At 31.2% G+C, this 57,671-nt stretch carries 54 protein-coding genes, 3 tRNA genes, 2 pseudogenes, 1 riboswitch and 1 other annotated feature (1 of these 61 running past the window's edge); of the genes and pseudogenes, 37 read left to right on the forward strand and 22 right to left on the reverse strand.

Translation table 11 applies throughout. The features are described 5' to 3' along the window. From Q3V94_RS03730 to Q3V94_RS03740, 3 genes and pseudogenes are all read left to right on the forward strand, one after another. A pseudogene (locus tag Q3V94_RS03730) lies at window positions 1-155 on the forward strand (UPF0236 family protein); the annotation flags it as partial. A gap of 45 nt (window positions 156-200) precedes the next feature. Next, window positions 201-1,016, forward strand: coding sequence for a hypothetical protein (locus Q3V94_RS03735; protein ID WP_303525245.1), 816 nt, complete (start codon window positions 201-203; stop codon window positions 1,014-1,016). Beyond that, complete coding sequence (locus Q3V94_RS03740; RefSeq protein WP_008909295.1) at window positions 1,000-2,619, forward strand: nuclease domain-containing protein; 1,620 nt, start codon at window positions 1,000-1,002, stop codon at window positions 2,617-2,619. The genes Q3V94_RS03735 and Q3V94_RS03740 overlap by 17 nt, the downstream gene beginning before the upstream one ends. Window positions 2,620-2,628: 9 nt before the next feature. Here Q3V94_RS03740 and argS read toward each other — a convergent pair whose 3' ends face one another. Next, window positions 2,629-4,320, reverse strand: coding sequence for an arginine--tRNA ligase (argS, locus tag Q3V94_RS03745; RefSeq protein ID WP_008909296.1), 1,692 nt, complete (start codon window positions 4,318-4,320; stop codon window positions 2,629-2,631). A 38-nt stretch (window positions 4,321-4,358) separates the two neighbouring features. Next, window positions 4,359-4,564: a binding site (T-box leader), on the reverse strand. Window positions 4,565-4,619: 55 nt separating this feature from the next. Then, on the reverse strand, window positions 4,620-5,771 hold the full coding sequence (locus tag Q3V94_RS03750) for an aminotransferase class V-fold PLP-dependent enzyme (protein ID WP_008909297.1): 1,152 nt from the start codon (window positions 5,769-5,771) through the stop codon (window positions 4,620-4,622). A gap of 104 nt (window positions 5,772-5,875) precedes the next feature. Between Q3V94_RS03750 and Q3V94_RS03755 the strand changes: the two genes are divergently transcribed. Then, window positions 5,876-6,598 carry a gamma-glutamyl-gamma-aminobutyrate hydrolase family protein gene (locus tag Q3V94_RS03755; protein WP_303525249.1) on the forward strand — a complete coding sequence of 241 codons (723 nt, stop codon included), beginning with the start codon at window positions 5,876-5,878 and terminating at the stop codon, window positions 6,596-6,598. A gap of 77 nt (window positions 6,599-6,675) precedes the next feature. Here Q3V94_RS03755 and Q3V94_RS03760 read toward each other — a convergent pair whose 3' ends face one another. Genes Q3V94_RS03760 through Q3V94_RS03770 form a run of 3 tightly spaced genes read right to left on the reverse strand, consistent with a single transcriptional unit; the run spans window position 6,676 to window position 13,775 of the window. Next, entirely contained in the window at window positions 6,676-7,722 is a 1,047-nt protein-coding gene (locus Q3V94_RS03760; protein ID WP_303525251.1) for a flavodoxin family protein, read from the reverse strand. After that, on the reverse strand, window positions 7,719-8,948 hold the full coding sequence (locus tag Q3V94_RS03765) for a lactate dehydrogenase (protein ID WP_303525253.1): 1,230 nt from the start codon (window positions 8,946-8,948) through the stop codon (window positions 7,719-7,721). Before Q3V94_RS03765 ends, Q3V94_RS03760 begins: the two co-directional genes overlap by 4 nt. Before the next feature lie 9 nt (window positions 8,949-8,957). Then, window positions 8,958-13,775 (reverse strand): nicotinate-nicotinamide nucleotide adenylyltransferase, encoded by a 4,818-nt coding sequence (locus Q3V94_RS03770; protein WP_303525255.1) that lies wholly within the window; start codon window positions 13,773-13,775, stop codon window positions 8,958-8,960. 162 nt (window positions 13,776-13,937) lie between these two features. Here Q3V94_RS03770 and Q3V94_RS03775 point away from each other — a divergent pair, with 162 nt between their 5' ends. From Q3V94_RS03775 to Q3V94_RS03825, 12 genes and pseudogenes are all read left to right on the forward strand, one after another. After that, a complete protein-coding gene (locus Q3V94_RS03775) occupies window positions 13,938-15,620 on the forward strand; it encodes a GspE/PulE family protein (protein ID WP_303525256.1) in 1,683 nt (560 codons plus the stop codon). Window positions 15,621-15,635: 15 nt separating this feature from the next. Beyond that, window positions 15,636-16,850 (forward strand): type II secretion system F family protein, encoded by a 1,215-nt coding sequence (locus Q3V94_RS03780; protein ID WP_303525257.1) that lies wholly within the window; start codon window positions 15,636-15,638, stop codon window positions 16,848-16,850. Between the two features lie 12 nt (window positions 16,851-16,862). After that, window positions 16,863-17,255 carry a type II secretion system protein gene (locus tag Q3V94_RS03785; protein WP_303525258.1) on the forward strand — a complete coding sequence of 131 codons (393 nt, stop codon included), beginning with the start codon at window positions 16,863-16,865 and terminating at the stop codon, window positions 17,253-17,255. Window positions 17,256-17,319: 64 nt separating this feature from the next. Further along, window positions 17,320-17,814: a prepilin-type N-terminal cleavage/methylation domain-containing protein gene (locus Q3V94_RS03790; protein WP_303525259.1), complete on the forward strand. Its 495-nt coding sequence runs from the start codon at window positions 17,320-17,322 to the stop codon at window positions 17,812-17,814. 10 nt (window positions 17,815-17,824) lie between these two features. Beyond that, window positions 17,825-18,325: a type II secretion system protein gene (locus Q3V94_RS03795; protein WP_303525260.1), complete on the forward strand. Its 501-nt coding sequence runs from the start codon at window positions 17,825-17,827 to the stop codon at window positions 18,323-18,325. Between the two features lie 11 nt (window positions 18,326-18,336). Beyond that, window positions 18,337-19,281 (forward strand): pilus assembly protein PilM, encoded by a 945-nt coding sequence (gene pilM / locus Q3V94_RS03800; protein WP_303525261.1) that lies wholly within the window; start codon window positions 18,337-18,339, stop codon window positions 19,279-19,281. Window positions 19,282-19,297: 16 nt separating this feature from the next. Next, entirely contained in the window at window positions 19,298-19,852 is a 555-nt protein-coding gene (locus Q3V94_RS03805; protein ID WP_303525262.1) for a PilN domain-containing protein, read from the forward strand. Window positions 19,853-19,857: 5 nt separating this feature from the next. Next, the gene (locus Q3V94_RS03810; protein WP_303525264.1) at window positions 19,858-20,481 is read left to right on the forward strand and encodes a hypothetical protein; all 624 of its coding nucleotides are present in this window, start codon (window positions 19,858-19,860) and stop codon (window positions 20,479-20,481) included. 20 nt (window positions 20,482-20,501) lie between these two features. After that, a pseudogene (locus tag Q3V94_RS13660) lies at window positions 20,502-20,570 on the forward strand (prepilin-type N-terminal cleavage/methylation domain-containing protein); the annotation flags it as partial. A 15-nt stretch (window positions 20,571-20,585) separates the two neighbouring features. Next, on the forward strand, window positions 20,586-20,903 hold the full coding sequence (locus Q3V94_RS03815) for a hypothetical protein (protein ID WP_303525266.1): 318 nt from the start codon (window positions 20,586-20,588) through the stop codon (window positions 20,901-20,903). An 11-nt stretch (window positions 20,904-20,914) separates the two neighbouring features. Beyond that, window positions 20,915-22,282 (forward strand): hypothetical protein, encoded by a 1,368-nt coding sequence (locus Q3V94_RS03820; RefSeq protein WP_303525268.1) that lies wholly within the window; start codon window positions 20,915-20,917, stop codon window positions 22,280-22,282. Between the two features lie 33 nt (window positions 22,283-22,315). After that, the gene (locus tag Q3V94_RS03825) at window positions 22,316-22,903 is read left to right on the forward strand and encodes a metallophosphoesterase (RefSeq protein ID WP_008908376.1); all 588 of its coding nucleotides are present in this window, start codon (window positions 22,316-22,318) and stop codon (window positions 22,901-22,903) included. A gap of 16 nt (window positions 22,904-22,919) precedes the next feature. On the opposite strand, the gene Q3V94_RS03830 is transcribed toward Q3V94_RS03825, so the two are convergent. Beyond that, the gene (locus tag Q3V94_RS03830) at window positions 22,920-24,818 is read right to left on the reverse strand and encodes a BMP family ABC transporter substrate-binding protein (protein WP_303525273.1); all 1,899 of its coding nucleotides are present in this window, start codon (window positions 24,816-24,818) and stop codon (window positions 22,920-22,922) included. Window positions 24,819-24,914: 96 nt separating this feature from the next. Here Q3V94_RS03830 and Q3V94_RS03835 point away from each other — a divergent pair, with 96 nt between their 5' ends. After that, window positions 24,915-25,217: a Dabb family protein gene (locus Q3V94_RS03835; RefSeq protein WP_303525275.1), complete on the forward strand. Its 303-nt coding sequence runs from the start codon at window positions 24,915-24,917 to the stop codon at window positions 25,215-25,217. Between the two features lie 21 nt (window positions 25,218-25,238). Here Q3V94_RS03835 and Q3V94_RS03840 read toward each other — a convergent pair whose 3' ends face one another. Then, window positions 25,239-26,483, reverse strand: a complete 1,245-nt coding sequence (locus Q3V94_RS03840; protein WP_303525277.1) for an NAD(P)-dependent oxidoreductase — start codon at window positions 26,481-26,483, stop codon at window positions 25,239-25,241. An 88-nt stretch (window positions 26,484-26,571) separates the two neighbouring features. On the opposite strand from Q3V94_RS03840, the gene Q3V94_RS03845 reads away from it, so the two are divergent. The 9 genes from Q3V94_RS03845 to Q3V94_RS03885 all read left to right on the forward strand — a co-directional run bounded on the left by Q3V94_RS03845 (window position 26,572) and on the right by Q3V94_RS03885 (window position 35,818). After that, window positions 26,572-26,982 carry a DRTGG domain-containing protein gene (locus Q3V94_RS03845; RefSeq protein ID WP_368506506.1) on the forward strand — a complete coding sequence of 137 codons (411 nt, stop codon included), beginning with the start codon at window positions 26,572-26,574 and terminating at the stop codon, window positions 26,980-26,982. After that, window positions 26,982-27,404, forward strand: a complete 423-nt coding sequence (locus Q3V94_RS03850; RefSeq protein ID WP_303525278.1) for an anti-sigma regulatory factor — start codon at window positions 26,982-26,984, stop codon at window positions 27,402-27,404. The genes Q3V94_RS03845 and Q3V94_RS03850 overlap by 1 nt, the downstream gene beginning before the upstream one ends. An 18-nt stretch (window positions 27,405-27,422) precedes the next feature. Beyond that, entirely contained in the window at window positions 27,423-28,646 is a 1,224-nt protein-coding gene (locus Q3V94_RS03855; protein ID WP_303525279.1) for a [Fe-Fe] hydrogenase large subunit C-terminal domain-containing protein, read from the forward strand. Window position 28,647: 1 nt separating this feature from the next. Then, window positions 28,648-28,986, forward strand: a complete 339-nt coding sequence (locus Q3V94_RS03860) for a DRTGG domain-containing protein (RefSeq protein ID WP_303525281.1) — start codon at window positions 28,648-28,650, stop codon at window positions 28,984-28,986. After that, on the forward strand, window positions 28,983-29,690 hold the full coding sequence (locus tag Q3V94_RS03865) for a PHP domain-containing protein (protein WP_303525283.1): 708 nt from the start codon (window positions 28,983-28,985) through the stop codon (window positions 29,688-29,690). The genes Q3V94_RS03860 and Q3V94_RS03865 overlap by 4 nt, the downstream gene beginning before the upstream one ends. Window positions 29,691-29,799: 109 nt before the next feature. Further along, window positions 29,800-31,416, forward strand: coding sequence for an alpha-glucan family phosphorylase (glgP, locus tag Q3V94_RS03870; protein WP_303525285.1), 1,617 nt, complete (start codon window positions 29,800-29,802; stop codon window positions 31,414-31,416). 62 nt (window positions 31,417-31,478) lie between these two features. After that, window positions 31,479-33,452: a molybdopterin-dependent oxidoreductase gene (locus Q3V94_RS03875; protein ID WP_303525287.1), complete on the forward strand. Its 1,974-nt coding sequence runs from the start codon at window positions 31,479-31,481 to the stop codon at window positions 33,450-33,452. 152 nt (window positions 33,453-33,604) lie between these two features. Beyond that, a complete protein-coding gene (locus tag Q3V94_RS03880; RefSeq protein ID WP_303525289.1) occupies window positions 33,605-34,906 on the forward strand; it encodes a hypothetical protein in 1,302 nt (433 codons plus the stop codon). Between the two features lie 12 nt (window positions 34,907-34,918). Further along, window positions 34,919-35,818, forward strand: a complete 900-nt coding sequence (locus Q3V94_RS03885; RefSeq protein ID WP_303525292.1) for a DUF362 domain-containing protein — start codon at window positions 34,919-34,921, stop codon at window positions 35,816-35,818. A gap of 21 nt (window positions 35,819-35,839) precedes the next feature. On the opposite strand, the gene Q3V94_RS03890 is transcribed toward Q3V94_RS03885, so the two are convergent. Beyond that, the gene (locus Q3V94_RS03890; protein WP_303525293.1) at window positions 35,840-37,291 is read right to left on the reverse strand and encodes a nicotinate phosphoribosyltransferase; all 1,452 of its coding nucleotides are present in this window, start codon (window positions 37,289-37,291) and stop codon (window positions 35,840-35,842) included. Window positions 37,292-37,384: 93 nt separating this feature from the next. Here Q3V94_RS03890 and Q3V94_RS03895 point away from each other — a divergent pair, with 93 nt between their 5' ends. After that, window positions 37,385-38,329 carry an RsmB/NOP family class I SAM-dependent RNA methyltransferase gene (locus Q3V94_RS03895; protein WP_303525296.1) on the forward strand — a complete coding sequence of 315 codons (945 nt, stop codon included), beginning with the start codon at window positions 37,385-37,387 and terminating at the stop codon, window positions 38,327-38,329. A gap of 26 nt (window positions 38,330-38,355) precedes the next feature. Here Q3V94_RS03895 and Q3V94_RS03900 read toward each other — a convergent pair whose 3' ends face one another. Further along, window positions 38,356-40,089: an ATP-dependent metallopeptidase FtsH/Yme1/Tma family protein gene (locus Q3V94_RS03900; RefSeq protein ID WP_303525298.1), complete on the reverse strand. Its 1,734-nt coding sequence runs from the start codon at window positions 40,087-40,089 to the stop codon at window positions 38,356-38,358. Window positions 40,090-40,206: 117 nt separating this feature from the next. On the opposite strand from Q3V94_RS03900, the gene rnhA reads away from it, so the two are divergent. The 7 genes from rnhA (at window position 40,207) to Q3V94_RS03935 (ending at window position 46,050) form a co-directional block, all read left to right on the forward strand. Beyond that, complete coding sequence (gene rnhA / locus Q3V94_RS03905) at window positions 40,207-40,665, forward strand: ribonuclease HI (RefSeq protein ID WP_303525299.1); 459 nt, start codon at window positions 40,207-40,209, stop codon at window positions 40,663-40,665. Between the two features lie 106 nt (window positions 40,666-40,771). Beyond that, the gene (pckA, locus tag Q3V94_RS03910) at window positions 40,772-42,352 is read left to right on the forward strand and encodes a phosphoenolpyruvate carboxykinase (ATP) (RefSeq protein ID WP_303525302.1); all 1,581 of its coding nucleotides are present in this window, start codon (window positions 40,772-40,774) and stop codon (window positions 42,350-42,352) included. A 152-nt stretch (window positions 42,353-42,504) separates the two neighbouring features. Next, window positions 42,505-42,930, forward strand: coding sequence for a YaaR family protein (locus Q3V94_RS03915; protein WP_008909355.1), 426 nt, complete (start codon window positions 42,505-42,507; stop codon window positions 42,928-42,930). Window positions 42,931-42,991: 61 nt separating this feature from the next. Beyond that, window positions 42,992-43,066, forward strand: a tRNA-Glu gene (locus Q3V94_RS03920). Between the two features lie 72 nt (window positions 43,067-43,138). Next, window positions 43,139-43,510 carry a phage holin family protein gene (locus Q3V94_RS03925; RefSeq protein ID WP_008909356.1) on the forward strand — a complete coding sequence of 124 codons (372 nt, stop codon included), beginning with the start codon at window positions 43,139-43,141 and terminating at the stop codon, window positions 43,508-43,510. Window positions 43,511-43,643: 133 nt separating this feature from the next. Next, window positions 43,644-44,648 carry a class II fructose-bisphosphatase gene (gene glpX / locus Q3V94_RS03930; RefSeq protein WP_303525306.1) on the forward strand — a complete coding sequence of 335 codons (1,005 nt, stop codon included), beginning with the start codon at window positions 43,644-43,646 and terminating at the stop codon, window positions 44,646-44,648. A gap of 151 nt (window positions 44,649-44,799) precedes the next feature. Then, the gene (locus tag Q3V94_RS03935) at window positions 44,800-46,050 is read left to right on the forward strand and encodes a transposase (RefSeq protein ID WP_303525307.1); all 1,251 of its coding nucleotides are present in this window, start codon (window positions 44,800-44,802) and stop codon (window positions 46,048-46,050) included. Window positions 46,051-46,200: 150 nt separating this feature from the next. On the opposite strand, the gene Q3V94_RS03940 is transcribed toward Q3V94_RS03935, so the two are convergent. From Q3V94_RS03940 to aroC, 11 genes are all read right to left on the reverse strand, one after another. Further along, window positions 46,201-46,530, reverse strand: a complete 330-nt coding sequence (locus Q3V94_RS03940) for an SPOR domain-containing protein (RefSeq protein ID WP_303525308.1) — start codon at window positions 46,528-46,530, stop codon at window positions 46,201-46,203. A 148-nt stretch (window positions 46,531-46,678) separates the two neighbouring features. Then, a complete protein-coding gene (locus tag Q3V94_RS03945) occupies window positions 46,679-47,161 on the reverse strand; it encodes a C40 family peptidase (protein ID WP_303525310.1) in 483 nt (160 codons plus the stop codon). A 2-nt stretch (window positions 47,162-47,163) separates the two neighbouring features. Next, a riboswitch (cyclic di-AMP (ydaO/yuaA leader) is annotated at window positions 47,164-47,296 on the reverse strand. Between the two features lie 56 nt (window positions 47,297-47,352). Then, entirely contained in the window at window positions 47,353-47,994 is a 642-nt protein-coding gene (locus Q3V94_RS03950; protein ID WP_008907573.1) for a lactate utilization protein, read from the reverse strand. Then, a complete protein-coding gene (locus Q3V94_RS03955) occupies window positions 47,995-48,507 on the reverse strand; it encodes a GNAT family N-acetyltransferase (RefSeq protein ID WP_303525312.1) in 513 nt (170 codons plus the stop codon). Between the two features lie 193 nt (window positions 48,508-48,700). After that, window positions 48,701-48,784, reverse strand: a tRNA-Leu gene (locus Q3V94_RS03960). Window positions 48,785-48,831: 47 nt separating this feature from the next. Beyond that, window positions 48,832-49,365, reverse strand: a complete 534-nt coding sequence (locus Q3V94_RS03965) for a lytic transglycosylase domain-containing protein (protein ID WP_303525314.1) — start codon at window positions 49,363-49,365, stop codon at window positions 48,832-48,834. Beyond that, complete coding sequence (gene coaE, locus Q3V94_RS03970; protein ID WP_303525316.1) at window positions 49,358-49,969, reverse strand: dephospho-CoA kinase; 612 nt, start codon at window positions 49,967-49,969, stop codon at window positions 49,358-49,360. The genes Q3V94_RS03965 and coaE overlap by 8 nt, the downstream gene beginning before the upstream one ends. Before the next feature lie 8 nt (window positions 49,970-49,977). Next, complete coding sequence (polA, locus tag Q3V94_RS03975; protein WP_303525318.1) at window positions 49,978-52,530, reverse strand: DNA polymerase I; 2,553 nt, start codon at window positions 52,528-52,530, stop codon at window positions 49,978-49,980. Window positions 52,531-52,645: 115 nt separating this feature from the next. Beyond that, complete coding sequence (locus tag Q3V94_RS03980; protein ID WP_303525321.1) at window positions 52,646-53,425, reverse strand: hypothetical protein; 780 nt, start codon at window positions 53,423-53,425, stop codon at window positions 52,646-52,648. After that, on the reverse strand, window positions 53,422-53,976 hold the full coding sequence (locus Q3V94_RS03985; RefSeq protein ID WP_303525324.1) for an RNA polymerase sigma factor: 555 nt from the start codon (window positions 53,974-53,976) through the stop codon (window positions 53,422-53,424). The genes Q3V94_RS03980 and Q3V94_RS03985 overlap by 4 nt, the downstream gene beginning before the upstream one ends. Next, complete coding sequence (gene aroC, locus Q3V94_RS03990) at window positions 53,936-55,129, reverse strand: chorismate synthase (protein WP_303525325.1); 1,194 nt, start codon at window positions 55,127-55,129, stop codon at window positions 53,936-53,938. The genes Q3V94_RS03985 and aroC overlap by 41 nt, the downstream gene beginning before the upstream one ends. A gap of 159 nt (window positions 55,130-55,288) precedes the next feature. Between aroC and Q3V94_RS03995 the strand changes: the two genes are divergently transcribed. Continuing rightward, window positions 55,289-55,606: a hypothetical protein gene (locus Q3V94_RS03995; protein ID WP_303525328.1), complete on the forward strand. Its 318-nt coding sequence runs from the start codon at window positions 55,289-55,291 to the stop codon at window positions 55,604-55,606. 45 nt (window positions 55,607-55,651) lie between these two features. Then, window positions 55,652-55,738 (forward strand) — tRNA-Leu (locus tag Q3V94_RS04000). A gap of 8 nt (window positions 55,739-55,746) precedes the next feature. Here Q3V94_RS04000 and Q3V94_RS04005 read toward each other — a convergent pair. After that, window positions 55,747-55,926, reverse strand: coding sequence for a hypothetical protein (locus tag Q3V94_RS04005; RefSeq protein WP_303525330.1), 180 nt, complete (start codon window positions 55,924-55,926; stop codon window positions 55,747-55,749). 152 nt (window positions 55,927-56,078) lie between these two features. Between Q3V94_RS04005 and Q3V94_RS04010 the strand changes: the two genes are divergently transcribed. After that, the gene (locus Q3V94_RS04010) at window positions 56,079-56,792 is read left to right on the forward strand and encodes a hypothetical protein (RefSeq protein ID WP_303525331.1); all 714 of its coding nucleotides are present in this window, start codon (window positions 56,079-56,081) and stop codon (window positions 56,790-56,792) included. Between the two features lie 21 nt (window positions 56,793-56,813). Here Q3V94_RS04010 and Q3V94_RS04015 read toward each other — a convergent pair whose 3' ends face one another. Beyond that, window positions 56,814-57,671: the 3' portion of an aminopeptidase gene (locus Q3V94_RS04015; RefSeq protein WP_303525334.1), read on the reverse strand. The gene runs 555 nt beyond the window's last position; the window shows 858 of its 1,413 coding nt (coding positions 556-1,413); its start codon lies beyond the right edge, outside the window; the stop codon is at window positions 56,814-56,816.

A 57,671-nucleotide genomic window follows, 5' to 3' on the forward strand; every position in this document is an offset into this window, starting at 1 on the left:
CATTTAGATTAAATAAAAAGAAGATAAAAGAAACAATTAAAAGAATAAATAATTCTTCACGAGAAGGAATAAATAATATAACAATATTAAATATTGGAAAAGTAACGCCAATGTATAAGATATTAAAATCAATTAAATATGAAAATATAATTTAAAGTTTAAAAGTTTACGAAAGTCTTGATTTTAAACATTTTAGGGGGTTGTCTATAAAAATTAACCTACAATATCTTGACACTATCCTTTTTATGATTATTTTTGACGAAATGAATTTAAGTCAAGTAGAGTATTGGTTTAGCCCTTTTATTTCGCTCTTAGAGATGAAGGAAGATGAAAGAAAATTGATATTATACAATAAAAATTCAAACTGTAAAAATAGCGATAAATATCCTGCTCAGATAACTGTTGGCGATAATGTTTTATTTGTTGGAACTGTTAATATAGATGAAACAACTAAAGATTTTTCGGATAGATTATTAGATAGGGCTAATGTAATAACATTAGAAAGCGTTCCATTTGTGGAAATGAAGGATTTGTTTAAAAACAAAAAAAATACTAATTACACAGAAAGCTTTGTAGAAAGCAAATTTATAAGGAGTTGGAGAAGGACAGTTGATTTCCCTATTGATGTATTTAAAGACATTGAATTGAAGTTTTTTGATAAACTACATAACCTGATTAACAGCTTTGACAAACAAAAAGGAGTTTCCTATAGAACACTACAGCATATAGCATTATATATTTTAAATATTCCCGAAGACGATAAAGGACAAAAACTTATTGATAGAAGTAGGGCAATAGATATTGCTATCAAACAAAGAATTTTAACTAAAATCAAAGGGCATCAGGAACAGTTCGGAAGGCTTATAGGAATTAGCGATGGAGAAGGAATTAAAGATAGTTTATTATATCAGCTATTTACTGACGATTTAGCAAAGAATGTTTCAGATTTTAAACTTTGTTTAGCAGAAATAAAGAGAAAGGCTGAGGAGATGTATTATAATGGGTATGCATCATAATTTTGGTGCAGCAGTAGTATTTACTGTTGATAACTTCGATAAAGAAACTATTTTTAGGTTAGACAAATTTTATGACAATATATATGAGATAAAGGAAAAAATAGTTGAACTAAAAGAATCATCAAAAGTAAACGTTAAATTCGAAAGTTCTGATGAAAACAGCTACTTAGAAATAAAAAATATTTTTAACGGCCAAGGTGAGTTTATAAAGATAAATCCAAATGAGAGCCAAAAATTATTTGAAGGTTTAAATAAATATTCTATTCTTCTTCCAGGGGACCATTTGGTAAGAATTTTTTATAAGGGCAATTATTATTACAATATTTATTCTGTTAATCCAAGGCATGTTAATGAATTGCAGCTACAATTCATAAGGGATTATATAAATAGTAGAATAGACGGAATATCATATAATTTAAACACCTTTGCTCAAATAAATAGAATAAAGAAAAATATAATAAAATCAAATTATTTAAATGTTATAAAGACATATAAGGAAAACTTCATAATATTAGTTAAACTATTAGACGAAATAATTAAATCACCTTTAACTGAACTTGAAAAAGCTTATATGAAAGGACAAAATGTTAAAAAACAAGATATCAAAACTATTAGGTTTTCAGGCAGGAGAAATGGGGGAGAAAGATTAGAAATAAAAAAGATCCCAACCCTAAATTCAAGAGAAAACAAAATTTTAAAGGCGATGCTTTTAAATCTTTATATGGAACTTAGGGATTTAGAGGTATTTTTGAATGAATTAAAGGAAACAAAAGGAGATTTTAATGATTATGATTTTCTCATTAAGGACCTTCGCTGGATGAAAAACTTATTGTCAAAGTATATAAACTTTTTTATAGATGTAGATTCTACAAGTAAAGTTATCCCATTAAAGAGCATATTAATGAATTCAAAGTATGGGAAAGTTTATAGATTATATAGAAAACTTATAGACTATAAAAATTATTATCAACCAAATTTTAAAACAACGGATCTACTTTATGAGTATTTTGTTTTATTAGTTGTCCTAGATATAATTCAAAAATTAGGATTTAACCTTGAGGAAAGCGACTATAAAAAATTGCTTTCAAACAAGTTAAATGATGAGATCCCAAGCGGGATGGGAGCAATTTTTACTAAAGGAAACTTAAGATTAGAAGTGTGGTATGAAAAGGAACTATACTCATTATATCAAGAGGCTTTAAAAAACGGTTCGGGTTTTTATACTCATGCTTCAAATAAATTACCGGACATAAGGATTGATTTTTATAAAGATAACAAATATATAAAATCTTATATAATAGAAGTTAAATATCGAAGATTCGGTTACTTGTGGAGTGATATAGAAAATAATGAGACGATGATTCAAATTAAAAATTACAAAACAACAGTTCAATATATTTCAAAAGATTTAGAAAGGCCTATTTTCCCTATTGAAAAGGTTATAATTATTTATCCTGGACAGTTAGATATGGACGTTCTTGTTGAAAAGGAATTTGGAAACTACTTATTTTTGCAGTTAAAACCAAAAGATGCATCTACAATAATAGGTTATGATGAATTAACTAAAATATTAAAACAATTAATTAATGAGCCCCTAACCTAGGGGCTCATTTTACATTCTTTCAACCACATCGATACCAATCAATGATAATCCATTTTTAATAACTATAGTTGTAGCTTCAACAAGGGCAAGGCGTGCATTTCTTAATGCTTCATCTTCAATTGATAGGATTGGGTGCATGTTGTAGAATTTATTGAAGGCTTTAGCTACATCAATAATATATCTTGTTAAAATGGAAGGTTCATACTTATCTATTGCGGAAAGGATTGCATCATTAAAGGAGGCTAAAAGCTTTACAAGTTCTACTTCTTCAGGAGAATTTAACTTTTCAAAATCAAAATTAGCACCATAACCTTCTGCCTTTCTTAGAATGCTTTTACCTCTTGCATATGAATATTGAACATATGGTCCTGTTTCACCATCAAAATTGAGAATATCATTCCATGAGAAAACAATATCTCTTTCTCTGTTGTTTTTTAAGTAGGTGAATACAACTGCACCAATTCCAACAATTTTTGCAACTTCGTCTTTATTTTCTAATGATGCATTTTTTTCTTCAATAAGTTCTCTAGCTCTTTGAATAGCTTCATTTAATAAATCCTCAAGGAATATTACATCACCTTTTCTTGTTGAAAGTTTTTTATCAGCAAACTTTACCATACCAAAACCTACATGAACGCAGTCATCTGCCCAATCAAACCCCATAAGTTTTAGGGTTGTAAATACCTGTTTAAAGTGTAAAGTTTGTTCAAGACCAACAACATATATATTTTTATAAAAATCATAGGTTCTTTTTCTATAAATTGCTGCAGCAAGGTCCCTTGTTGCATAAATCGTGGCACCATCGGACTTTTTAATTATGCAGGGTGGCATATTAAATTCATCTAAATTAACAACCTGTGCACCATGGCTTTCTGTAAGAAGTCCCTTTTCTTCCAGCATTTTTACAACTTCATCCATTTTGTCGTTGTAAAAGCTTTCCCCAGCATAGGAGTCGAATTTAATTTTTAACATATCGTATACTTTATTAAATTCCATCAAGCTAACGTCTTTAATTTTTTGCCAAAGCTTAACTTCTTCTTCTTTGCCATCTTCAAGGTTTTTAAAATGCATTCTTGCAATGTCTTCTAAGCTTGGATCCTTTTCTGCCTCTTCATGGAATTTAACATAAATTCTTAATAGTTCTTTAATAGGTTCCTTTTCAAGAGCCTCCTCATCAACCCATCTTTTGTATGCTTCTATTAGTTTGCCAAATTGAGTTCCCCAATCGCCAAGATGATTTATGCCAACACACTTATAGCCTTGGGATGAAAATATCCTATAAAGAGCGTTACCAACTGCAGTTGAGTATAAATGTCCTACGTGGAATGGCTTTGCTATATTTGGTGAAGAAAAGTCTATTGTAACTGTTTTACCTGCCCCTATCTTTGAATGTCCATATGAATCCTTTTCAGATAATATTTTTTCAAGGGTTGATTTTGCAAGGTTTGCTTTATCTACAAAAAAGTTTAAATACCCACCAACAGTTTCAATTCTTTCAAAACCAGATTTATCTATGCTATTTTTTAATTCTTCGGCGATTAAATTAGGAGCTTTTCTTAAGGTTCTTGCAAGCTGGAAGCAGGGGAAGGCAAAGTCACCCATTTCCGGTTTTGGTGGAATTTCAATAAGTTTTTCAATTGCATCATTTGAAAGACCTGTTAATGCACTTAGTCTTTCAGAGATTATCTTTTTATATTCCATAAACATCCCTCCCGTATAAAAAAATTAAAGCCGTCTCTGCAAGAGACGGCTATCCCGCGGTACCACTCTTATTGGCATGTGCCCACTCGAAATTTTAACCCTATGAAGGGGCTTACCATACTTGCATAAAGCTTTCCGGCAGCGTCTTAGGGGCTCTTTTCTCATAAGTAACCCTACAGGGCTCCCACCGTCCCCTGCTCGCTTAAGGGATCCTCATGATACTCCTCCCCATCATTGACTTTAAATATTCGGTTTGTTATTAATTATATAATAAAAAATTATGAGCATCAATATTTAACCTAAAGTTTAGCTATTTTTTCTATGCTCTCCAATGCATAGAATATATCTTCTTCTAACGTAAAGTAGCCAAAGCTAAATCTTACTGTTCCCTTTGGGAAGGTTCCCAAAGTTTTATGGGCTAAAGGAGCACAATGAAGTCCAACTCTTGTCATAATCCCATATTCGTTATCGAGGATAAAGGCTGCTTCAGAGTTATCTATGTTTTGAAAATCAATTGAAACTACTGCAGTTCTTTTACTTATATCATAACTTCCAACAACTTTAATATTTTCTATGTTATGAAGTCCATCAAGGAATAGCTTTGCAAGATCTTTTTCTTTTTTTCTTATATTTTCAAGGCCTAAACTTAATATATATTTTAAAGATGCATTAAGCCCAAAAATACCAGGGATATTTAAGGTGCCCGATTCAAATTTATCAGGTAAAATTTCAGGTTGCGAATAGGATTCTGAAAGGCTTCCAGTTCCACCTTCTATAAGAGGGGATATTTTATTTGAAAATTCATTGGTAATCAAAAATCCTCCAATTCCTTGGGGGCCTAAAAGACCTTTATGCCCTGTAAAGGTAAGGGCACTTAAGTATGTATCGTAAAAATCTATATCTAATATTCCTGCAGTTTGAGCAGAATCAAGAACAAAATCAATATCATGTTCTTTACAAATTTTACCTATTTCTTTAATTTCCTGTATAGAGCCACATACATTAGAAGCATGAGTTATAACAAGTAATTTGGTATTAGATTTTATATATTGTTTAATTGAATTAGGATCTAGAAAGCCTTCGTTGTCGCAGGGAATTATATCCAGCTCGATTCCTTTTTGCTTTAGACTAGTTAAGGGCCTTAGGACAGCATTATGCTCCATTGAAGAAATTAAAACGTGGTCACCTTCTTTAAGAAAACCTTTAAGTATCATATTTAAACTTTGAGTTATATTCATCGTAAATACTACCTTTAAGGGGTCATCAAAGTGGAATAATTTACATAAAAGTTCCCTTGTTTCATAGACTATTGATCCTGCAGCATAGGAGTTGTAATAGGAACCCCTTCCAACATTTCCGCCTATATTTTCTATGTAATTTGTCATAGCCTCAGCAACTCCCTTAGCCTTTGGGAAGGATGTTGCTGCATTGTCCATATATATTCTTTTCATTTATTATCCCTCCTTCATTAATTTTATTATACAATAATTTTTTTTAAATTACTTTTAAATTCCCCAAAAAAGATATATCATATAAATAACAGGAGGTGAATGTTATGAAAAAACCTTTAATTGGAATAACAGCCGATTATATGATTTCTCAGGAGGGCCTTTACACAGGCCAGGAAAGGTTTTATATTGCAAAGGACTATATCGATGCAGTTTTAGAATCAGGCGGTATTCCTGTTATTGTTCCTATAATTAACAAGGAATCGGATCTTTTGCAGATAATCGATCAGCTTGATGGCATTATTTTATCTGGCGGACATGATGTGAACCCAATTTATTACGGAGAGGAACCATCAAAACATGTAGGATTTACATACACTCCAAGGGATTTATATGAGCTTTTCATAGTTAAAGCAGCTATAGAGAAGGATATGCCTATTTTAGGAATAAGCAGAGGGCAGCAAATAATGGTGGTTGCTTTTGGTGGAAAACTTTATCAGGATATTAGCCAAAATATAGGAGCATACATTAATCATATGCAGAGGGCTAATATAAATGACATAGGACATTATATAAATATAATCCCGGGAACAAGGCTTTATAAGATTTTTGATACGGATAGAGTTCTTGTAAATAGTTTCCATCATCAAGCAGCAAAGGAAGTGCCAAGTAATTTCATAGTTTCTGCCACATCTTCAGATGGAGTAGTGGAGGCAATAGAGCATAAAACAAAGCCTATAATGGCGGTTCAGTGGCATCCCGAGATGATGACTAAGAAACACCCAATAATGTTGAGGCTCTTTGAAGAGTTTATCAATTGGTGCAAATAAAAAAATAACCCCTACAATCGTAGGAGTAAAATTGAGGTGAGCGTCCAAGCATATTATACTTTAATTTTACTTTTCTTTCAATCGGCAAATATTTCTCTTTTTATTTTTAATGCAAAATCAAGGGCTTTATTTTCAATATTTTGGACCTTAAGGATTGTTCCAGGATCATTTGCAATTTCAGAAAGAAGAAAATAGGGGGGTAATATAAACCCCTTATTTATATTTAAAGCACCCAAGAGCTGTTTTGCAACATTGTCGCTTCCTGAATTGCCGGATACGACAATTGAATATATTCTCTTATCATAAAATTTCATCTTTCTATAAAGCGCAGTTAATCTATTTATGACAGCCGTTAAATTAGCAGAAATTGCGTCATTATAGTTAGGGCAAATCCACATTATTATATCGGATTTTTCAACCTCTGGGTAAACTTCCTCCACCATAATTCCACCATAAAAGCAGCTTCTTTGTTTACTAAAATGAATGCAGGTTTTAAAGGAACAGCCAATGCAATCAAGAACAGTTCCATTCTCAACATGCAGTTCTTTTATTTCAAATTCACATAAATTTTTCATTACCATATGCCATAGCATAAGGGTGTTAGAGGTGCTTTTGTTGCTGGCATGAAGGGCCAGTAGTTTAGGCTTAGAAGGCTTTTTATTATCAAAATCCCAAAGTCTATCGCCCAATATTCTGCATTGGTCATAACAGATTTCTTCAAGGGAAAGATTAATTGTTTTTTGCCATGTTTGAAAGTTTTTAAAGTCCTTTATTGCCTCCACAAGGGGATGACCTATAAAACGGCAACCTAAACTATTTGCAAGAAATATTATAGACTGTGCCTGAGATTTAGTAAAAAGATAATTAGGGCTATGGATCAAGATCGCAGCAGTTGAGTTTAAAAGGGAATCTTTTCCTAATTCAAATAATTTAGACATAATAGTATTAACTTCATGACAAAAACCTGCTTCATCTAAATCTAAGGCAAATAATATTTTTTTGTTTTGTAGTTTTTCGATCTTTTCAGGTGAGTCAATAATTTTATAAGGTTTATCAGAGAGAAAACTTTTTAGCATATTGTTTAATGTTTTTCCCCTTTTAGGAGTAGTAATTACAAATATCATATAATTTCACCTAGTTTCCTATAACTTTCTTTTATTCTATTTAATAACCTTTCGTTTAAAGGATTCCTTTCAATTTCAATGAAACTTTTATTAATACGCATTTTGCAACCAAAATAAGTTCCTCCAATAAACGTGGAGCCGTAAAACCAGTCTCCTTTTATTAGGGAAATAATCGATAGAGCCCCTGAAGATAAGGCGGGGGCGATAAAGGGTTTAAAACCCGTCATTCTAACATCTATATTTGCATTTTTTACCCTTTCTGTAAGTTCAATTGAAACCTCATCATCATAATTAACAATGCTGTTTGCAACGACAATGTCCCTACCATGGGGTCCAAAAACTCTTCCTTCTGTGTCGTAATTTTCGGCACCATTTATTAATTTTGAATAAAAGCTGGCCCTTGCATTCATAACACCAAGGCCAAAACCAATTATTTGTTCGGGTTTTAGCCCCTTATAGTCGAAAGTGCCATTTTCATTTTTATTGCTTTCAACAAAGGCTACTTTGCATAAAAGGTCAACAGGATCAGAAACTACGGCAAAGATACCCTTAAAACCATTTTTACGAGCATTTTTAGCAACCTGCGTTATTATTTTTGAATTTCCTTCAAACTGAAGCATTCTAACATCGCCCTTTTCATTAAGTCCGGGGACATTGGAACTTACGCAAAATATCAATATATCGCAATCAAATATATCTTCTTCATTGAGGATTGAAACTTTTGGATATTTATCCTTACTAAAGGACTCAAGAATTTGATTAGCTTCATAGAACCATCTTTTCATTTTTTCGATGTTCTTATCGTAAATGCCTATGGATTCAATAATATTTTTTCCCATCAATCTAAGACCTGTTAACAAAATTCCTCCAACATCTCCAAGACCAATTATGTTTATTTTATTAAAGTTTGCCTTGAAGGAATAAAAATCTTGCCAATCACTATAATTCGTGTTTATATAAATTAATTTTCTTTGGGTTATTTTGTCTATAAGCCTTATTGGCAATTCATAAAAATCCATATTTTGATTTAATATTTCAATATCCTCCTCTTTAAGAAAAAGTTCACTAGGAGAAGTTACGACGAAACTTCTCCTTGATTTTGCTAAAGGCATTCTGCCAAAGAAGTATATTATATCTTGCTTAAAGCATTGTTCTTCTGAAATAGAAGGTAGATTATATTTATCAAATGAAAAAATAAACTTATCTTGTAATTTATAATAATACATATCAACACCTCATTCGCGAATAAGAATGTTTTCCATTCTTTCAAGAAGCTCAATGTCATTTTTGAGATAATGTGAAGGAGGTAGGCTCAGATCAAAGTTTATATCCTTACCGTGGTCTGGGTATCTTGGAGAAATAAACACATCTCCAAGATTTGATAAAGTTAAGTTTCTTTCTCTGATATTTTGATATTCTTCTTCTATTGCCTTTAATATATCAAAGGCATTTTCAAGGCATATTTTTGATAAATTATATATAGCCTTTTTTGATGCTTTTTTAATAAATGTAGGAGATGCATAGGGTAAAATTAAGTTTACAGATGGAATTAAATTTCTCTTTGGATATTCACCCCTCCAGAGAATGTCACCACCTATATATGGATAAAGTAAATTTTCATTAAACCAATGACGAAGTTTAGGTATAAAGTAAACGCAGTCAACATCTCTTTTTTGAACGTCCATTATTTCTTTTCCTCTTCCTGAAAGTATACCAACGATAATTTTATGAACCTTTACATCTTCTTTTTTTAGTAGAGGATCTAATGCCTTAATTCTATAGCCCTTATGCAGAACATCATCAATTAAGATAACCGGCCTATTAAAGGATTTAATCATTTTAACCTGATTTTCTATTTCAAGGTAATACGGATAGGCTTTTATAGTAAAGCTTTTCATATCTGGTTCAAAAAATTTTTCGGTGTGTAATGATTTTGTCACTGTATTTGGAACGATGTATCTATTTAAAAAATTACCAAAGGGAACACACATAAAGGGGCCATATTTTTTATCCCTTTGAGGAATAGTTGATACACCATTTTCTTTACATATCTTCCTTACTAAACTTTCGTGAACAATATCCATATCGATAGGCAAGAGTAAATTGCCAGGATATAGGCTTACAAGGGCCTCTAAAAGTTTTTTGCGTGATTTTTCAATTGTTAAAGCGATGTTTGAATTACTTCTAAATGGCTCCTTTAAAACGTTTTCAATATCAAGATTAATCGTGCAGGGGGAGTTCATATTAACTGCATATACATCATCAGAATGTGGAATCTTTATAAAACCGTATAGAGTTAAATTATTTATGATTTCTTCGTCATTTAGTTCTAAACAATCTTTATAAATAGCGTAATCATAATCTTTAGCAATGCAAAAGGCTAAAGTTTCGGTTAAAAGTATTTTATCAATATTTTTATAACTATTATCTTTATTAATATAAAGTGCATCAATCATTATTATTCTGCCAACTGCGTTTTCTCTTATATATTCAGTTGCAATAGCGTCAAAAAGTTCTAAATATAAAGATGAACTTCTTAGCCAATGGAAGGCAGAGAAGGCTAATATTTTATCCTCTTTTATGTCCTTTATTACTAAAAATCTTGCATTATATTTTTTGGACATGGATATTAATTTTTGTTTATAAAGTTCATTTTTATTCTTAAATAATGTAGAGAGTAAAGAAATCAATTCACTGCTTGGTTCATCGTAAACTGTAATATCAATTGATACTGTTTTAATTATCGATTTATATTGTGGCTCCCTTCTATAAAAACCATTCTCAAAAATATATCTTTCAGCTAAGGGGTCAACAAGGGCTGATATATTTTTATTTTTATCTATATAATTTCTAATTTGTGAAGAACTGATATCCTCATATTGTGGTGGAAGGGAAAGTTTAATTATATCCTTTTTAAATTTTGAATAATCCTGTAGATTTAAGCTATCATTTGTAGGAGTGTGTAAAAGGCTCCTTCTTTCAAATATTATATGTGGGAAATTATAAATGTTAAAATCGCCCTCAGCTAATTTATAGGCAGAGGCATTGCTAATAACGTCGCTGCCAACGGTAAGATATACTTCAGAGTGAGGGAAAATATCTTTAAGTTTTTTAAGGTCATTAACATTTGCTATGTTTATCGGGACATCCTTTGGGAATATGTAAATTTTTAGCTCATCTGCAACTGAAAGATTTATAATGTTCCTTCTTAAAAGGTTTGGAAGAGTCTGCTTTGACCATGAAAATTCATCTACTTGTAGATAAACAGTAAATCCTAAATCCCTGATCGCCTTTGCAATCTCTTTATGGCTTAAGGAGAAGGGGTCAAAACTTCCAGGGAAAAAGGCAATTTTATTTTCTGGCTCTAATTCAATATTGCCTATTATATTTATATATTCAGAAATAAATCTATAAATATGATTTAATGACGCTGAATTTGAGAAAAATTGAAGGTCGTCGTTTTTATCCTCTGGAATTAAAGTTAGAAGCTTTTTAGCGATTAAGTTAAATATTTTTGCTTTTTCTTCAAATTTTAGAGTATTATTTTCAAATATAATTTTTCCTATTACACTAATTGCCGTCCTTCTTATAGAATTTTTATAATGGACAAGACCATTCATCAAAACACCTAATAGCCTGTTTAATCTATGATAGTATTGGTTATTGTCTTCGTAAAAATTTATTTTATATTTAAAATAGTTAGCTATAGATATACCTATGGTCTTTAAAAGAAGTGTGTTTATTTGCACACCTGCAGTTTTAATTTTTTCTACAAAGTCATCAACAACTTCATTTAATTCAATTGGTTTTAAATATAGGACTATTTGTCCTAAATATTCAGGGATATACTTAGTAAATTGATAACCTTCAATTTCAAGTGCCCTTAATAATTCTACAACTATGTCGTTTCGCTGTTCCATTGTAAGATATGGAATAAGTTTAACAAGCATTTCTCCTGCTTTATTTCTAACGCTTTCGTAGGCACTAACCTTTAATATATTGCAGAAGTGAATTGCAATATAAAGTCCTGAGGTTTTAATATTGTTTATGGCATAATCGTAGAGCATTTCTATTTGAATCCTTTTTACAATCCAGCTGGTAGCCGTTTTTAAGTTGCTAAGGGAAATATCTGATATCTTGTTTTCGTATTTATTTATATCGAGCTCAATTGGATGACCTAATTTTGAAAGTATTTTAGTCTTAATATATTCATCAGCTTCAAAATGATTGCTGTTCATATTTTTAATTAAATGTTCCTTTATTGTGCTCATTTTAGGGATAGTCGGGTATTTTTCTAAAAGTTTATCTATTGTATCAAGGGCGGATAAAACATAAACTAAATTGTCTGATGTAAAATTGTTAAGGAGAAATTCAATAAAAATATCATCATCGTCAGTTATAGGAATATATTTAATTGCCTCTATCATAAAGATTAAATTGTATTTAGGAGGTGAAGTTTTGTAAATTTCTTTTAAAACCTCTTTGTAAGAATTAACTTGATTTCTTCTACAGTTTTTAAATAGCGACAATAGCATTGTGCTAAAATTGTAGCCAATCCATCCCTTATGTAAGTCTAATAACCTTTCATCGGGGTTTAAAAAAAGTTTAATATATTGTTTTAAAAGGTCCAAGCTAGTAATTGAAGGATTTTCTATGTTAATATCCTCAGGAACTTCCTTTCTGTATTCTTCATCAAAGGTAGCAATTAATGTTCCTATAAGTTGGGCACACTGCTTTCTAATATCATCTTCTGGGTTTAACATTTCATCGTATAAGAATTTTAGCATTAATATCTTTTGATGTTGAGTTAAATACTGGGAATATTCCTCAAATACACTTAGGTATTCCCTAAGATTATTTTTATCCGAAAGGCTTCTTGCAGCCTCCAGCATAAGATTTAGTGAAGCTTCGTCGCGAAGGCGATGCATTAAATTGATGTTGTGATAAATTGCAGCAAACTTAAGGTGATTTATAACATCTTTGCCTTGTAGTAGTGAATAGTTTATTTTACTTTTCTCTTCTTTAGGTTGACTCTTTTCTAAGTCGACATTTATACCAAGGCTAATTAAATAGTCTTCAAAATCCTTTAATTTTGCGTAAACCTTTCTATATCTTTTTTCTTTTTTTTCATCGACGTTATCGAGTTTTTGCAATATTACATCGAAGGACTCCTCCAGAGAGAAAATATGCATCTTTTGCCCTTCACCTATTTTTTTATTTTTCACCCTAAAATCAGAATATATAAGGATTAATGATTCAATTGGAAGATTCTCAAGTTCTAAATCCCAAGTGGAATGATTAACAGCAATATGGCCTATATACATGATATTATTCTTTTTAAACCACATATCCGTATAGTAATAATGAAGGTAGGGTATTTTTTTTAACTCTTGAGGCCTACATCCGAATTTACCTACATCGTGACCGGCGGCTGCTCCTGAAATTTTAGCAAGGCTAATAGGAAGGCCAGAAGCCTTTACCTGTCTTGCAATATATAGTGCAAGATAATGAACGCCGCAAATATGATCTAAGGTATTATGCTGGGTTAGCTCTTTATGTAATTTCATAAGCTCGTAAATGTATTCACTGTTGAATGCCTTTAAGAACCTGCTATATTCTGTTCTCATTTCGCTATCTATTTCGTCTTCATTTAAAAATATCAGTGGGAACCTTCCCTGCCAAGAATTGTCATCGTAATATTTTTGAATTCTATTTAAAATAGAAAATAATATTAAAAATATTTCGCATACCAATGAATAATCATCATATAATTTAATTGTTACAGCATTTGGAAAGGATTTAGATAGAGTATATTCATATAAATATTGCAAGAAGTTTTCAGGAATTGGACCTAAGATTTTAATATTATTATAAACTTCATTATAAAGTTCTTTTGCTGTAAATTTTTTATTCCTTACTAGCGATTCTAATTTTTCTATAAGGTCATCGTTAATAAAATTTTTAATTAGATTAATATTTTGATTCAAAATATGATTATACAACAAGTTATCCATTTCATACTTCAGAATATTAAAAATATTTATATTTTCCATCGAAATCACCTCAAGGTTTGAATTTACTAATATTATCTCAAAAAATGAAGATTTATTCAATAAATATGTTTTTTTAAAAACGAAGGGTTTATTTACAAGAAATCAAAATTACCTTATAATTACAATAAGAGATTGAAATAAAATGCCGAAAGGAAATGGTCTATGCAAACTAAAAAGAGGCTAGGTGAAGTTTTAATAGAGGCAGGTTTAATAACCCAAGAACAGCTTCAAAAGGCTTTAACATTACAAAAAAGTAGCGGGAAAAAGCTTGGGGAAATATTAGTTGAGCAGGGGTTTATTTCAGAGGATCAAATTATTGAGGTTTTGGAATTTCAACTTGGAATACCCCATGTTAAGCTTGATAGGTTTCCAATAGAACAAGATGCAGTAAAGCTTATTTCTGAAGGCATTGCCAAAAGACATACATTGATTCCTATTAAGCTTGAAAAGGACAAGCTATATGTAGCAATGGCTGATCCTTTAAATATATTTGCAATAGAAGATGTTCAAATTTATAGCGGCAAAAACGTTCAACCGGTTATAGCAAAATCAGATGAAATAAAAAGACAAATAGATAAGTATTATGGTAAACAAGAGGCCCTTAAAGCTGCTGAGGAATTTAAGAAGGAAAGCAAGGTATTTAAAACTGAAAGAAATAAAAATGCTGCTGAAGATGAATCAGCCTCTGCGCCGATTATAAAATTAGTAAATTCAATATTTGAACAGGCAATAAATCAAAGGGCCAGCGATATTCATATAGAGCCCTTTGAAGAGGAGCTAAAGATAAAATTTAGAATCGACGGAATACTTTATGAAATTATGAAGATGGAAATTGAGCTTCATTCAGCCCTTGTTGCCAGGATAAAGGTTTTAGGAAATATGGATATAGCAGAAAGAAGAATTCCGCAGGATGGAAGAACTTCGTATACGTATTTTGAACAGGAATATGACATGAGAATTTCAACTTTACCAACGGTTTATGGAGAGAAGGTAGTAATTAGAATAGCAGATAAAAGGGCGTTTTTAAAGGATAAAACCAATTTAGGATTTTTAAAACACGATTTGGAGCTGTTTGGTAAAATAATTTCATCCCCGCATGGTATCATTTTAGTTAGTGGTCCTACAGGAAGTGGGAAATCAACAACTTTGTATACGATTTTAAGAGAACTAAATACTGGAAGCAAAAATATTATAACAGTAGAAGATCCTGTCGAAAGCACGATATATGGTATAAATCAAGTTGAAGTAAACCCAAAGTCGGGGCTTACCTTTGCGACAGCTTTAAGATCGATTCTAAGACAAGATCCAGATATTATAATGATAGGTGAGATTAGAGATAAAGAAACCGCTGAAATAGCAGTTCGTGCAGCGATAACTGGACACCTTGTTCTATCAACTATACATACAAACGATGCAGCAAGTGCAGTAACAAGGCTTGTTGATATGGGAATTGAAAATTATTTGATTAGCTCTTCATTGGTTGGTGTAATTGCCCAAAGGCTTGTAAGAAGAATATGCCCCCATTGTAAAGAGGAGTATATTCCGGATGAAACAGAAATTAATGCTTTAGGTATTAATGATAATCAAAATATAAAGCTGTATAAAGGAAAAGGATGTTCATACTGTGGCAATAAAGGATATATGGGAAGAACAGGCATTTATGAAATATTGGTTATAGATAAAGAATTAAGAAATTCCATTTTAAAAACATCCAGCAGCGATGAACTAAAGGATTTAGCAGTGAAAAAGGGGCTTGTTACACTTAAAGAGAGTTGCAAACAGAAGGTGTTGATGGGAGAAACAACCTTTGAGGAATACTTAAGGGTAACCTATTCTATGGATTAAAAGAGGGAGATGACTATGGCGGAGTTTTTTTATGAGGCAATTAACAGCAGAGGGAAAAGAATAAAGGGTAATGTTATAGCTAATGACCTTGAATCTGCTTTATCACAATTAAAATCAAAGGGATATTATATTATTGACATTGGTGAGAAAAATTTATTTAACAAGGAGATAAGTATTAAGTTTTTAAACAAAGTATCTTCAAAGGATTTATATTTGTTTTGTAGACAGCTTGCAACTTTATTGGAAGCTGGGCTTACACTTTTGACTTCTTTAGAGGTAATAAGAAATCAGCTTTCAAATAAAAGGCTTGTAAAGGCTGTAAATAATCTATATGAGGATGTTAAAAAGGGAAAAACATTATCTGAGTCGATGATAGAAAATAAAGACGTATTTCCAGATTTGCTTATTAATATGGTAGAAGCAGGAGAGGTGAGTGGATCTTTAGATAATTCCTTTGAGAAAATGGCTCACCACTTTGAAAAGGACATGAAGCTCAAGCAAAAGGTTACAAATGCACTTATGTATCCTGCTATAGTTTTGTTAGTTGCAGTAATTGTGCTAAATCTTCTTTTGATTTTTGTAATTCCGACATTTGTAGGGCTATTTAATGATTTAGGTGTTGAATTGCCTCCAACAACTAAATTTATTCTATCTACAAGTTCATTTATTAAGAATTATTGGTTGATGCTTCTTATAATGATTATATTGATATCTATTTTAACAAATATATACCAAAAAACATCATCAGGAAGTATATTTTTTTCAACATTAAAGCTTAAAATTCCTATAATAGGGAATATATCATTAAACGCATCAATCGCAAGATTTTCAAGGACTCTTTCTACTTTAATCGATGCTGGAGTTCCTTTAGTTGCTGCGATTGATACAACAAAAAAACTATTAGGCAATGCCTATATAGAAAAGCAATTTGAAGATGTTGCTGAAAGGGTGAAGGGGGGTGAGGGATTAAGTAGACCAATTGAAGATCTAGAGATTTTCCCAACTCTTGTTCCTGTTATGATAAAAACTGGGGAAGAGAGTGGAACTTTAGAAGAGATGCTTACAAAATTAGCAGATTTTTATGAAAATGAAGTTGAAAACTCAGTAGCAAGGCTAACTGCAGTCTTTGAACCGGTCATGATAGTTTTTTTAGCACTAATAGTAGGTTTTATGCTAGCTTCAATAATTTTACCGATGTTTAAACTTTATGGTAACATGAATTTAGGTTAGGAGGGTTTTGTTATGGAAAAGAGAAAAAAGAAAGGTTTTACATTGATTGAAATGATTGTGGTTTTAGCTATTATAGCTATTTTAGCAGGTATTGCTGTTCCACAAGCATTAAATTCAATAAATAAGTCAAAATCAACTGCTGATATTGCAAATGCAAAAGCTTTGGCAGGTGCAATAACTCAAGGATTAGCAAATGGGGACGTAACACTTACAAGTAATAGCTGGACAGACCTTACTCAAAATACACCTCAAAATTTGATAAAATATATTAATAGTATACCAACCCCTAAAAAAGTGTCAGGACATTTTTATTATTACTATGATGGAAATCAACTGAAAATTGGTGTTTCTAATGGAACTAATAATTATATAGAGTTATATCCAAATCCGGATTCAAATTATTAATCTTAAATTAAACACCAGAGGATATCCTCTGGTTAATTAATTTCTTAATAGGATGTGAAATAATATGAAAAAAGGCTTTACCTTAACTGAAATGATCATTGTTTTTGCTATAATTAGTATCATCGCTGCAGTAACAACACTTAATTTTGTTAGGCTAGGTAAAAGCTCAAGGGTTGATAGTTATGCTGATGAAATTGCAGCAATGTTAAAGGAAACTTATGAAAATTCAAGTAAAGAGATGGATTATGAAAGTTGGCATGTAGAAATTAAAAAAATCGGAGATAAATTTTATGTTGAACTTAAAGGAAACAATGCCCAAAAGGAAGTTGAGTTAGTTGACACCGATATTGTATTAAAAAATGATAGTTCCACTATGACACTTCAAAATGTTGTAGCAATCATGTTTTCATCGAATGGGAATATAATAGTTAAATATAATGATGGAACAAAATTAGAAAATGAAAATTTATATGTAGAAATATGTGATAGGAACAATCCATCCATAAAAAAGGTGATAGAAATCAACTCACTTCCACCAGGAAACATAATGGTTAAATAGGGATGATTATATGAGAAAAAAAGGTTTTACACTTGTTGAAATGTTAGTTGTTGCACTTATTTTATTTATAGTCTTAGAAGTTGGATATAATATTTTGATTAATAATATAAAAATGGCCTATAGAGAAAAGAATAAAGCCTATATTGAAACTCAAGCAAAGTCGTTTTTAGATTATATTTTTACTTCGCTTCAATCATCCTATCAGGAAACGATTGATGCTAAAGATAACAAGTTGATATTTATAGTGCCCAAAAATAATAATCAAGTTTTGTTTAGTGAAAATACGTCTAATGGAGTTAAAATAGAAGTTACCTATAGTAATAACTCTATATACGTTCAAAAAACGGATTTGCAAAGTAACAAAACTTCTAATAATCTAGTTTTAAATGGCAACATAAAGCGACTTAATATTACAAAACAAAATCGGCTTATTACTATTACGTTAGTTGTGGATTTTAAAGATAAAAAAACAATAAAAACATATACTTTAAACTATACAATTAGAAATTGAAGGGGATTTTTATGTTTGAAAAAGTATGCGTAGAAATTAGTAATAATTATATTAAGGTAATAGAAGTTAAAATGGGGAAAAAAGTTAATATAAAAAGAGTAGGAGAAATAAGTTTTGACGTAGGAATAAATAAATCAGTATTGGATTTAGATGAAACTGAAGTTTGTGAAAAACTAAATAAGTTTTTTTCAGAAAATAAATTAACAAAAAAGAGATTAAATATCATACTATCTGGTGTATCTAATTTATTGGTCAGAGAAATAGTAATCCCGATTATTAAACAGGATAAAATATATGATCTTTTAAAATTTGAAGCATCCCAGCATATTCCAGTTGATTTAGAAAAATATATAATTGATTATAAATTAATTAATACTTTTAAAGAACACAAAATAAAAAAACAGAGAATTTTAGTTTTTGCGCTTCCCAAAAAGATGATAGAAAAGATTATTAGTATATCAAACAAATTAAATATAAAAATAAACAAAATAGACATTGAGCCTAATGTGATTGCAAGATTATTATCAAAAAGCATGGGACAGTCCATTGAAATGGCTCCTAATAATATTTCTATGATTGTTAATCTTCAAAGGAGCTTTTTAACTGCAGTAATAGTAAAGGATAACGTTATTCAAATGACTAAAACCTTTCCATTTGATCTTATTGATATGTATAAAAACAAGGAAAAAGAAGATTTTGTTCCAGATCAATATACCTTTAACGAAGCTTTGGAGAATATTACTAAGTTATTGGAGTTTTATATAGCTAAGGAAAGAACAGATATTAATTCAATAATTTTAATAGGAGAGCTTGCCAAGTATTTTAATGTAAGCTTACTTTTACAACAAAAAACAGGTGTTAAAACACAAGTATTAGAAAATCTTCAGTTTATAGATAATTTAAGTCAAAGCTATGACTTAAATTCTTTTATAGTTCCTATTGCAGGGTTATTATAGAGTAAGGAGAGATTTTATGTTTAACCACAGCTTGCTGCTAAAAGATAAGGACATAAATTTCCTAGAGGCATATTATAGATATGGTAAACATAAAGATTTTAATTTTGCAAGATATCTTTGGCTTATAGGAATTGAAATATTTATTTTCGCAATTATCACATTATTTATGCTATTTAATATCAATTCCTATAAAACTATGAATAATAAAATTAAATCAAATATAGAAAAGTATAAAAATATTGAATCTGAAATTGAAAGATTTCAAATAATGAAAGGGTTACTTGAAAATAAACAGATATTTATAGAGGATATAATTGAAGGCAATAATTCCTTATACAATATTTTAACAGAAATAGAAAGTAAAATTCCGACAAATTTAAAAATAGAAAATTTAAACATATCAAAAGAAAAATTAACTATGATGGTAGTTACAAATAAAGAGGAAAATATTGCTCAGTTTATCTATAACTTACAAAACTATGATTGTTTTAAAAACATAAGTATTAATGGGATAACTAATTATGAGGGGCAGATTAGAACTACAATAACAGCTGATATAGTTAGGAAGTGAGTGATATGACGGAGAGGGATAAGAAGTTGATTATTATTTTAATAATGCTTTTGATTGGTGTTTTATATTATTATTTTTACCAAAATCTAAATTCAAAACTTGAAGCTTTAAAGCAGGAAAATATCCAGCTTACAAGCAAGGAGGAACAGTTAAACAAAGCAATTATTATATATAATTCAAATAAGGAAAAAATGCAACAAATCAATCAAGAATATAATGATATTTCATTGAAATTACCAAAAAATTTGGATGAGAAATTTGTATTAATAGATTCTTTAAATTTGCTAAGAAAATATGACGCTAGAATTGGTGATATTCCAATTGAAAAGAAACAGCAATTTATCTTTGAAAAAAATAATAAAAAAATAGACAAAATATTTTTTTATAAGATAACGTTAAATACGCAAATTAACTATGAAAATTTTAAAAAAATTTTAAAAGAAACAAAGGATTTTAATACCCTATATATGATAGATAATATTTTGTTAAAACCGATTTCTGGTAAGTCAACGGGGATATTAGATTCAACGTTTGATATATATTTCTTTGGATACGATGATGAAAAGGCACCTGAGAGGGAATGGACTGATTTAAATAATAGCATAGGGAAGACAAATCCCTTTAAATAATCAGGAAGGGACGTGAAAATATTAAAAAATTTAATGGTTTAACATTAATTGAGGTATTAGTCTCTATTGCAATATTAGGGATACTGATGATTCCACTTTTTACTATGTCGGATTTTATAATGAAAATAAATAAAACATCTTCAGATAAACTTGATGTTGGGCAAATAATGACTATATATATAGAAAAATATAAGATTGATCCTTCAAACTCATACTTTGAGCATCTAGAAAATGGGATTGCTGAGTATAAAATTTACTTTGAGGATGTAGGTGAAATAGCAAAGTTTAAAGTAGAAAGCCCAAATGACCAGGCAGAGAAAATAAGAAAAATAAAAAAAATTAATATTATTATTAAGAAATTAAATAAGACTCTAAATAATTACGAAACGGTTAAGCAGGAAACAATATTGATAATGCAATGAGAGTGATATTTATGAAAAAAGGTTCTGCATTGATTTTTGTGATATTAATATTTTCCATCCTTCTGACTTTAAGCGTTGGACTTTTGCAATTTTCAGTGGCATCCTATAAACAAAGCAATAATTTTGTTTCAAAGAACGAAAACTTTTATAATGCAGATTCAGCTATTGATTTAGCGTTATTTATACTTGATGCTTTTTCTGAAAAAGCAAGAGAAAAGGCTTATGTTTATTGTTTTAAAGATGGAAATGTTAATACAGAAAGCTATGAAGTTAAAATAATATATGATCAATATATGGCTCAGATTAATGATAACAACCCCAATAATGATGATGCAGCTTATAATGCTTACAAAGAAAATTTAAGTAAAATTTATATAAAAAAATATAAAGAATATTTAAAGACATATTTAATAGATAAAGCTGATGATCAACTTTTAAATTTAAATCTTCAGGTTGAGATGTTAAATGAAAAAATTGAAATAGATTATTGGAGACAAGCCGTTGAATATATTTATAATAAAATACTGTCTCCTATTTATCCAAACGTAGACTTTAAAATTCTTTTATATAATGAAGCAATTAAAGATCTTGAGTTTTCAAAGGTTTTAGGAAACCAATTTAATTCATCATTTGAGGATTTCAATCTTATTTCAGAATCTTACCCAAGGGAAACCATAATAATACGTTCTAAGGATAAAACAGACAATACTAAGAATTATATTTTGCTCAACTGCGAATTTAAGCCAGAAGGCGGGGGATTTGTTGAAGGGAATCTTCCCCTTATAACTGATAATATCTTATTTCAAAAACCTTTAGTAGTGGGAAAAGAAGAAGATGTAAAAGTTGATAAATATGTTGATTTTAAAGCTTTAGAAAAAGACAAACAACTTGAATTTACAGATTCTAATAATAAAATTTATATTTATCTTGATAAGAATGATAATAGTAGTAGCAAAAATAATAATGGCATTGATCTTTCAAATTATAATGGATATAAAGTATTAATAGCTTCAAATAATAATAAATATATAATGTCAACAAAGAATATTGAAGTATATGGCAATATTATAGCAGATGACCTTCATAAAGATAATATAAACGAAACAAACGATAATAACAAAGGAATTTTAAAGGATAAAAAAAATGGGACAACTATTAACATTATTTATGATGAGAGTATTTCTAAATATTGGATATTGATTTTAAATGAACTTAGAAAGGATAATAAAATCGATCAGGAAAAATATGATAAAATCCTTCAATATTTTAAATTACAAAATCAAAATAATAATGTGAAAATAATTAAAGATTTAAATTTTTCTAATTTTACTACAAGCATTAATATCTTGACAAGGAGGCAGATTAGAGTAAATAATTGATAAAAGAGGACAACTTAAAAAGGTTGGGTTAGCGTGAAAATACTACTTCTTTCGGATGTGGAATCAAAATATATTTGGGATTATTTTAATCCAGAAAGATTTAAGGATATTGAGCTTGTTATATCCTGCGGGGATTTAAAATCTGAATATTTATCTTTTATAGTAACGATGATAAAGGCACCTTTGCTTTATGTCCATGGCAACCATGATACTGATTATTTGACCAATCCTCCAGAGGGATGTCAATGTATAGATGATAAATTGGTTGTATACAAAGGAATAAGAATTGTAGGCCTTGGTGGTAGCAAATTTTACAATAGTAGCTTACTTCAATATACAGAGGCACAAATGGAAATGCGGATTGCAAAGCTAAGGCCGAGAATTTGGTGGCATAACGGATTTGACATTTTAGTAACTCATGCAGCAGCCTATGGCCTTGGAGATGGTGACGATAAATGTCATGAAGGGTTTAAGGCCTTTAATAGGCTTATAGATAAATATGAGCCTAAATATTTTATCCACGGTCATATGCATCTTAATTATGGTAACAAGGAAAGGATTATTAAATATAAGAACACAACCATAATAAATGCGTATCAATATTACATTTTAGAATATTAGGGAGGTTTATGCCTCCCTAAATTATTTCGACACCTTCTACAAACCAGTCCATATTAAGTATTTGATCAAGGGTTGCAATCTCGTCAGGTTCAATCCTAAGATTTCCATCCTTATCGTAAATAGGGCCGGTAAATGGGTGATATATATTGCTAATAACCATCCTTTTCATATGTTCAACAAGTTTTTGGGTTTCAAGGGGAATATTATCCTTTGAATAATATATATCTAAAACGCCAGAGTCGATTCCCCACCAGAAGTTTACAAGACGGTTGGTGTTATTAAAAAGGTCTGAAATCGTCTTTATGCTTCCATTCAATATGCTATTTAGTATTTTTTCATAGAATATTCCCCATCTCCAAATTGGAGCGGCAAGATATTTATCGGGCTTTTTATCATTGATAGAAGTTAGCATAGAATATACACCATATTCCTTTGTAATTGGATGATCCTCATCAATGGTAATATTTGCAATTATATCAGCTCCGAGTTCTATCAGCTTATCATCTGCATCTTCGTTTTTAACTTTACTATACCATTCATTGGTCCATGATACTAGAATCTTAGCAAAGGGATTAATAAGCCTTACACCTTGAGTAAAGGCGTTTATTGAAGAAACTACTTCTGGAGCAGGACTTGTAGCTACATAACCTATTTTATTTGTTTTTGTTAAGGCACCAGCAATAAGTCCTGATAGGAACCTTGGCTCATAGGTTCTGCCGAAATAATTCCCTACATTAGAATAGGGCTTAAATTCTGAGCAGTTAAAAAATTTAATGTTTTGAAATTCAATGGCACATTTTACAGTTGAATTTAAAAATATTGGGCTTGTAGTAAATATAACATCGAAATCTTTTTCGGCAACTTTTCTTATGGCATCATATGAAGTATCATCAAGGGGAATATTGGCAAAGTATTCAGTTGTTATATGATTCTTTAAAACCTCCTGCACATATCTTCTGCCTAATTCATGGGCATAAGTCCAACCAGAGCTTTCTGGATCCTTTGCATAAATAAATGCAACCTTTAAAGTTTTCTTGATGTTTACTAAAGAAGTTAAAGTGGATATAATGTTCTGTTCATTTATATCTGGTGTTGTCTTTATTTCTTCATCTATCGATGATACTGATTTTAATATTTGAATTATATTTCTTATTCTATGCGTTAGTTCTTCATCTGTAACTTCAATCGGTAATCCATATATATTACAATACTCTAAAAAGGCATCGGCAGTTGTAATAGGAAGCTTGCCACCACCAAGGTTAAGATATAATCTTCTAAAATTCATATAAATATATTTTTCAAAATATCTATACTTATTTTCTTCAAATTTTATTTCACTAGGATTAAAATGCTCTAATATCCTTAACAGTTTATCAAAGCTTCCAAGCTTAGAAAAATATATCGATTGAATACCAGTAATCTTATTAAAATTAAGGAATTCATAATAAAGCTTTATCTCATGGTTAGTTTCGTCGTATTTTGGAATTAATCTTGTTACATCTGCATAAATTGAATATACATCGAAATATTTTAATATGCTAACCCTTTTGTTACCTTCAACGACATAATACCAATTTAAATACTCGTAAACCTTTATGGGATCTCTAATTCCTTCATCTAAATGGGCTGTGCATAATGCAACCCATTTTTTCTGAAACTCTGTATTAGGATTTAATATGGGCATAAAGTTTTTAGCAAAGGACCTGCTCCTTAAATAGGTGTATGTTCCTATGATCTTCTTTAAAGGGACTTCCTTTATCCCTATATTTATTTCTGATATTATTTCGGTATTTTTAAGTATGCCCTCTAAGGATGGAAGATATCCTGATTGACCTAAGGAAGCATTTTTAGAATATTCCTTTAGGGCCATTTTTCTTGCATTTATATAATGTTCTTCAGGAGTAAAATTTCGCATCTGATCACCTCATAAAAGTGCTTTTAAAATATATTATATAAAAATATGAAAACATGCAATTAATTTTATGTTAAAATTTACTTGGAGGTGATTGATTTGATTAAACATATTGTAATGTGGAGATTAAAGGATGAAGCTGAAGGAAGGAGAAAGGATGAAAATGCAAAGGCCATGAAATCTATTTTGGAGGATTTAAAGGGCAAAATTGATGTGATTCAACATTTAGAGGTGGGCATAAATTTTGCCAAATCCGATGCTGCCTTTGATGTTGCACTTTATTCAGAATTTAAGTCAAAGGAGGATTTAGAAAAATATATAAATCATCCTGAACACAAAAAGGTAGTAGAATTTATAAACAAGGTGAGGGAAGAAAGATATGTAGTTGATTACGAAATTTAAAAGAGGGGTATTACCCCTCTTTTAAAAAAGCTCTGGATATTTTTCTCTAACATACTGGTCTATTGCTTCTGCGACCTTTTTAGAAAGGCTTACAGCTTCAACAACAGTCCTAGCTCCAGTTACAACATCTCCTGAAGCAAAGACGCCTTCTTTTGTTGTTCTTCCAAGATTATCTGTAAGAAGAAGACCGCTATTGTTAATTTTTAATCCCTCAGTATTAGATACTATATTTGCTTTAGGCCCTTGGCTTGCTGCAATTATAATCGAATCAGTTTCTAATATTGCTTCTGTCCCAGGTATTTCTACAATCCTATCCTTTTCATTGTTTGATTTTTCTGTCTTAATATATTTTATTCCTTCGTCTAATATTTCAAGAGGAGATTTAAAAAATTCAAATTTAACTCCATCTATTTTAGCGTATTCTATTTCCTCTCTGTTTGCAGGCATATCTTCTTCGCCACGCCTATACATTATTATAACTTCTCTTACGCCCTTTCTTAGGGCTGTTCTTGCAGCATCGATTGCGGTATTTCCAGCACCGATGATTACAACTCTTTGTCCTAAATCATAAACATTAGGATTTTTTAAGTAGTCTATTGCATAATGAACGTGGCCGAGGCTTTCTCCTTTTATTCTTAGGGGTTTAGGGTTCCAAACTCCAGTGCCTATAAATATTGCCTTGTAACCATCCCTAAATAAATCCTCTAAAGTTATAACGGGACCTATAAGAGTATTTGGTCGTATTTTCACTCCCATATTAAGCAGTTTATTTTTAATCAAATCTAAAATATTCTTAGGTAAGCGGTAGTCGGGAATGCCATATCTTAAAACACCGCCTATTTTATCATGAGCTTCGAATATAGTTATATCATAGCCTTTTCTTGCAAGCATAAAGGATATTGTTATACCTGCTGGGCCAGAACCAATGACTGCAATTTTTCTATCCTTGTTTATATTAGGACTTTCATTTAAAATTCTCAAATAATATTCCGAAATATAATTTTCAATAATGCTTACCTGAATAGGGTTGTTTTTATGGTTTAAAATACAATTTCCTTCACAAAATTTTTCAACAGGACAAACAAGTGAACATACTGAGGATAAGGGGTTGTTTTCAAATAGCATCTCCCCTGCCTTTATAATATCACCCTCAAGAAGCATTTTAACCATATCGTTAACTGGGGTGCTTACAGGACAACCCATTTTACATCTTGGATTTTTACATTGAAGACAACGCTTTGCCTCATCAATAACATGTTTTGACATACCACCACTCCCTGTATGAATTTATAATAAATATACACAAATATGGAAATTTAGTCAAACTTGTATTTTAGCTGTTAAAAAAATTACATTGAAAAAGTTTCAGAAAAATAATAATATTATATTAGATTTTTTAAACGGGGGAATGATGATGAAATTAGGTAAAATTAAAGAGCTTTTGGAGGCAGAAGTTTTATGCAATGAAGAATTGCTTGATTATGAGGCAGTAAGTGCCTTTGCTTGTGACCTTATGAGTGACGTTTTGAGTTTGGCAAAAAAAGAAACTATTCTATTAACAGGTCTTACAAATGTCCAGGCGGTTAGAACAGCAGAAATGCTAGATTTAAGGTGCATAATTTTTGTTAGAAATAAAAGGCCTGATGAGAGCGTAGTTGAGCTTGCCAGGGAAAAGGGAATATGTGTTCTTTTTACGAAATATACGCTATTTACTGCTTGTGGTATTCTTTATTCAAATGGTTTAAAAGGAGCTGATATGTTATAATGCAGGAATTGTTAAGTGTTAAGTATGATGTTGAAAGTGGAGATTTTATTCGTGGTGGTGAAGCATCAAGCAGTATTAAGAAATTATTACAGCAGTTGGGGATTAAAGCAGATATAATAAAAAGAATTTGTGTAGCTTGTTATGAAGCGGAAATGAACATAGTTATTCATAGCTATGGAGGGTATATAGAGGCGAAAATATTTAACAACAAAGTAGAAATATTAGCAAAGGATAGGGGACCTGGAATCGAAAATATTGACCTTGCAATGAAGGAGGGATATTCAACAGCCCCTGAGTATGCGAGGGAAATGGGATTTGGTGGAGGTATGGGACTTCCCAACATGAAAAAAAGCTGTGATGAATTTTATATAGAATCTAAGACAGGTGAGTATACTGAGGTAAGGATGGTAGTATATTTTTAATTTAAAAAGGTGATATTTATGAAAGAAATTTTTCACTCAGTTTCACTGATTAAGGAAAGGTGCATAGGCTGCACAAAATGCCTTATGAACTGCCCTGTAGAAGCAATAAGAATAAAAAATGGAAAGGCTATTATATATGACGAAAAATGTATAGACTGTGGAGAGTGCATTAGAGTATGCCCATATGGAGCCCATGTTTCTAAGGGAAATTCCTTAAATGAAACCGAAGGTTATAAAATAAAAGTCTTGATACCTTCAGTAACGTTATATCCACAGTTTGGACAAGAAATAAATCCAGAAGAAATAAACAAAGCCCTTTTAAGCTTAGGTTTTGATGAGGTTTTTGATATAACCTTTGCCTGCGATGTTAAGGCCGAGATATTAAAAAAGGAGATAACAAAGGTCGAAAAACCAGCAATTTCAACATTATGCCCTTCAATAATTCGATTGATTGAGAAGGACTTTCCATCCCTAAATGATCATATTGTTAAAATGTTAACACCTATAGAAATTTCAGCGGCTTTAATTAGAGAAAAGTATTGCAAAATGGGATATAAGGAGAATGAAATTGGAATTTTCTTTTTAACGCCATGTCCAAGCTGGATTACAAAAATAAAAGAACTGAAATATAATGAAAAAATAGGTTTCGATGGTGCTATTGCAATAAGTGATATATATCCTAAATTATTAAAATTTTTAAATAAAACTTCTAATAAAACCTATAGAAAAATATCTAAAACTGGCCTTTTATGGTCCTTCTCAGGAGGACAAAGTCAAGCAATCGGGATAGACAATTTTTTAGCAGTAGATGGAATAAAAAATGTTATAAAGTTATTTAATGATGTAGAAAATGGAAAAATAAAAGATGTTGATTATATAGAGGCCTATGCCTGCACAAGAGGATGCTTAGGAGGATTATTTTTGATAGAAAACCCCTTTAATGCAGAAAGGATTGCCAAAAAGATAATAGCTAATGGTGAGTTTAGCTACAATGTTGAACTGCACGATGAGTTTCAAAGTAAATTTGCAAGGGAGGATATATTAAAAGTTAATTTGAAATTTGCAGATGACTTTGAAAGTGCAGTTAAGATGATAAAGAATATGAATAGAATAATTAATATGCTTCCTGGAACGGATTGTGGACTTTGTGGTTCACCATCCTGTAGGGCATTTGCCGAGGATGTTGTAAAGGGTCTGGCAAATTTGAATGATTGCAAATTTATAAAAAATGGAGGAGAATAGAATGAAGGTTAGGGATTTAATAAACAGCTTAAATCTTAAAATTTTAGCTGGTGAAAAAGGATTAGAAAAGGATGTAAAAGGTGTTTATTGCTGTGATCTTTTAAGTTGGGTAATGTCCCATGCAAAAAGTAAAAATGCTTGGATAACTGTTCAAATTCATACAAACATAGTAGCTATTGCAAGCTTACTGGAACTTTCATGTATTATAATTCCTGAAAATATTGAAGTTGAAGAAAACACATTAGAAAAAGCCAATGATGAGAATATCCCTATTTTACAGTCAGACTTAAATTCCTATCAATTGTGTGTTAAATTAAATCAATTGGGGATAGATGAATGAAGTTCTATTATGATCTACACATCCATTCAGCTTTATCACCTTGTGCCGATGATGACATGACTCCAAATAATATACTTAATATGGCAAAACTAAAGGGACTCGATATTATAGCAATTACGGATCATAATTCCTGTAAAAATTTAAAGCCCTGTGTGGAGATAGGTAAAGAATTAGATATATTAGTGATCCCAGGGATGGAGCTTCAGACTATGGAAGAAGTGCATGTTTTATGCCTTTTTAAAACGTTAGACGCAGCAATGGAATTCCAAGATTGGGTTTATTCTTATTTGCCAAAGATTAAAAATAAGAAGGAACTTTTTGGAAGACAATTCATTTACAACGAATTAGACGAAATAGTTGGAGAAGAGGAAATAATGCTCTTATCCTCTGCAAATGTTAGTATAGATAAGGCTTATAATAAAGTTAAGTCCCTTGAAGGTCTTTTTATTCCATCCCATATTGATAAGGAAAGCTTCAGCATTATATCAAATTTGGGTTTTATTCCTTATAATTTAAGTATTAAGGCGTTGGAATATGTTGATCTTATTAAGTTAGAGAAACTAAAAATAAAGGGTTTTATTCCTGATGATGTAAAATTTATAAAAAATTCAGATGCCCATCATTTAGGCTTAATATCGGAGAAAGAAAATTATATAAATTTAAACAAAAGATCCATTGACGATTTTTTTGCTTATTTTGATTAATATTTTATATAATTTATACAAATTTTTTTATTTTATGGTGCAAACGATTGCATTTGGTAAGAAAATATATTAAAATAAAAATAAAAAAGGATATTGGGGAGGAAAAAAGATGAACAAACTACCAAAAGTTGCATATTTTTGTATGGAATATGGTTTAGATTCAAAATTTAAGATTTATTCTGGTGGGCTTGGAATATTAGCAGGAGACATTTTAAAAGCTGCTAAAGATTTGAATGTTCCAATGGTAGGTATTGGAATTAAGTGGAAGCAGGGTTATGTTGATCAATATATAACTGAGGATGGAAGGACGTTAGATACATATAGAGCTTATGATTACGATTTTTTAGAAGATACGGGAATAACGGTAGATGTAGAAATCAAAGAAAGCACTTATACTTTAAAGGTATGGAAGGTTGATAAATTTAATAATGTTCCGTTATATCTTTTGGATGCTGATGTTGATGGAAATGAAAATAGGCTAATAACTTCCCAGCTTTATGGTTGGTTTTCTGAAGAAAGGGTTGCTCAAGAAATAATTTTAGGTGTAGGTGGAGTTAGGGCCTTAAGAAAGCTGGGAATCGATGTTGATGTTTACCATTTTAATGACAATCACCCTGTGTTTGCCGGCATAGAACTTATTAGAGAAAAAATGGAAAATGGGTTAACATTTAACGAAGCTCTAGCGGCAACAAGGGAAGAAATCGTATTTACAACTCATACTCCAGTTCCAGCTGGAAATGAAGTTCATTCCCATAGATTACTTGAATACATGGGGGCATACTTAAATCTTGACTATTGGCATATGAAACGATTAGGTGGAGACCCCTTCAGTATGACTGTTGCAGCCCTTAGAATGAGTAGAATTTCAAACGGTGTTGCACAGCTTCACAAGGAAACAGCAAACAAAATGTGGGAAGGTGTGGAAGGAAGTTCTAAAATAATAGGTATTACTAACGGCGTGCATAATGGAACTTGGCAGGATGAAAGAATAGTTAGGGCTTATAAAGAAGGAAAAAGTTTACTTGAAGTTCACAATGAAATCAAAAAAGAGTTAATAGCCTTTGTTGAAAAAAGAACCGGCGTAAAATTAGATGCTGAAAAACTTTTAATTGGTTTTGCAAGAAGAGCTGCACCATACAAAAGAAGCAATTTGATTTTTACCGACGAAAAACTAATAGGACCATATTTAGAAAGCGGTAAAATACAGATAATATTTGCAGGTAAAGCTCATCCAAATGATTATACAGGGAAAGGCATTATTTCAGATATTGTAAAGATGGCTAAAAAATATCCAAATAGCGTTGTATTCTTAGAAAACTATGATATGGAAATAGGTGCGATGCTAACTAGAGGATGCGATATATGGCTTAATAATCCAAGAAGACCACAGGAAGCATCAGGAACGTCTGGAATGAAGGCTGCCATGAACGGAGTATTAAACTGCAGTATTTTAGATGGTTGGTGGCCTGAGGCATGTATTCACGGAGTAAATGGATGGCAGTTTGGAGATGGGCTTGGAGTTGATGATTTTGATACATTAGAGGAATTAGATAAGCATGATGCTAAAGCTTTATATAAAGTTCTTTTAGAGGAAGTTCTTCCAACATATTATGAGAATAAATCAAAGTGGGAAGAAATGATGAGAAAGAGCATAGAAACTACTCAAGAAAAGTTCTCAGCTGCAAGAATGGTAAAAGAATATTATGATTTAATGTATACAAAATAACAGGGGTTCCCCCCCTGTTTTTTTATGTGCTAAAATATTATAAAAAGCAAAGGGGGATAAAGATGAAGATAAGAAGCGGATGTCCAAGGGATTGCTATGGAGGCTGTTCGGTAATTCTAACTGTTGAAAATGATAGGATAGTAAATATAGAAGGGGATCCTTTAAATAAAGCAACACAAGGGTATATTTGCTTGAAAGGAAAATTGTATTTAGAAAAAAATTATGGGGATAAAAGACTAAAATTTCCATTAAAAAGGGTTGGAGAAAGAGGAGAAGGAAGATTTGTAAGGGTTTCATGGGAGGAAGCAATAGAGGAAATCTCAAAAAAGATAGATTATTATCAAAATATCAGTCCAAAAAGCATCATGTTTTACAAAGGGTCTGGGGAAATAGGAATTTTTAGTAAATGTGCATTTGGATTTTGGAACCAACTTAAGGGATATACTACTACATATGGAGATCTATGCTTTTCGGCTGGATTAGAAGGAGTAATTCAAACCTATGGAAAAGCAATTCACAATGCCCCATGGGATCTTGAAAATGCAAAATGCATAGTTTTATGGGGGAAAAATTCTGCCGAGACTAATTTCCAGGAGATGCTTTTTATAAAAAAAGCAAAAAATAACGGAGCAAAGGTTATAGTTATAGATCCTGTTAAAACAAAAACAGCAAAGAATGCAGATTATTTTATTCAAATTATGCCTGGTAAGGATCTGCTTTTGGCTTTGGGACTAGCGAATTATTTGATTAAAAACAAAATGATCGATGAAGGCTTTATTGACAAATATACTTATGGGTTTGAAGAGTTTAAAGCTTATGTTGAAAAGTTTGACTTAAAAACTGTAGCAACGATATGCAAAATAAATGAGGAGGAGATAACAAAATTAGCAAAATTGATTTGGGATAATAGACCTTTAAGTTTAATTTGTGGATTAGGACTTCAAAGAAGGATAAATGGTGGACAAACGATACGAGCTATAGGACTTATTTCTGCCTTAGTTGGAAGCGTAGGCATAGAAGGTGGAGGCTTTAGGTATGCTAATCTATCTGAACCTAAATTAAAATGGCCTTTTTTAATAGAATCTCCAGAAGAAGTAGATTATGTTCATGTAAGTGAAATAGGTAAGGGCATTATTGAGAAAAACATAAGAATGTCATTTATCCAAAGTGCTAACCCTGTTGTATCAAATCCAGACTCAAAAAACATAAGAAAAGCATTATCTCAATTAGATTTTATAGTTGTTATTGAGCAATACTTAAGCGATACTGCAAAATTTGCTGATTATATTTTACCAGCAGCTGCTACTTTTGAGTATTACGATATTTTAAAATCCTATTGGCATCCCTATGTAATATTTATGGACAAAGCGCACGACCCTTTGGAGGAGTGCAAGCATGAAAGTGAAATTTATAGAATGCTAGCTAAAAAATTAAAGCTGAATTTAGATTATATTCCTGAAAACAATATAGATAATATAAAAAAAATTTTAAAAGCATCGGGAATTGAAAAAAGTTTAGAGGAATTGAAAAATGCCCCATATTTACCTGAAGATTATGACGAAGTAGCTTTTAGGGACAGAAAATTTAATACAGTTACAGGAAAAATTCAATTTAAGTCAAAGACCATGAAAAGGTGGAAAATGAGCCTAATCCCGGAATACATAGAAAATAAAAGGACAGATTATCCTTTGATGCTTATATCCTACCACTCTTATGAAAAAATAAATTCCCAATATTCAGAGATAGATAAAATTAAAAAACTTCTAGGTGCTCCAAAGGCCAAAATAAATCCTGAAGATGCAAGGATAAGAAATATTAATCATGGAGATAAAATGAAGATTTTTAACGATATGGGTGCAATATATGCCTATGCAGAAGTTACAAGTGATATAAAGGAAGGGGTCATAAGTATCCCATTTGGTTTTTTAGTTGAAGAAAAGGCTAATGTGAACGACATAGTTGAATCCATGAAAACTGATATAGGGAATGGAACAGCCTTTCATGACAATTATGTAGAAGTAATTAAACTAGATTAGTTTAATATAATATATTATTTGGCACAGATTCTTCTTGTAGGCTTATAATAAATGAATCTGTGCTTTTATTTTGTGCATTCTTTGATTAAAAAATATGAATATGGAAATAATTTTAAGTAAAGGGACTTGTTATAAATTTAGGTGGTGTTTTTATGAAGGATCAAGAGAAGATCGTCTTGTTTAAGGAATACATGAAGCAAAATGGATTTGATGAGAAGAGGATTAATTTTAATGTAAAGGTAGTTACAACCTTTAAAAATAACATTTTAGATTACTTTGATGAGACGCTAGATAATTTTGATAGCTTTACCTTTGATGAGTTTACAGATAAAGTTAGTTTAATTGATGATGAGTTTGGAGGAAGGGAAAAGATCCCTTTAATACTTAATGCCATGCTTGATCTTACAGAATTTTTAAAGGAATATAAATTTATAAAGGGCGGAAAGATAGCTTATTATAAACGAATGTTCACGGATGTTGAGTATTATCTTCAAAAGTATGACATGCTTAAGGGCAGAAAAAGCGAAGCAAAGGAAACTATAAAAAATTATCTAAACTCAGAATTTGTAAAAAAGGTAGTAAAGCTTACAGAGAATGTTTATATATTAGATTTCAATACTATAAAACTTATCGATTATCTTTTAAATGATATTCCAATTAGCCTAAGTCTTAACAATGATTCTATTAGTCTTGTTAAAGATTTTCTTATAAAGACGGAATTTTTGGAGGTTAAAAATTCAAACATAACAGTAACTAAGATAGGAAGGATGGTGTCACGTTTAGAACCAGAGGAGCGTTACGCTATTATCCTAAGCAATGTATTTAATTTAGAAAAGTGGGTTACGGAAGAAAAATTTTTTAATATTCGCAATTTATTTTATGTAATTTATTCTGTTTTTAGTTTTAAACAAGAGGTCCTTTTACATACAAAATGGGAAGAAGATAATATATTTATTTTATCGAAGGACGAATTTAGATTAAATTATATTCTTAGGGATGATACTTGCAAGTTATATTTTGACACATTTTTAGTGGGTTTAGGACTAATTGAATATGTTTCAGAAAATAACAATAAGAAGATTTCTATTACTGAAACAGGGAAAAATATATTTAAGATAGTAGCAAAGGATTTGAATATTATAATAAAAAACAAAATAGAATATATTGCTTCATTAATTAAATATAAAAAGCTTGATGAAGCTGAGAATGAAATTAAAAATTTTTTATTAATATATGGAGAACATCCTATTGTATGGGATTTTTGGGGTCAAATTGCTATTTTAAAAGGCAACTATTTAGATGCCTATGAATTTTTAAAACATGCCTATGAAATAGCAAACAAAAAGAGCAAACTGGTAAAAAATGTTGTTTATCATTTAGTTATATGCTGCAAAAGATTAAAAAGGGATGAGGAAATAAAACTATATGAATCGAAGTTAGCAGAATTGAAGTAAGGAGATGATGCAATGCTAAGGAAAAAAACATTAGACAGCAATATTATTGCAATAGTTAATAACCCAAATGAAGGCTTGGCACTTAGGGAGGCAATTGCGCTATTGCCTTTTAATGGTTTTATAAAAAACAATCATACTGTTACAATTACGGCCAACTTGGTAAATTTAAACCCACCACAGCAGGGTGTCGTGGTAGGACCACAAACTTTAGAAGAGCTTATAAAAATTATAAAGGAACAAAACCCCAAGCGAATAGTAGTTGCTGCTGGCTCTGGTGGTGCCACAACCTATGATGTGCTAAATACATATGGATATAATCAAATTTTAATGAAGAAAGGAGTAGAATTTTGTGATTTAAATGTGGGAGAGTTTGAAGATTTAGAATTAGAACATGATATTGTAAAGTCAACTAAAGTTAATAAACTGTTATTTGAAACAGATATATTAATTTCCTTTACCCAACTTAAAATTCACGAGGAAGCTACAATTTCTGCATCGATAAAAAATATAGCATTAAGTTGGCCTCCAGCATCCCTTCACGGTTATCCCAAAAAAAATCTTGGGATCCATGAAGACCTCCATGGATTTATTTATGCTTTTGCTAAAAAGGTGCCAATAGATTTTTCTATTGTTAGCTTAAACCCTGCAATGATAGGAACAGGTCCTTCTAAGGGAAAAGCAATTCATAGCGGTTTTCTAGTTGCTGGATTTGATGCCGTTGCAGTTGATACTGTCTGTGCAAGACTTTTAGGCTTTAGACCCCAGGCTATAAATTATCTATTTAGATTAAGCAATGATAAGATAGGCGTTAGCAATATAGAGGATATCGATGTTAAAGGGATTAAACTTATCGATGCTGAAAAGCAATTTTCCCTTATGGCATATGGAAAGGAGTTTGCAATAGATGAATAAGGCTGCCCTTTTAAAGCAGCCTTATTCTGAGTATTTTCTCAATAATTTTTGCTTTGTCTTCCATAGTTTAAAGGAAAGATCTACATAATATCTATGGGGATTTTCAAATCTTAAAACTTCATCCCAAAGGGTTTCAAGTTCCCTTTGACAATATTTTTTTATTTCATGAACTGAAGGACTTTGATAAATACACTTTCCTTTGTCAAATATTTTAATTAAAAGCTTTCGTGCTTTGTAATTTTCAAGTGTTTTTGTTTTCCAAGTGTAGACAGGATCAAATATTTTAAGTGGCTTTGACTCATCTATTTCTTCACTAGCAAAGGTTATTAAATCTGCAATAGCTTTGTTAGTAACATTGTCATATAACCTGTAGACTTGCTTAAAGCCGGGATTAGTTATTTTTTCTGGGTTTTCGCTTATTTTTATCTTAGGGATTATTTTACCATTTTCTTCAACAGCAACAAGCTTATATACACCTCCAAATACAGGTTCGGATTTTGCTGTGATCAATCTTTCACCAACGCCGAAGCTATCAATTTTTGCACCCTGTGATAAAACATCTCTGATGATATATTCATCTAAAGAATTGGAGGCTACAATTTGGCAATCTGGAAATCCTGCTTCATCTAGCATTTGCCTTGCCTTCTGTGAAAGATATTTTATATCGCCGCTATCTATTCTAATTCCTTTTGGTCTATACCCTCTTGGAAGCAGATCCTCTTTAAATACTTTAATAGCATTTGGCACTCCAGATTTTAAAACGTTATAGGTATCAACAAGCAAAAGACAATTCTCAGGATAAACTTTTGCCCATGCCCTAAAGGCGTCTAATTCACTATCAAACATTTGAACCCAACTATGGGCCATGGTTCCTACGGCAGGTATTCCAAACATTTTTTCAGCAATCGTATTGGCGGTTGCAGCACAGCCGCCTATATATGCTGCCCTTGCACCTAAAATTGCTCCATCGTAACCTTGTGCTCTTCTTGAGCCAAATTCAAGAACAGGACGACCTTGGGCAGCTCTAACTATTCTGTTTGCCTTAGTTGCTATTAAGGATTGATGATTTATAGTTAGCAAAATCATGGTTTCAATAAATTGAGCCTGAATTATAGGACCCTTTACTACTACTAATGGTTCGTTAGGGAAAACAGGAGTTCCTTCTGGAATGGCCCAAACATCGCACACAAATTTAAAGTTTTTTAGATAATTCAAAAATTCCTGATCAAAAAGACCCTTTTTTTCTAAGAAGTTAATGTCCTCTTCTGTAAATTTTAGATTGTTAAGATATTCTATTAGCTGCTCTAAACCGGCAACAATACTAAATCCTCCACCATCTGGAACATTTCTAAAAAACATATCAAAATAAGCGATTTTATTGCCTATGCCGTTTTTTAAATATCCATTGGCCATAGTTAGCTCATAAAAATCAACCAATAAAGTTAAATTTCTATTATCCTTCCAATCGATCATTTTAATGCCCCTTTCGACTTACTTGAAAAAAATAATTAAAAATTATATATTTTATATTATAACACAAATTATATTTACTGAAAGGAGAATAAAATGGCGTCAATAACGGAAATAAGGAAAAAAATTCCTCAAGATTTACTGAATTCATTTTACGATATATTTGATATTCACACTGTAGACAAATTATTATATGGTATTTCAGATAAGAAATTAACGACATTAAGGGTAAATACTTTAAAATATGATATTAAAAGTTTAATGGATTATTTTAAAAAGGTTAATATAAAATTTGAAAGGGTTAAATGGAATGAAAATGCCCTTATATTGAAAAATGCAGATGAAAGGGATCTAGAAAAATTAAATATATTTAAGGAAGGACAAATTTATCTACAAAATTTATCCAGTATGATTCCGCCTATAATATTAGATCCAAAAGAAGGAGAGAAAATATTAGATGTTGCAGCAGCACCGGGTAGCAAAACAACACAAATGGCGGCAATGATGAAAAACATGGGATTCATATTGGCAAACGAAGCAGATAAAATTAGAGCCGAAAGGTTAAAGTATAATCTAAAGTTACAGGGAGTAGAAATCGCCGAGGTTAGAGTAGGAAAAGGGGAAAAGATAGGGGAGGAATATCCTGAATTCTTTGATAAAGTCCTTTTAGACGTTCCCTGCAGTGGGGAAGGAATAATATCCATAAAGGATCCCAAGACATACAGAGGGTGGAGCCTTAAGGAAGTTGAAAGATTATCCCGCCTACAAAAAAAATTATTTGAAAGTGCATATAAAGCCCTAAAAAAAGGTGGAATTATGGTTTACTCAACTTGCACTTTAAATAGGAAAGAAAATGAAGAAATCATTGATTGGGCCCTTAACAATTTTGGCATAAAAATAATGAATATAGACAGACTTGATAATAATTTCTTAAATGGAATTGATATAGGACTTAGTGATGAGGTTAAAAAATGTATAAGAGTAGTTCCAAATGAAGTATATGAAGGATTTTTTGTGTGCAAAATAAAAAAGAAGGATTAGGATAGCCTAATCCTTATATATTTTACTTATTTTAAACTTAACAAAGAAATTATCTCATTCTCAAAAATGGTTTCATTTTTTATTAAATATTCCGCCAAAATATCGAGCTTGTCCTTATTTAGGCTTAAAAGGTTTACAACTTCAGAATAGATTTCGTTTACTTTCTTCTTAATTGTTTCTACATTTTCATTTAAATTTAATCCTTCGATTAGGCCATAATTTATCAAACCAGTCTCTTCCAACATTCCATATTCTTGAGCCATGTTTAATAGTATATTTGTAACATGTTGTAAATCTGAATAGGCTCCTGTTGTAATATTTTCTTTTCCAAAGATGATTTCTTCTGCTGCTCTTCCTCCCAGAGCGATTTTTACCTGTTTTAACAAATCGCTTTTAGTTTTAAACATTTTATCGGGAGGGACATTTAAAGTGTATCCTCCTGCACCTTTAGTGCTTGGAATTATTGTTACTTTCTTTACTGATATTTCTGGGGCGACTAATTTTGATATAAGGGCATGTCCAGCCTCATGATAAGCCGTGATCTTTTTATCCATATCGCTTATATAGCTTCTATCCTTCTTTTCAAAACCTGCAATAATAATATTAAAGGCCTTATCAAAATGATAATTAGTAATAAACTCAGCAGATTCTTTTGCGGCTAGGATTGCTGCTTCATTTACAAGGTTTTCAAGTTTAGCACCAGAAAAATATGGTGTCATTTCTGCAAGTTTAAAAAGGTCAACATCCTCTGATATTGGTCTGTTTTTTGTGTAAAGCTTTAAAATCTCATATCTTGCTTTAATATCAGGAAGATTTACTTCGATGTGCCTATCAAATCTTCCAGGTCTTAATAGAGCATCGTCAAGAACATCAAGTCTATTTGTTGCTGCAATTACAACTATTCCTTGACTATCCTTAAAACCTGACATTTCTGATAGGAGGGCATTTAAGGTTTGATCTCGTTCATCGGAGCCTCCATCGGCCCTTGAGGTTCTTTTTTTGCCTATAGCGTCTATCTCATCAATAAATATAACAGCCTTTCCCTTTTCACGAGCCTTTTTGAATAAATCTCTAATCCTTGCAGCACCTACACCGACGTAAATCTGAACAAAGTCGGAACCATTTACTGCGAAAAAGGGAACATCAGCTTCGTTGGCTAACGCTTTTGCAAGAAGTGTTTTACCAGTTCCAGGAGGACCATATAAAATTATCCCCCTTGGAGGTCTTGCGCCAAACTTAGCATATTTTTCAGGGTTCTTTATAAAATCTACCAACTCCAATATACTTTCCTTTGCTTCTTCATTACCAGCAATATTATTAAAGGTTACTTTAGTAGCACTTTTTGTATCATATTCGATACTTGACATGGATTTTGAAGAGGAAGCTATTTTTTTAGACAATAAAGTTATTATAAAGACAGTAACAATAACAAAGAAAAGTATTCCGCCAATGGTATTTGCTACGTTAGAAGAATCTTCCTTCACATGAACGTTTTTTAATAAAAGCATTTCTTTGAAGTTTTGACTTCTTGGATTTTCAGTATAATAGATTATGTTATCTTTAGTAACTACCTTTATAAATTCGGAATCACTTAAAAAAACTGTATCTATTTTATTTTGTTCTACCATCGTTAGAAAATTTGTGTAACCTATTATATTTTTTTTCTCACCTTTTAGATTGTAAAAATAGATACTTAAGATTAAAATAATTATTATCAGCAAAGGAAGAAGAATTAAATTATATTTTTTTATTTTATTCATGTGACCACCTCAAATATTTTAGTTTACATAATATTTTACATTTTTTATCCTGGGTCTGTAAAATTATTTTAATATTAATTACCATGTAAATTTATGTTAAAGACGGGAGTGGATAGAATGAAAAAAGAAGTAATAATTTATACAGATGGAGGCTGTAGGGGAAACGGCAATGAGGAGACTGTTGGAGGCTATGGTGCAGTTCTTATATATAAGGATAAAATTAAAACTATAAAAAAAGGCTTTAAAAAAACTACCAACAATATAATGGAACTTACTGCGGCGATTGATGCATTATCTTTGCTTAAGGAACCCTGCAAAGTAAAATTACATAGTGATTCTGCATATTTAGTTAATGCCTTTAATCAGGGATGGGTGGAAAAATGGCAGAAAAACGGGTGGAAAACTGCAAGTAAAGAGCCAGTAAAAAATAAGGAGCTTTGGGAGAAATTAATTGAATTTACTAAAGTCCATGAGATCGAGTTTATTAAGGTAAAAGGACATGCAGACGATGAAATGAATAATCTTTGTGACAAACTTGCAAATGAGGCAATGGATGAAATAGAAAATGAAAGATAACTGCAATATTTTATTTATTTAAACATTGATGTTGCAATTTATAATGCAATTGTGTAAAATAATATTAGGAAGGTATTATCCTAATATTATGCTAGGGGGAATTAAAATGTCTTTAGCTGAACATTTAAGAAGTTTGAATTTAATAAACTTAGGTAATGTATATTATAATTTATCACCTTCAAAACTTGTAGAACATACGATTAGAAGAGGAGAAGGAAGCTTAACTTCAACAGGAGCTTTAAATATTAATACTGGAAAATATACAGGAAGATCACCTCAGGATAGATTTATTGTTGATTACCCCGAAATACATAAGAATATAAATTGGGGAAAGGTTAATAAACCAATTAGCCCGGAAGTTTTTGAAAGGATATATGCAAGATTAGCTGCATACCTTCAAAAGAAGGATGTTTATGTATTCGATGGGTTTATTGGGGCTGATATAAGATACACCCATTCAGTTAGATTTATCAATGAACTTCCAGCACATAATTTGTTTGTAAGACAGCTTTTTATAAGGCCAACAGATAAGGAAATTGAAAATTTTGTTCCACAGTTTACAGTAATAAGTGCTCCAAATTTTAATTCCATTCCAGAGCTTGATAAAACTAATTCAGAAGTATTCGTAATTCTTGACCTTGTAAAGAAAATAATAATTATCGGCGGAACCCATTACTGTGGAGAATTGAAAAAGTCGATGTTTACAGCAATGAATTTTATGTTGCCTATGGCTAATGTTCTGCCAATGCATTGCTCTGCAAACGTTGGTGAAAACGGGGATGTAGCTCTATTCTTTGGACTTTCTGGGACAGGAAAAACTACCTTGTCAGCCGATCCTGAAAGAAGACTTATTGGAGACGATGAGCATGGATGGTCTGAGGATGGCATTTTCAATTTTGAGGGCGGATGCTACGCAAAGTGTATAAATCTCTCAAGGGAAAAGGAACCTCAAATTTACGATGCAATCAAGTTTGGTGCATTATTGGAAAATGTAGTTCTTGATGAGAAGGGCAATCCTGATTATTCGGATGATAGATATACTGAAAATACAAGGGCAGCTTATCCAATAGAATATATTCCAAATGCAGTTTTAGAAGGAACAGGCGGACATCCAAAGACGATTCTGTTCTTAACAGCTGATGCCTTTGGAGTATTGCCACCGATATCGAAGCTAACTAAAGAACAAGCAATGTTCCATTTCATTTCAGGTTATACAAGCAAATTAGCAGGGACTGAAAGGGAAATCGTAGAACCTCAAGCAACCTTCTCCTGCTGCTTTGGAGAACCCTTTATGCCTATGAATCCTTCAGTTTATGCTAAAATGCTTGGGGAAAAAATAACTAACCACAATGTAAATGTTTACTTGGTTAATACAGGCTGGACTGGAGGACCATATGGTGTAGGAAAAAGAATGGATTTATCCTACACAAGGGCAATGGTTAGGGCAGCTATAAATGGAGATTTAGAAAAGGTAGAATATTTTGAGCATCCGATATTTAAGGTATTAGTTCCAAAGAGCTGTCCAAACGTTCCAGCAGAAATATTAAATCCAATAAATACATGGGAATCCAAGGAAGAATATAACAAGTATGCAAAGGACCTTGCAATAAGATTTTATGAAAACATCAGGAAATTTGAGGATTTAACTGATGATATAATTGAAGCTGCACCAAGTATTTCGCTATAATTATTTTGCTATAATGTAGATAATAAAGACACAGAATTATGAAATTCAATTTGTCATAATTCTGTGTCTTTTTTAGGCAAACAGCATCCCTATTGAAGAATATTATGAAAGATATTAAAATAAAATTAAGAAAAATTATAGGGGTGCAAGACATGCAAATAAGGAAGATTAATTTAACAAAGACAAATAACATAAGTCCATCAAATAAGACAAAAGTAGACAGCGATTTTTCTTCAGCACTTGACTTAGCAAACAAGGAACAGACTGAAGGGCAACTGCAAAAGCTACTTAATGAAATCGATATCCTTGGAAAGCGTTTAATTGCTACAAGAAGCCTGGAGGATGCAAAAAGGTATAAATTAAAGGTTCAGGAATACTTATCCTTTGTAATAAAAAATGCTTATATCTTAAAAAGAGAAGTAGGGCCATACAATTATGGAATACATATTAAGATTGAGGTGATAAATAGCAAAATAGATGAGCTTACAAGAGGATTAATTGAGTCTCAGAGGGATATAATAAACTTAGCAGATAGAATAGAAGAAATAAAGGGACTTTTAATAGATGTCTATAAATAATTTTTTATTGGTCTTTACAAATAATAGAAAATATTATATAATTTTATTGAAAAAAGAATATGGTCCCATGGTCTAGAGGTTAGGACACCGCCCTCTCACGGCGGTAGCAGGGGTTCGATTCCCCTTGGGACTGCCAAAAGTGCCTTATAGGCACTTTTTTTTGTATATTTTTTGCTTTTTTGACCAAAATACTAATGGAGGTGTTACTATGGGTGAAAATAGAGAAAGAAAAAACGTAAATATTTTTTCAATCATCATTAAGTTTTTAGTAAATGCTGTTATTCTTGTTATTGCAAGCTTTTTAGTTCCTGGCTTTAGGGTTGCTGGATTTGGAACAGCAATATTAGCTGCTATTGTTATTTCAGCGCTTGATTATCTTATTGGATTAGTATTTAAACTGGATGCTTCACCCTTTGGCAGAGGAATTGTAGGTTTCTTAATAGCTGCAATCATTATTTACTTAACTCAATTTATTGTGGCAGGTGTGTCAGTTACAGCATGGGGGGCTATCCTGGCTGCACTGGTAATAGGCATTATAGATGCAATAGTTCCAACGGACGTTTTCTCACAAGTATCATAAAAATATCCCATAAAGGTTTCCTTTATGGGATATTTTTATGTGATAAACTATATTTTAAATAATATATCTTATATTTCATTTTACTATTCAATATGATATAATAAAAACAGAAATTTTATCTTGGAGGGACGCTATGGAAAAGTTTGATATTGCAATGGGGATTGTGAGGGTAACAGAGGCTGCTACACTTGCATGTTCTAAATTATTAGGAAAAGGTAATATTGAAGAGGTGGATTTAGCTGCAGCAAATGGAGCTAGATATGCCTTTGAATTATTGCCTATCAAGGGGAGAGTTGTAATAGGAGAAGGGGAGATAAATAAATCTCCGATTCTTTATATAGGTGAAAAAGTTGGGCAGTGGAAGGATGGGCAAACAGAATATGATATTGCAATAGATCCAATAGATGGGAATATACTTGTTGCTAAAGGAAGACCTAACGCAATAAGTGCTATCGCACTTTCAGAAAAGGGGAATATTTTCAGAGCACCCCAAATATATATGAAAAAGATAGCTGTTGGTCCTAAGGCTAAAGGTGCAGTAGATTTAAATGCAACTTTTGAAACAAATTTAAAAAATATTGCAGAAGCTTTAAATAAAGATCTGAAGGAATTAACTGTGATGGTTCAGGATAGGCCAAGACATGAGGAGATTATAAAAAAAGCAAGGGAAATTGGTGTAAGAGTCAAGATATTCGGTGAAGGAGATATAGCAGCTGCTCTTGCGACAGCATTTGATGATACAGGAGTAGACGTTTTATATGGAATAGGTGGAGCACCTGAAGGCGTTCTGGCCGCTGCAGCACTAAAATGTTTGGGTGGGGAAATTCAAGCAAAACTAATGCCACAAAACGATAGACAGCTTGCAATGTGTAAAAGGGCTGGGATGGAAGATATAGAGAAGACTTTAACAACCGATGACCTTATAAAGGGCGATGATGTTTACTTTGCAGCTACTGCAGTGACAGACAGCGATCTTTTAAAGGGAGTTATTTACAAAGGAGATACAGCTTTTACACATTCAGTTGTAATGAGACAAAGAACAGGAGTTGTAAGGTTTGTTGATGCCATGCACAAGCTTGAAAAAAGCTTAATTCATTTTAAAGAGGATCAGAAGTTTCGCAGATTAAAAAATAAATAGGGCGTAGCCCCTTGATATGTAATGGTTTAGATGAATAATAATTGAAATATGTAAATTCCGATTTTTACTGGAAAAAATTTAGGGTTTAAAAATGAAAACATCCTTTCTATAATGAATTTTGCTACAAACCCAATAGAAAGGATGTTTTGAGATGAACAAACGTTATTTAAAACAAATGCTCACCTACTTCTCTAAGGTATACCATCTTGGAGAAAAAATCAAGGGGTTAAAAGATGGAAGAATAAATCCTCAAATTGAAACTTCAACTATTTCATTTATAGTTCTGTTCACATTTATCTGTAGACTTAAAAGTTTTAATAGACTCGAACATTGGTTGGAAAAAGGAAGATTTAAAAATTTATTTCCAAAGAAAACAAGATTGCCCCATATTGACGCCGTTAGGCGTTCCTTAAGTAGTTTTGATATAAACAGTTTGAATGATATGCATGATCATATAATAAAAACTATATTTAAAAATAAGGTATTTAGAAACGGTACAGTAGATGGAATAAAGGTTGCCGCTATTGATGGAGTTGAGATATTTGAAAGTACTAAAAAGAGCTGTGAAAAATGCCTTACCCGTGTTGATAAACAAGGAATAACTCATTACTTCCACAGAGCAGTTGTTTGTGCAACTGTGGGTTCTGATCCCCATACTGTATTGGGTTATGAAATGTTAGAACCTAAAAAAGATTGTTCTGATAAAGATGAGGGTGAAATTACCGGAGGTAAAAGACTCATTAGAAAGCTTTATGAAAAATTTCATCACTTTGCAGATGTTATAGTTACAGATGCTTTGTATTGCAAAGCATCATGGATTAAAGAAGTCCTTGCAATTGGAATGGATGCAGTTGTTAGAGTAAAAGATGAAAGGCTTCATATTGTTAAAGACGCATTAGGATTGTTTCAAAGCCGTGAGGCTAACAAACAATGGATAGTAAATGAGGGAAGCACAAAGAAAATTATTGTTAGTGCTTGGGATGATGATGGATTTGAAATGACTGGTATGGATATTAAGGTAAGATTTATAAGATTTTTAGAGGAGATTCATGAAGGCGATAAGAAAGAGTTAAAAGAAGTCTGGATTGTAACCACCAACAAAAATATTTGTACTGAGACTATACGGAAGATAATTCATAAAAGGTGGGACATTGAAAATAATGTATTTCACCAATTGAAAACAGAGTGTCATTTTGATCATTGCTATTTGCATAGCCCTACGGGCATAGAGGCTATAGTTGGATTCATGATAATAGCCTTTAACTTAACCCAATTATACTTTTTTAGAAACATTCGAGGATTCAGAGAAAAAAGGCTTTTGCAGATAAATATAATAGAAGATTTGAAAGATGAAATGTTGATAATTATGAATTGGATTAATCCAATTTTTAACACTGCATAGTCGATAATAAAATTGGAAATACAGCTTTTCATTATGATGGGGAGGGGGAAGGTGTATCTATATACATGGCCTACGGCCTTTTTCCCTTCCAAAATTTCAATAAAATAGAAAAAATCTAATTTCCTATAAAGAAAAAAGCTTTACTGGAAATTAGATGCGAAATCTCTGATTATTATTTGATAATTCGACATTTTTTATTATATATGATAAATTTAAATTAATCAAATAGTTTTCATAAATTTTTATACCATCTTTTATATAGTCAATCCATGAAATAACATGATATTTCCCATTAATATCTACATAAGTTGCCGTTACGTTTTTAGCATTCAGTGCTTTAACCAAATTTTCAGCATTCTTTCTTTCATTAAAACAGCCTAATTGGACTAAATAAAATGTTACCTTTTGATTTGTATCTATTTTAATATCATCGTGATTTTCAACCCTTTTAGAAGTAAACATAATTTTTCGATCTATCATAAATGCAAAAATTGTTGAAAATATAAAAATAGTCAGAAACATTATTATGATATTTTTCTTAAAATCATTTTTTTCTTCCAATTGGACCCTAATATATCTCATACCCTCAACCCCTAATTTAATACAGAAAAATAGATAGAGCATTGCTCTATCTTAATATTCTGACTGCACCTCTATATCTTTTTGAATAATAGGGTTCACTTAAGCTTGTTATAGTAACGTATCCCTTACCAGACGATGCATGAATAAACTTACCATTTCCTATGTAAATGCCAACATGCGATATTCCCCTTTTGGATGTTTGAAAAAACACTAAATCCCCCGGCAACAATTGTGATTTTAAAATTTTTTGTCCTGACGTAAACTGTCCATAAGAACTGTGGGGCAACTCTATCCCAAAGGATTTAAAAACATAAGATGTGAAACCTGAGCAGTCAAAGCCCGAAGGTGATTGTCCAGACCACTTATATCTTATCCCTAAAAATCTTTTAGCATAACTAACCAGCTGTGGTCCTCTTGATATTGCTTGTCGATTATTCCTCGCATCATTAATATTAGCATTGACTTTAAAATTAAATAAACAAACAGTTAAAAGTAAAATTGTTGGTAAAAACATTCTTTTTCTTTTCATTATTCTGCTCCTTCCTATGCCTCCGGAGTTAGCTGACGGGTTCGGGAAGAAGGAATTCCCTACTGATAATACTTATCAGATTCACCCCAAAATATGGTTCCTCCGTACCCATTTGGGATTCGGCATTATCTCTCAACTATTATATCAATATGCGTAAAATTTGTTCAATATATGTTAAAAAAATTTAATTATTAAAATCCTAATTCCTGTTTTACTAAGATAATAATTCCCCTTCCCTTTACGTTTTGTCTATAAGTTACTACATAGTGATTGCAAATTCTCTCTGGGGAATTACAATCTAAACATATCCCTTTCTCAACACATGGCGTTTTTCTTGATAGTCTTTTTGCATTTATTGGAGATGCATAATTTCTAACTCTTGTGTATGCTTCATTAAGATCCCTAACAATTTTATTTATTCCAGCAATAATAATAACTTTTTTAGGGCCATATATCATTGCCGCAACTCTATTGCCGTTACCATCTAAATTTACAAGATATCCTTCCTCAGTAATAGCATTTGAACTTGTTATGTAATAATCAGCAAAAAACGATTTTCTGTAAAGTTCCGCAATATCATCAGGAGTTAAGCCTTCTTTATATCTATCTAGCAGTGTTATATTACATTTTCTAAGATATTCTATTATTCCTCCGTCAATTAGAGTCATTGAACCTCCAAAGGATACAGTGCTCTTCTCTTCAATAATATTCTTTAATATTTCCTTTACATTTTCTATGTCTTCAGCAATAAAAACTTCATAATTATTTTTTTCAAGTGATTGTTTTACCCTTTCTAATTTCTTTTCCAAATACCAATTTACATTTTGATTCATTTATTTTACCCCCTTTACCAATATATTAACTGGTCTATCTTTTAATTTGAAATAATTTGATACTCTTTCGATGGTATAACCATTTTTAAGCCAAAAATTTTTACTGCCTTTGTTTTCCTCTGACACAACTACGCAAAACCTTTGTATACTATACATAGTTTTTAAATAATCTTCTACTAGACCGAGGATATAAGTTCCTAATCCTTTATTTCTTAATTCATATTTTAAAATAAAGGTCATAAACCACGCCTCGTGAATAGATTTTTTTTCTACTCTTCCTTTAATTATTCCCACCATTTTAAAATCTTGATATATTCCGCAAAAAAATTCTAAAGGATTAACAAGACTTTCCATATACCTTTCTTTTATAAATCCCAAATCAATTTTTTTATTAATTCCAATAGCTTCTAGATTACTTTCATCAGAATTAATGCATTCCACAACATCCTTTAAGGAATCTAAAGAAACATTTTTAATAACAATGCTTTTGTGGAAAATATTTATATGTAACAACCTATCACCTACTTAAATATTTACTATTTATTTATATTCAACACAAATGTGTAAAATCCTTTTAAAAATTATTGTTAAAAATATAACTTATCATTTATTATATGGCTCTTTAGATTAGACAAAATGTGTATTTATTCTGTTTGAGGTATAAAAAAAAAAAAGACCTTGTTATACAAGGCCTACATGTTCAATTTGGTGCGGAGAGCGGGACTTGAACCCGCACGGGATACCCACACGCCCCTCAAACGTGCGCGTCTGCCGATTCCGCCATCTCCGCTTGACACAATATATATTAGCAAAATTAATCTTTTTTGTCAACACTTTTTATAAAATTTCGTTTTGATAAATCCATTTATAAATCATATAATATTTTTTTACTTTTTTAATGTATAGTTTTGTTTCTTTAAATAACATCTCTTCTTTGAGCTTATTATTTATCATCCATTTTCTAACATTTCCTTCCCCGGCATTATAGGCAGCAAGAGCTAAATTTAAATCATTTCCAAAATCGTTGTATAACTTTTTAAAATAAAACACACCATATTTTATATTTTTTTCCGGATCAAATAAATCCGCATCCTTATAGTTTTTTTCTTTCAATAAATTAGAAATGTATCTGCCGGTATTAGGAGTTATCTGCATAAGACCTACTGCACCTTTATGGGACAATGCAAATTCATCAAAATTGCTTTCAGCCTTTATAAGTGCATATATTAAGTAGGGGTCAACATTATATTTTTTAGAATACTTTACAACATACTCACTATACTTTATCGGATAAAAGATTTTAAAAATATTTTTTAGATTTAAAAATAAAATTAGAAAAAGTAATATAATAAATAACTTCCGTCTATTCATTCATCTCCTCCATACTTAAAATGCTATTTATAATGTAGTCCAATTGTTTCTTAGTATTCTCTAAATCTTTGCTATTATCTATTATATAATCAGCATACTTTTTCTTTTCTTCAAAATCCATCTGGGAATTGATCATTTTTATAGCTTGTTCATAAGTTAATCCATCTCTTTTCATTAGCCTATTTATTTGAGTTTCTCTGTCGCAATAAACAAGCAGGACAAAATCAACGTGTTTGTAAAATCCTGTTTCTATCAGCAATGCTGCATCTACTACACATAATCTATATCCCTTTGTATTATAAATTTTTATTTTTTCATTAATTCTTTTAAGGATTTCAGGATGAGTTATTTCATTCAAAGTTTTTAGCTTTTCATTATCATTAAAAACTATTTCCCTTAGTCTTTTTCTATCGATTTCTCCTTCAGGGTTTAATATTTGAATTCCAAAACTTTCAATTACCCTATTAAAGGCTACCTCTCCAATTTTTAAGATCTCCCTCGAAATCATATCTGCATCAATAATTGGAAACCCCTTTTCCTTAAGCATTTGTGAAACTGTTGACTTTCCCGATGCAATACCACCAGTTAATCCTAAAACTATCAAAATATCACCTACTTTGCATTATACCAATTATCTCCTACATGGATATCAACCACAAGTGGAACAACAAGTTTAACGGCGTTCTCCATTTCATATTTAACTAATCTTTTTACGTTTTCTAATTCGTCCTTATAGGTTTCAATAATCAATTCATCATGAACCTGAAGTATTATTCTTGACTTTAATCCTTCTGTCTTTAGCCTTTTGAAAACTTTAATCATTGCAATTTTTATAATATCTGCCGCAGAACCTTGAACAGGTGTGTTCATAGCCAGCCTTTCTCCGAGCATCTTAACTGTTTTATTGGTTGAACGAATCTCCGGAATATACCTTATTCTATTCATAAGTGTTGTTACATATCCCTTTTCTTTTGCAAAATCAACAATCCAGTCTAAATAATTCCTTACTCCTTTGTATCTCTCAAAATAATTTTCGATATATTCCTTAGCTTCTTTTCTTGATATTTTTAAATCCTTTGCTAAGCCAAAATCTGATAAACCATAAACTATACCAAAATTTACTGCTTTTGCTCTGCTTCTTTGTAAAGGAGTTACTTCCTCCATTTTAACCCCAAAAACTTCTGATGCAGTTCTAGTATGAATATCCTGTCCTTTTGTAAATGCATCTATTAGGTTTTCATCCTTAGAAAGGTGTGCTAATACTCTAAGCTCAATCTGTGAATAATCGGCTGATAAAATGACATAGTCATCATCTGTAGGAACAAAGGCCCTTCTAATTTGCCTTCCTTGTTCTAATTTTATAGGTATATTTTGAAGATTAGGTTCCGTGCTTGAAATTCTTCCTGTGGCAGTAACTGTTTGATTAAAGTTAGAATGTATTTTCCCATCCTCAGAAATTGCATCCATTAAACCATCAATGTATGTTGTTTTTAATTTTATTAATTGTCGATATTGTATTATCTTTTCAATGATTGGATGGTGGGGCAGTAATTCTTCAAGGACCTCTGCATCAGTCGAATATCCTGTCTTAGTTTTTTTAATCACAGGAAGATTAAGTTTCTCAAATAAAATAACTCCAAGTTGTTTTGGCGAATTTATATTAAATTCCTCGCCTGCAAAATCATATATCTGTCCTGTTAATATATCTATTTCCTCGCTTAACTGAAACCCTATTTTGTTTAAAGTTTCCTTATCAACCTTAAAACCATTGATCTCCATTTCAGCCAACACTTCTACAAGTGGTAGCTCAATTTCTTTGTATAAGATTGCAAGGTTTAGTTTGTCAATTTCTTCCATGAGTTTTTCCTTTATTGTAACTATATTATTAATAAAAACCCCATAGCAGTAAAGCAACTTTTCTTTGCTTATATTTCTATTTAAATATTTATTCACTATATACTCTACTGAGTAATCGTTTAATGAAGGATTAAGGACATAGGCAGCTATTTCCGCATCAAAATCTAAGTTTTTTATCTCTACTTGTCTTTCTTTTAAATACTTATAAGCTATCTTTGATGAATATGTATTTTTTATTATTTTTTCATCCATAAATATGTCATAAAATTTATCAATTAATGCTGCAGGAATTATTTTAAAATCCCTTACTACCATTCCTATTACTTTTTTATTTTCTTCTATTAAGCAAAAATCAAATTGTCCTTCTTTAAATATTTCTTGCTTTATCTTTTCAATCTCGCTTAGATCATCAACAAATTTTATTTCTTCTATTTTAGATTCATTTTCCTCTTTTTTAATTTTAGATATTATACTCTTAAATTCATACTTTGTTAAAATGTCTATAACTTTATTTAAATCATATTTTAAAATGCCTTCATTTAAATTAATTTCTATTGGAACATCAATTTTTATTGTCGCAAGTTCCCTGCTAAGATATGCAACTTCTCTGTTTTCCAATAATAAATTTTTAATTCTTTCTGGTTTAATTTCATCAATATTTGAATATATATTATCAAGATTTCCATATTGATGTAATAACTTAAGTGCTGTCTTTTCACCGATTCCTGGAACTCCAGGGATATTATCAGATGCATCTCCCATCAAAGCTTTAAGGTCAATAATATTTTGAGGTTCAATGCCAAACCTTTGTTTTATTTCTTCTACACCATATACTTCAAGCTCAGTTATCCCTTTTTTTGTCATTAATACCGTTATATTATCATCAACAAGCTGCAATGCATCCCTATCCCCTGTAATTATATTGACCTTAAAATCATTATTTGAAAATCCTTTAGAAAGCGTCCCTATAATATCGTCAGCTTCATATCCTTCTAACTCTAAAATTTCTATATTAAAGGCACGTAATATTTCTTTAGTAGGTTCTATTTGCTGTGCCAACTCATCAGGCATTTTTTTTCTTCCCGCTTTATATTCAATAAATTTTTCATGCCTAAAGTTCTTCTTACTTTTATCAAAGGCAGCAATAACATAATCTGGATTCATTTCCTGGATTATTTTAATGAGCATAACAGTGTATCCATAAACCGCATTCGTAGGTTGCCCCGTTGATGTGTTCATTGGAGGCAATGCATAAAAAGCCCTATTCAATAGACTATTGGAATCTATAATTATAATTTTCTTAGTCATAACCTTCTCTCCTTAAATTAATTTTTATATATTAAATTATATATTAAATTCTCAATTATGTTAAATGAAACAAAAAAATTCCCTTGCCAAATTTGGCAAGGAGGAATTGATAGGGTTATTTTAAAACTAGTTTTATGTTAATTTCATTAACATCGTTTGAAACTTCGTTTACTGTTTTAAGTTCTATACCGTTATTGCTTAAAAATGCTTTTAGTTCTTCAAATTTATCTTTATTTATGGAGTAAATTTCTTCTGAAACCTTTACTGCATTTGATAATAAATATTCAACTATTTGTGTATTTTCTTTGCTGCAAATAATTTCATAATTATATACTAAAGTTGTAGACTTTAGAGAAGTCTGAAGGTTATTGTCATTTGCTTTAAAGTCGTATTTATCTGAAGAAGCTACAACAAGAACATCTTCCTTTTGAGATTCTTTGGCGTTATTTTCTATATTATTTACATTAGAATCTTTCACATTTTTCTTTAGAACTGGCTTAGTCTGTCTATTAGTTTTTGTCACATTGGTTTTATTATCCTTTACTGTAACTTCTACTTTTTCATCTACCTTTTCGTTTTCTGAAACTATGTTTTCTATATTAACCTTTTCCTTTTGATTATTTATTTCAGAAACTATCTTAACTTCAGATTCTTTGTTTATACTTCTATTAAAGTATGTTCCTATACCTATTGCAAATATAAAGACTGCAGCTGCTGCTGATACGTATCTTCTAAATAATAATTTGTTTCTATATCTTCTTTCCGTTGTTCTAACTTTATTCATAACTATTTCATGCATATTTTGTGGCGGCGTAATTTCTAAACTTTTCAAAAGACCTCCCTCAAAATCCTTTTCATCGTTAAAGAGATTTGAAATGTAATTTTGTTCCTTCATGCTTTTTGCCCCCTTACAATACCATTCTTTATTAATTCCTTCTTAAGTGCCTCTCTAGCACGGTTAAGTCTTGATTTAACAGTTCCAACCTCGATGTTTAATATCCCTGCTATTTCTTGATATGAAAAGCCATGCACATCCCTTAAGACAATAATTGTTCTAAAATCCTCATTTAACTTCAAAATGCAATTTTTAATTATATTCCTAAGTTCATTAGATTCATATGTATCTTCGGTATTATCTATAGTTTCACCTTCGATGGCTATATATTCATCCAATGAAAGGTCTTCTTTTCTTTTTTTGATGTAATCCAAACAAGTATTATAGGTAATTCTATAAATCCAAGTTGAAAGTTTACTATCGCCTTTAAAGTTTGAAATAGATCTATATATTTTAAGAGCCACTTCCTGAGTAACATCCATTGCGTCATGCTCATTTTTTAAAATATAATACGCTATATTATATATTTTGTTTTCATATTGTTTAAATAAAGATTCAAAGGCATCTTTATCATTTTCCTTGCACTGCTGAATTAATAATGTTTCCTCCATAATATACTCCCCTATCAACCCTTAAATAATAATGATAATAAGAATTTAAAATATCTTCTAAACTGTCCCCCGAAAATTTATTTAATATTTCTTTTGCTATTTCAAAGGCCAATACACTTTCAGCTACAACTGCTAGAGCTGGAACAGCACAAACATCTGATCTTTCGTATCTGCTTTTTACTTTCTCTCCTAACAAATTAACCGTTTCAAATTCTTGTCTTATGGAAGGAATCGGCTTCATATAAAGGCGAACAACAAGCGGCATACCATTTGTTATTCCGCCTTCAATTCCTCCTAAGTGGTTGGTTTTTCTTTTAAATCTTCCATCTTCATAAGTTATTTTGTCATTGAATTGGCTTCCTAAAATGTTTGGAGCTTCAAAACCATCTCCAATTTCTACAGCTTTAACTCCCTGGATAGACATCATTGCTCCTGAAATCATATAATCCATCCTTCTATCATAAAAGGAATAGCTACCTAATCCATGTGGAACATTAAAGGCTATAACTTCTACAACTCCCCCCAGGGTATCACCAGCCTCTTTAATATTTTCAATCAATTTTATCATTTCCTGCTCTTTTTCTTTGTCTAAACATCTTACTGGGGACTTTTCTATTCTATATACTATTTCATCTGAATATTCCTCAATTATTGAATCATCGGCAACATTACCAATTTTAACCGTCCTGCTAATAAATTTGACGTTAAAATTTTTTAAAAGTTCCATACAAATTGCACCAACTGCAACTCTTATTGCAGTTTCTCTTGCACTTGCCCTTTCAATAACATTTCTTATATCATCCAAATTATATTTTAAAACTCCATTGAGATCTGCATGACCTGGCCTTGGAACAATAATCTTTTCCTTATATTCCTTTTCTATATCCATGATTTCTTTCCAATTTTCATAATCTTTGTTATGGATAGCTATGCATATTGGTGCCCCGGTAGTTTTGCCACCTCTTATCCCTGATATCACTTCAATTTTGTCATTTTCTATAAGCATTCTTCCTCCTCTACCGTATCCCCTTTGTCTTCTTGCTAACTGTCTATTTATATTTTCTATATTTATTTCAACATTTGATGGAAATCCTTCTATGATAGCCACTAACATTTTGCCATGGGATTCACCTGAATCTAAAAATCTTAACATACCCATCACCTTTTCGACATTTTTTGACTTATTTTGTATTTCACTTCTAACCTAAGAATATTTTACCACAACTAATTATAAATTGATATTGTTAATATATTCATTTATTGGTATAATAATTTTTGTAACTGCTTTACTTTTTTATGAAAGGGGAATAATATGTTTTGGACTCAACTTGGAATTATTTTAGCTATCGTATTGTTTTCATTAGTTCTTTTTAATTTTTTGCGTCCCTATATTTTTAAATACAATGTTAAAAAGCATCATTTAATCATATTACTTATCATATTCTTTATTTTACCTCCGTTTTTAGGTAATCTTTATAAACTTCCTATTGTTCAATGGCTTCAAATGATTATCGTTTCGTTGATTACTTTAACCTTTGTTGATCTTATTAGTTTTGAAAAGATAAACAAAAAAAAGGAGGTCATTGGCAGACCAAAGCCAAAACCAAGAAGGGCAAAAAATAATAAATAATATATTGACTGAAGTAAAATTCCATGTTAATATATAAATGTCCTTGCCGAAGTGGTGGAACTGGCAGACGCGCCGGACTCAAAATCCGGTGGGGTAACACCCGTGCGGGTTCGACTCCCGCCTTCGGCACCAAAGGTGGCTTATATGCCACCTTTTTTATTTATATTCTCCTGATATTTGTTTACTTCCTCAATACAATCCTTAAATCCTTTTATATATCCCCTTTCATAATCATCACTTTTATTAGCATCAATTTTTAATACCATGACATATAGTCGTTCCAATAAATATACTATTAGACAATCTTTTTCAATAAGCATATAACCTATCCCCCTTGATATTTTTAATTATTTTATTCGCAACTTAAAAATTTGTGATAATATTCAGATAAATTTAGTATTTATTATTAGCAGTTTTTATTTTAAAACTTTCTCAATGAAGTATAATATAATTAAGAGGTGGAGGTGTAAAAATGGATAACCTAGAAAAAAATTTAATTATATATGATGAAAGAGAATCCCTTAACGAAAAGATAATTGAAAGAGAAATAGAACAATTTAAACTTATTCAAAACTTCATAAAAAGCCAAATGAAGGAAGGAGAAGATTACGGTAAAATTCCCGGAAGCCCAAAGCCTAGTTTATTTAAACCAGGGGCTGAAAAGCTGTGTAATTTGTATGGCTTTACAATAAACGTTGATATACTAGAAAAAGTTGAAAATTGGAAGGAAGGTTTTTTTTACTATCTTTGCAAATGTTCCTTAAGAAGTAAAAAAACTGGAGAAATAATCTCTGAAGGATTAGGTTCCTGCAATAGCAAAGAAACAAAATTTGCAAGACAAAATCCCTATACAATTGTAAACACCATATTAAAAATGGCCAAAAAAAGAGCCTTAATAGATGCTACTCTATCAGCGACAAGGACTTCTGGAATTTTTACTCAAGACATTGAGGATATGGAGGAAATGCTTATTACAGATGAGAATGTTGAAGTTAAAGAAGAAAAGGTTGACTATGCAACACAAAATCAAAAAAATTATATAGCAAAACTTGCAAAGGATAAAAATATAAATGATGAAGACCTCAAAAAACTAACTCAAGAACTTACAGGCAAAAATGAAAGCAAAGAATGGACCAAAGATGACGCTTCTAAGATAATACAGGAACTTAAAAACTATCAAAAATAAAAGGCAGGGACAACCTGCCTTTTATGCATACTGTAAAAATACCTTGTAAGCTTTATAAGTTTCATAAATATCAGCTTTACTTGCTATTTCCCAAGGAGCATGCATGCTAAGAAGTGCTACACCGCAGTCTACAACTTCCATTCCATATTCAGCAAGTATATAAGCTATTGTTCCGCCACCGCCTTGGTCAACTTTTCCAAGTTCGCCAGTTTGCCAAGTTATATTATGCTTGTTGAATAGGTCCCTTAGATAACCTAAAAATTCTGCATTAGCATCGTTACATGAATATTTTCCTCTTGAACCTGTATACTTTGTTATTACTATACCTTTGCCCATATAAGCTGTATTTTTTCTTTCAAGAACGCTTGGATAAATCGGGTCAAAAGCAGCAGTAACATCAGATGATAGCATCTTTGAATTTGCAAGGCATCTTCTTAATTTCAACTCTGAATATTCACCCATCAATTCCATAACTTCTGCAACAACATTTTCAAAGAATCTTGAATGCATTCCTGTTGCTCCATTGCTTCCAATTTCCTCTTTATCTACAAATAGCGCCACACATGTTTTTTCTGGTTTTTCAATCTCCAATATTGCCTCTAAAGAAGTATAAGCACAAACTCTATCGTCATGACCATAAGCCATTACCATGCTTCTATCTAAACCAACATCCCTTGCTCTACCAGCTGGCACAATTTCAAATTCTGCAGTAACAAAATCCTCTTCATCAATTCCATATCTTTCGTTTAAAATTCTTAAAATATTTAATTTTATTCTGCCCTTTACCTCTTTGTCCTCTATTGGTCTGCTTCCAATAAGAACATTTAGATCTTCTCCTTCAATACCCTTTGCTAATTTCTTTTCCATTTGATCCGCAGA

The sequence above is a fragment of the Caloramator sp. CAR-1 genome (assembly GCF_030546345.1).
Lineage (GTDB): Bacteria > Bacillota > Clostridia > Clostridiales > Caloramatoraceae > Caloramator > Caloramator australicus.

Bases quoted from the DNA above. Each gene is read 5' to 3' on its own strand.
- Q3V94_RS03770 (WP_303525255.1), bottom strand. From the start codon at position 13,775: ATGGAAAATATAAATATTTTTAATATTCTGAAGTATGAAATGGATAAC.
- Q3V94_RS03830 (WP_303525273.1), bottom strand. From the start codon at position 24,818: ATGCGAAATTTTACTCCTGAAGAACATTATATAAATGCAAGAAAAATG.
- Q3V94_RS04010 (WP_303525331.1), top strand. From the start codon at position 56,079: ATGGATAACCTAGAAAAAAATTTAATTATATATGATGAAAGAGAATCC.
- Q3V94_RS03935 (WP_303525307.1), top strand. From the start codon at position 44,800: ATGAACAAACGTTATTTAAAACAAATGCTCACCTACTTCTCTAAGGTA.
- Q3V94_RS03880 (WP_303525289.1), top strand. From the start codon at position 33,605: ATGAAGGATCAAGAGAAGATCGTCTTGTTTAAGGAATACATGAAGCAA.
- Q3V94_RS03815 (WP_303525266.1), top strand. From the start codon at position 20,586: ATGTCGGATTTTATAATGAAAATAAATAAAACATCTTCAGATAAACTT.
- Q3V94_RS03980 (WP_303525321.1), bottom strand. From the start codon at position 53,425: ATGAAGGAACAAAATTACATTTCAAATCTCTTTAACGATGAAAAGGAT.
- Q3V94_RS03950 (WP_008907573.1), bottom strand. From the start codon at position 47,994: ATGAATCAAAATGTAAATTGGTATTTGGAAAAGAAATTAGAAAGGGTA.
- Q3V94_RS03760 (WP_303525251.1), bottom strand. From the start codon at position 7,722: ATGATATTTGTAATTACTACTCCTAAAAGGGGAAAAACATTAAACAAT.
- Q3V94_RS03765 (WP_303525253.1), bottom strand. From the start codon at position 8,948: ATGTATTATTATAAATTACAAGATAAGTTTATTTTTTCATTTGATAAA.
- Q3V94_RS03790 (WP_303525259.1), top strand. From the start codon at position 17,320: ATGAAAAAAGGCTTTACCTTAACTGAAATGATCATTGTTTTTGCTATA.
- Q3V94_RS03885 (WP_303525292.1), top strand. From the start codon at position 34,919: ATGCTAAGGAAAAAAACATTAGACAGCAATATTATTGCAATAGTTAAT.
- Q3V94_RS03855 (WP_303525279.1), top strand. From the start codon at position 27,423: ATGAAAGAAATTTTTCACTCAGTTTCACTGATTAAGGAAAGGTGCATA.
- Q3V94_RS03850 (WP_303525278.1), top strand. From the start codon at position 26,982: ATGCAGGAATTGTTAAGTGTTAAGTATGATGTTGAAAGTGGAGATTTT.
- polA (WP_303525318.1), bottom strand. From the start codon at position 52,530: ATGACTAAGAAAATTATAATTATAGATTCCAATAGTCTATTGAATAGG.
- Q3V94_RS03945 (WP_303525310.1), bottom strand. From the start codon at position 47,161: ATGAAAAGAAAAAGAATGTTTTTACCAACAATTTTACTTTTAACTGTT.
- Q3V94_RS03805 (WP_303525262.1), top strand. From the start codon at position 19,298: ATGTTTAACCACAGCTTGCTGCTAAAAGATAAGGACATAAATTTCCTA.
- Q3V94_RS03860 (WP_303525281.1), top strand. From the start codon at position 28,648: ATGAAGGTTAGGGATTTAATAAACAGCTTAAATCTTAAAATTTTAGCT.
- Q3V94_RS03895 (WP_303525296.1), top strand. From the start codon at position 37,385: ATGGCGTCAATAACGGAAATAAGGAAAAAAATTCCTCAAGATTTACTG.
- Q3V94_RS03785 (WP_303525258.1), top strand. From the start codon at position 16,863: ATGGAAAAGAGAAAAAAGAAAGGTTTTACATTGATTGAAATGATTGTG.
- Q3V94_RS03995 (WP_303525328.1), top strand. From the start codon at position 55,289: ATGTTTTGGACTCAACTTGGAATTATTTTAGCTATCGTATTGTTTTCA.
- Q3V94_RS03865 (WP_303525283.1), top strand. From the start codon at position 28,983: ATGAAGTTCTATTATGATCTACACATCCATTCAGCTTTATCACCTTGT.
- glpX (WP_303525306.1), top strand. From the start codon at position 43,644: ATGGAAAAGTTTGATATTGCAATGGGGATTGTGAGGGTAACAGAGGCT.
- Q3V94_RS03780 (WP_303525257.1), top strand. From the start codon at position 15,636: ATGGCGGAGTTTTTTTATGAGGCAATTAACAGCAGAGGGAAAAGAATA.
- aroC (WP_303525325.1), bottom strand. From the start codon at position 55,129: ATGTTAAGATTTTTAGATTCAGGTGAATCCCATGGCAAAATGTTAGTG.
- Q3V94_RS03820 (WP_303525268.1), top strand. From the start codon at position 20,915: ATGAAAAAAGGTTCTGCATTGATTTTTGTGATATTAATATTTTCCATC.
- Q3V94_RS03915 (WP_008909355.1), top strand. From the start codon at position 42,505: ATGCAAATAAGGAAGATTAATTTAACAAAGACAAATAACATAAGTCCA.
- Q3V94_RS03775 (WP_303525256.1), top strand. From the start codon at position 13,938: ATGCAAACTAAAAAGAGGCTAGGTGAAGTTTTAATAGAGGCAGGTTTA.
- Q3V94_RS03840 (WP_303525277.1), bottom strand. From the start codon at position 26,483: ATGTCAAAACATGTTATTGATGAGGCAAAGCGTTGTCTTCAATGTAAA.
- Q3V94_RS03925 (WP_008909356.1), top strand. From the start codon at position 43,139: ATGGGTGAAAATAGAGAAAGAAAAAACGTAAATATTTTTTCAATCATC.
- Q3V94_RS03750 (WP_008909297.1), bottom strand. From the start codon at position 5,771: ATGAAAAGAATATATATGGACAATGCAGCAACATCCTTCCCAAAGGCT.
- Q3V94_RS03940 (WP_303525308.1), bottom strand. From the start codon at position 46,530: ATGATAGATCGAAAAATTATGTTTACTTCTAAAAGGGTTGAAAATCAC.
- pckA (WP_303525302.1), top strand. From the start codon at position 40,772: ATGTCTTTAGCTGAACATTTAAGAAGTTTGAATTTAATAAACTTAGGT.
- argS (WP_008909296.1), bottom strand. From the start codon at position 4,320: ATGGAATATAAAAAGATAATCTCTGAAAGACTAAGTGCATTAACAGGT.
- Q3V94_RS03810 (WP_303525264.1), top strand. From the start codon at position 19,858: ATGACGGAGAGGGATAAGAAGTTGATTATTATTTTAATAATGCTTTTG.
- Q3V94_RS03965 (WP_303525314.1), bottom strand. From the start codon at position 49,365: ATGAATAGACGGAAGTTATTTATTATATTACTTTTTCTAATTTTATTT.
- Q3V94_RS03740 (WP_008909295.1), top strand. From the start codon at position 1,000: ATGGGTATGCATCATAATTTTGGTGCAGCAGTAGTATTTACTGTTGAT.
- Q3V94_RS03900 (WP_303525298.1), bottom strand. From the start codon at position 40,089: ATGAATAAAATAAAAAAATATAATTTAATTCTTCTTCCTTTGCTGATA.
- Q3V94_RS03890 (WP_303525293.1), bottom strand. From the start codon at position 37,291: ATGATCGATTGGAAGGATAATAGAAATTTAACTTTATTGGTTGATTTT.
- Q3V94_RS03985 (WP_303525324.1), bottom strand. From the start codon at position 53,976: ATGGAGGAAACATTATTAATTCAGCAGTGCAAGGAAAATGATAAAGAT.
- Q3V94_RS03875 (WP_303525287.1), top strand. From the start codon at position 31,479: ATGAAGATAAGAAGCGGATGTCCAAGGGATTGCTATGGAGGCTGTTCG.
- Q3V94_RS03755 (WP_303525249.1), top strand. From the start codon at position 5,876: ATGAAAAAACCTTTAATTGGAATAACAGCCGATTATATGATTTCTCAG.
- Q3V94_RS04005 (WP_303525330.1), bottom strand. From the start codon at position 55,926: ATGCTTATTGAAAAAGATTGTCTAATAGTATATTTATTGGAACGACTA.
- Q3V94_RS03795 (WP_303525260.1), top strand. From the start codon at position 17,825: ATGAGAAAAAAAGGTTTTACACTTGTTGAAATGTTAGTTGTTGCACTT.
- pilM (WP_303525261.1), top strand. From the start codon at position 18,337: ATGTTTGAAAAAGTATGCGTAGAAATTAGTAATAATTATATTAAGGTA.
- glgP (WP_303525285.1), top strand. From the start codon at position 29,800: ATGAACAAACTACCAAAAGTTGCATATTTTTGTATGGAATATGGTTTA.
- rnhA (WP_303525299.1), top strand. From the start codon at position 40,207: ATGAAAAAAGAAGTAATAATTTATACAGATGGAGGCTGTAGGGGAAAC.